Origin of the sequence: Nostoc sp. FACHB-190, assembly GCF_014696905.1 — a bacterium.
Classification (GTDB): Bacteria; Cyanobacteriota; Cyanobacteriia; order Cyanobacteriales; family Nostocaceae; genus Nostoc_B.
Genome location: NZ_JACJQW010000050.1, coordinates 1 through 40,440, shown reverse-complemented (window position 1 = coordinate 40,440; position 40,440 = coordinate 1). Strand labels below are relative to the sequence as shown.

The 40,440-nt window shown below is 37.4% G+C and carries 50 protein-coding genes; 36 read left to right on the top strand and 14 right to left on the bottom strand.

Translation table 11 applies throughout. The annotated features are described in order from the left end of the window. Positions 1–102: 102 nt before the first annotated feature. Genes H6G28_RS31910 through H6G28_RS31895 form a run of 4 tightly spaced genes read right to left on the bottom strand, consistent with a single transcriptional unit; the run spans position 103 to position 1,220 of the window. Complete coding sequence (locus H6G28_RS31910; protein ID WP_190676947.1) at positions 103–321, bottom strand: Nif11-like leader peptide family natural product precursor; 219 nt, start codon at positions 319–321, stop codon at positions 103–105. Positions 322–360: 39 nt separating this feature from the next. Continuing rightward, complete coding sequence (locus H6G28_RS31905) at positions 361–522, bottom strand: DUF8808 domain-containing protein (protein ID WP_190594828.1); 162 nt, start codon at positions 520–522, stop codon at positions 361–363. Between the two features lie 3 nt (positions 523–525). Further along, positions 526–984, bottom strand: coding sequence for a hypothetical protein (locus H6G28_RS31900; RefSeq protein ID WP_199332985.1), 459 nt, complete (start codon positions 982–984; stop codon positions 526–528). Beyond that, a complete protein-coding gene (locus H6G28_RS31895) occupies positions 981–1,220 on the bottom strand; it encodes a hypothetical protein (protein WP_190676945.1) in 240 nt (79 codons plus the stop codon). The genes H6G28_RS31900 and H6G28_RS31895 overlap by 4 nt, the downstream gene beginning before the upstream one ends. Before the next feature lie 14 nt (positions 1,221–1,234). On the opposite strand from H6G28_RS31895, the gene H6G28_RS31890 reads away from it, so the two are divergent. The 11 genes from H6G28_RS31890 (at position 1,235) to H6G28_RS31840 (ending at position 7,013) form a co-directional block, all read left to right on the top strand. Further along, positions 1,235–2,200: an HNH endonuclease gene (locus H6G28_RS31890; RefSeq protein ID WP_190676943.1), complete on the top strand. Its 966-nt coding sequence runs from the start codon at positions 1,235–1,237 to the stop codon at positions 2,198–2,200. Beyond that, on the top strand, positions 2,197–3,048 hold the full coding sequence (locus H6G28_RS31885) for an AcrVA2 family anti-CRISPR protein (protein ID WP_190676941.1): 852 nt from the start codon (positions 2,197–2,199) through the stop codon (positions 3,046–3,048). The genes H6G28_RS31890 and H6G28_RS31885 overlap by 4 nt, the downstream gene beginning before the upstream one ends. A gap of 7 nt (positions 3,049–3,055) precedes the next feature. Further along, a complete protein-coding gene (locus tag H6G28_RS31880; RefSeq protein ID WP_190594812.1) occupies positions 3,056–3,439 on the top strand; it encodes an ATP-binding protein in 384 nt (127 codons plus the stop codon). Positions 3,440–3,532: 93 nt separating this feature from the next. Then, the gene (locus H6G28_RS31875; RefSeq protein ID WP_190676939.1) at positions 3,533–4,027 is read left to right on the top strand and encodes a DUF262 domain-containing protein; all 495 of its coding nucleotides are present in this window, start codon (positions 3,533–3,535) and stop codon (positions 4,025–4,027) included. 134 nt (positions 4,028–4,161) lie between these two features. Next, entirely contained in the window at positions 4,162–4,509 is a 348-nt protein-coding gene (locus H6G28_RS31870; RefSeq protein WP_190676937.1) for a hypothetical protein, read from the top strand. A 107-nt stretch (positions 4,510–4,616) separates the two neighbouring features. After that, a complete protein-coding gene (locus tag H6G28_RS31865; RefSeq protein ID WP_190676935.1) occupies positions 4,617–4,931 on the top strand; it encodes a hypothetical protein in 315 nt (104 codons plus the stop codon). A gap of 9 nt (positions 4,932–4,940) precedes the next feature. After that, complete coding sequence (locus H6G28_RS31860; protein WP_190676934.1) at positions 4,941–5,369, top strand: hypothetical protein; 429 nt, start codon at positions 4,941–4,943, stop codon at positions 5,367–5,369. A gap of 15 nt (positions 5,370–5,384) precedes the next feature. Then, the gene (locus H6G28_RS31855; protein WP_190676932.1) at positions 5,385–5,855 is read left to right on the top strand and encodes a hypothetical protein; all 471 of its coding nucleotides are present in this window, start codon (positions 5,385–5,387) and stop codon (positions 5,853–5,855) included. A gap of 23 nt (positions 5,856–5,878) precedes the next feature. After that, positions 5,879–6,094, top strand: coding sequence for a hypothetical protein (locus H6G28_RS31850; RefSeq protein WP_190676930.1), 216 nt, complete (start codon positions 5,879–5,881; stop codon positions 6,092–6,094). A 57-nt stretch (positions 6,095–6,151) separates the two neighbouring features. Further along, complete coding sequence (locus tag H6G28_RS31845; protein ID WP_190676928.1) at positions 6,152–6,448, top strand: hypothetical protein; 297 nt, start codon at positions 6,152–6,154, stop codon at positions 6,446–6,448. A gap of 49 nt (positions 6,449–6,497) precedes the next feature. Further along, a complete protein-coding gene (locus H6G28_RS31840) occupies positions 6,498–7,013 on the top strand; it encodes a hypothetical protein (RefSeq protein WP_190676926.1) in 516 nt (171 codons plus the stop codon). A 148-nt stretch (positions 7,014–7,161) separates the two neighbouring features. Here the strand turns inward: H6G28_RS31840 and H6G28_RS31835 are convergent, their stop codons facing one another. After that, positions 7,162–7,413: a hypothetical protein gene (locus tag H6G28_RS31835; protein WP_242054701.1), complete on the bottom strand. Its 252-nt coding sequence runs from the start codon at positions 7,411–7,413 to the stop codon at positions 7,162–7,164. A gap of 247 nt (positions 7,414–7,660) precedes the next feature. Here H6G28_RS31835 and H6G28_RS31830 point away from each other — a divergent pair, with 247 nt between their 5' ends. After that, positions 7,661–8,593, top strand: coding sequence for a GIY-YIG nuclease family protein (locus tag H6G28_RS31830; protein ID WP_190676924.1), 933 nt, complete (start codon positions 7,661–7,663; stop codon positions 8,591–8,593). A gap of 23 nt (positions 8,594–8,616) precedes the next feature. On the opposite strand, the gene H6G28_RS31825 is transcribed toward H6G28_RS31830, so the two are convergent. From H6G28_RS31825 to H6G28_RS31800, 6 genes are all read right to left on the bottom strand, one after another. After that, the gene (locus H6G28_RS31825; RefSeq protein WP_190676922.1) at positions 8,617–8,967 is read right to left on the bottom strand and encodes a hypothetical protein; all 351 of its coding nucleotides are present in this window, start codon (positions 8,965–8,967) and stop codon (positions 8,617–8,619) included. 127 nt (positions 8,968–9,094) lie between these two features. Then, complete coding sequence (locus H6G28_RS31820) at positions 9,095–9,466, bottom strand: hypothetical protein (protein WP_190676920.1); 372 nt, start codon at positions 9,464–9,466, stop codon at positions 9,095–9,097. 16 nt (positions 9,467–9,482) lie between these two features. Further along, positions 9,483–10,127 (bottom strand): hypothetical protein, encoded by a 645-nt coding sequence (locus tag H6G28_RS37880; protein WP_190676919.1) that lies wholly within the window; start codon positions 10,125–10,127, stop codon positions 9,483–9,485. Then, positions 10,042–10,872 carry a DNA cytosine methyltransferase gene (locus H6G28_RS37875; RefSeq protein WP_190676917.1) on the bottom strand — a complete coding sequence of 277 codons (831 nt, stop codon included), beginning with the start codon at positions 10,870–10,872 and terminating at the stop codon, positions 10,042–10,044. Before H6G28_RS37875 ends, H6G28_RS37880 begins: the two co-directional genes overlap by 86 nt. 192 nt (positions 10,873–11,064) lie before the next feature. After that, a complete protein-coding gene (locus H6G28_RS31805) occupies positions 11,065–11,574 on the bottom strand; it encodes a hypothetical protein (RefSeq protein WP_190676915.1) in 510 nt (169 codons plus the stop codon). After that, positions 11,571–12,344: a helix-turn-helix domain-containing protein gene (locus tag H6G28_RS31800; RefSeq protein ID WP_206758274.1), complete on the bottom strand. Its 774-nt coding sequence runs from the start codon at positions 12,342–12,344 to the stop codon at positions 11,571–11,573. The genes H6G28_RS31805 and H6G28_RS31800 overlap by 4 nt, the downstream gene beginning before the upstream one ends. A gap of 343 nt (positions 12,345–12,687) precedes the next feature. Here H6G28_RS31800 and H6G28_RS31795 point away from each other — a divergent pair, with 343 nt between their 5' ends. Further along, positions 12,688–13,050 (top strand): hypothetical protein, encoded by a 363-nt coding sequence (locus tag H6G28_RS31795; protein WP_190676911.1) that lies wholly within the window; start codon positions 12,688–12,690, stop codon positions 13,048–13,050. A 220-nt stretch (positions 13,051–13,270) separates the two neighbouring features. Here the strand turns inward: H6G28_RS31795 and H6G28_RS31790 are convergent, their stop codons facing one another. Both H6G28_RS31790 and H6G28_RS31785 read right to left on the bottom strand, forming a co-directional pair. Beyond that, positions 13,271–13,657, bottom strand: coding sequence for a hypothetical protein (locus H6G28_RS31790; protein ID WP_190676908.1), 387 nt, complete (start codon positions 13,655–13,657; stop codon positions 13,271–13,273). Positions 13,658–13,734: 77 nt separating this feature from the next. After that, positions 13,735–13,977 carry a helix-turn-helix domain-containing protein gene (locus tag H6G28_RS31785; protein WP_313950031.1) on the bottom strand — a complete coding sequence of 81 codons (243 nt, stop codon included), beginning with the start codon at positions 13,975–13,977 and terminating at the stop codon, positions 13,735–13,737. 170 nt (positions 13,978–14,147) lie between these two features. Here H6G28_RS31785 and H6G28_RS31780 point away from each other — a divergent pair, with 170 nt between their 5' ends. The 21 genes from H6G28_RS31780 to H6G28_RS31680 all read left to right on the top strand — a co-directional run bounded on the left by H6G28_RS31780 (position 14,148) and on the right by H6G28_RS31680 (position 35,320). Next, entirely contained in the window at positions 14,148–14,426 is a 279-nt protein-coding gene (locus tag H6G28_RS31780; protein WP_190676906.1) for a hypothetical protein, read from the top strand. A gap of 149 nt (positions 14,427–14,575) precedes the next feature. After that, complete coding sequence (locus tag H6G28_RS31775) at positions 14,576–14,803, top strand: hypothetical protein (protein ID WP_190676904.1); 228 nt, start codon at positions 14,576–14,578, stop codon at positions 14,801–14,803. 9 nt (positions 14,804–14,812) lie between these two features. Further along, positions 14,813–15,418 (top strand): MerR family transcriptional regulator, encoded by a 606-nt coding sequence (locus tag H6G28_RS31770; RefSeq protein ID WP_190676902.1) that lies wholly within the window; start codon positions 14,813–14,815, stop codon positions 15,416–15,418. A 117-nt stretch (positions 15,419–15,535) separates the two neighbouring features. Further along, positions 15,536–15,742 (top strand): hypothetical protein, encoded by a 207-nt coding sequence (locus tag H6G28_RS31765; protein ID WP_190676899.1) that lies wholly within the window; start codon positions 15,536–15,538, stop codon positions 15,740–15,742. Continuing rightward, positions 15,739–16,005, top strand: coding sequence for a hypothetical protein (locus H6G28_RS31760; RefSeq protein WP_190676897.1), 267 nt, complete (start codon positions 15,739–15,741; stop codon positions 16,003–16,005). The genes H6G28_RS31765 and H6G28_RS31760 overlap by 4 nt, the downstream gene beginning before the upstream one ends. 117 nt (positions 16,006–16,122) lie before the next feature. Beyond that, entirely contained in the window at positions 16,123–16,941 is an 819-nt protein-coding gene (locus tag H6G28_RS31755; protein WP_190676895.1) for a hypothetical protein, read from the top strand. After that, the gene (locus H6G28_RS31750; protein WP_190676893.1) at positions 16,938–19,184 is read left to right on the top strand and encodes a hypothetical protein; all 2,247 of its coding nucleotides are present in this window, start codon (positions 16,938–16,940) and stop codon (positions 19,182–19,184) included. Before H6G28_RS31755 ends, H6G28_RS31750 begins: the two co-directional genes overlap by 4 nt. Before the next feature lie 513 nt (positions 19,185–19,697). Beyond that, a complete protein-coding gene (locus H6G28_RS31745; protein ID WP_190676891.1) occupies positions 19,698–20,759 on the top strand; it encodes a ParM/StbA family protein in 1,062 nt (353 codons plus the stop codon). Continuing rightward, positions 20,759–21,013, top strand: a complete 255-nt coding sequence (locus H6G28_RS31740; RefSeq protein ID WP_190676889.1) for a hypothetical protein — start codon at positions 20,759–20,761, stop codon at positions 21,011–21,013. Before H6G28_RS31745 ends, H6G28_RS31740 begins: the two co-directional genes overlap by 1 nt. Positions 21,014–21,031: 18 nt before the next feature. Beyond that, the gene (locus H6G28_RS31735; RefSeq protein WP_190676887.1) at positions 21,032–21,580 is read left to right on the top strand and encodes a GIY-YIG nuclease family protein; all 549 of its coding nucleotides are present in this window, start codon (positions 21,032–21,034) and stop codon (positions 21,578–21,580) included. Between the two features lie 79 nt (positions 21,581–21,659). Beyond that, on the top strand, positions 21,660–21,842 hold the full coding sequence (locus H6G28_RS31730; RefSeq protein WP_190676885.1) for a hypothetical protein: 183 nt from the start codon (positions 21,660–21,662) through the stop codon (positions 21,840–21,842). A gap of 123 nt (positions 21,843–21,965) precedes the next feature. Further along, entirely contained in the window at positions 21,966–23,807 is a 1,842-nt protein-coding gene (locus H6G28_RS31725) for a protelomerase family protein (RefSeq protein ID WP_190676882.1), read from the top strand. Between the two features lie 523 nt (positions 23,808–24,330). Next, positions 24,331–24,732, top strand: coding sequence for a trypco2 family protein (locus tag H6G28_RS31720; protein ID WP_190676880.1), 402 nt, complete (start codon positions 24,331–24,333; stop codon positions 24,730–24,732). 259 nt (positions 24,733–24,991) lie between these two features. Next, positions 24,992–26,512: a CHAT domain-containing protein gene (locus H6G28_RS31715; RefSeq protein WP_190676878.1), complete on the top strand. Its 1,521-nt coding sequence runs from the start codon at positions 24,992–24,994 to the stop codon at positions 26,510–26,512. Next, positions 26,509–28,002, top strand: a complete 1,494-nt coding sequence (locus H6G28_RS31710; RefSeq protein WP_190676876.1) for a VMAP-C domain-containing protein — start codon at positions 26,509–26,511, stop codon at positions 28,000–28,002. The genes H6G28_RS31715 and H6G28_RS31710 overlap by 4 nt, the downstream gene beginning before the upstream one ends. A 3-nt stretch (positions 28,003–28,005) precedes the next feature. Next, a complete protein-coding gene (locus H6G28_RS31705; RefSeq protein ID WP_190676874.1) occupies positions 28,006–29,070 on the top strand; it encodes an AAA family ATPase in 1,065 nt (354 codons plus the stop codon). Further along, the gene (locus H6G28_RS37140; protein ID WP_190676872.1) at positions 29,063–31,789 is read left to right on the top strand and encodes a formylglycine-generating enzyme family protein; all 2,727 of its coding nucleotides are present in this window, start codon (positions 29,063–29,065) and stop codon (positions 31,787–31,789) included. The genes H6G28_RS31705 and H6G28_RS37140 overlap by 8 nt, the downstream gene beginning before the upstream one ends. Positions 31,790–32,004: 215 nt before the next feature. After that, positions 32,005–32,346, top strand: a complete 342-nt coding sequence (avd, locus tag H6G28_RS31695; protein ID WP_190676871.1) for a diversity-generating retroelement protein Avd — start codon at positions 32,005–32,007, stop codon at positions 32,344–32,346. A 204-nt stretch (positions 32,347–32,550) separates the two neighbouring features. Further along, positions 32,551–33,618: an RNA-directed DNA polymerase gene (locus tag H6G28_RS31690; protein ID WP_190676869.1), complete on the top strand. Its 1,068-nt coding sequence runs from the start codon at positions 32,551–32,553 to the stop codon at positions 33,616–33,618. 190 nt (positions 33,619–33,808) lie between these two features. Continuing rightward, positions 33,809–33,958, top strand: coding sequence for a hypothetical protein (locus H6G28_RS31685; protein WP_190676867.1), 150 nt, complete (start codon positions 33,809–33,811; stop codon positions 33,956–33,958). A gap of 534 nt (positions 33,959–34,492) precedes the next feature. Continuing rightward, positions 34,493–35,320: a formylglycine-generating enzyme family protein gene (locus H6G28_RS31680; RefSeq protein ID WP_190676865.1), complete on the top strand. Its 828-nt coding sequence runs from the start codon at positions 34,493–34,495 to the stop codon at positions 35,318–35,320. A gap of 594 nt (positions 35,321–35,914) precedes the next feature. Here the strand turns inward: H6G28_RS31680 and H6G28_RS31675 are convergent. Then, positions 35,915–38,437: a hypothetical protein gene (locus tag H6G28_RS31675; protein ID WP_190676863.1), complete on the bottom strand. Its 2,523-nt coding sequence runs from the start codon at positions 38,435–38,437 to the stop codon at positions 35,915–35,917. Positions 38,438–39,199: 762 nt separating this feature from the next. On the opposite strand from H6G28_RS31675, the gene H6G28_RS31670 reads away from it, so the two are divergent. Then, positions 39,200–39,427: a hypothetical protein gene (locus H6G28_RS31670; protein WP_190676861.1), complete on the top strand. Its 228-nt coding sequence runs from the start codon at positions 39,200–39,202 to the stop codon at positions 39,425–39,427. Between the two features lie 7 nt (positions 39,428–39,434). After that, positions 39,435–40,388, top strand: a complete 954-nt coding sequence (locus H6G28_RS31665) for a hypothetical protein (protein WP_190676859.1) — start codon at positions 39,435–39,437, stop codon at positions 40,386–40,388. The last annotated feature ends 52 nt before the right edge of the window (positions 40,389–40,440 follow it).

Here is a 40,440-nt window from a genome sequence, read left to right as displayed (position 1 = left end):
TGAAATGCCTGAGCCTATTTTATTAAGTCAGATTTTTGCCAAGCTTACTTCTTTAGGACGTATTCATCCCGTTTCTACAGGTGTTGAACCCTCGTAAATTGGCTACGGTATTGTTAAATGGAATACCTTTGTTAAACCCTGGTGCAATGATTCTTGAGAGAAATTATAGCCATGCTCGGCAGCCATAGCTATGATTGCAGCATTATCTTTCACACCCATTGCTTCCATGAGTTGGTTTAACAAAACTTTATCTTGGAGGGCTGCTGCAAAAAACTCCATAACTTGCAGTTCGCTTTGAGCAGCATTTAGTGATTCACTCATTTTTAGACTCCTTTTGTCAAACCTCTTGAAAATCGAAGTTCAATGTGTAATGGACATCTTGTCAAAATTTGCTTTCTTGTTCCGCAAATCAGGGAAGCTGAGGACAACATCATTAATTGCCCGTAACAAGGTGATTTTGTAGTTTGTTACCTTAGTATCGTGTTTGAGAATTGTGTTAATAATGATGCTGCCTGATGACATAATCTATTCTGTTTTCAATGTACTTAATTGCTGTGCCAAATATTCAACTTGATTTTTGACAAATTCTAAATTTTTATATGTAGCATCCCTATAATTAAAAATATTCACAATAATTGGAGAAATATCTTCACTATGGGTACAGTCAAACCCTACCCACCAATAATTATCAGTTATTGGTAATAGTTGATGACAAACTGCTCTTGGATCATCACTTTGCTGAGATGCTTTAGAGAACGTAATTTTTCCATGAACTTGAATGGACTTTAATTCGTTGTTTGTCCAATCCTTACCATAATAAGGATGAGTTGGAGGAATACCCACATAACCACACAAAAAACCTGGGTCTTGTCTGACTATTAAACAAGGTAATCCCAGATAAACCCATTCAACTCTATCAGGTTCTTGTTGCCATTCACCGTCTGCCCATGCAGATTTGTCAATCCAATTCAGAGTTTCTATCAATCAATAATATCCCCATTTTCATCGCGTTTTATTTCTACCACCTTCACATTAAACCCTTCCCACTTCTCCACAGTAAACCCCGCCTCAGTTTCATCTGGATACCGCCGTGCCATTTCCTGCAATGCAGCTTCTTCGTTGACTGCCCAGATGTAACGCCCCTGGCGTTCTCTGAGGTCATCTCGACCTATGCAGTCGTGTAAGTATAATGCGTTACGTGTACATCGAAACTCGCGCATAGTTATAACTGTAAATGGCCAAAGATTTAGCTTACTACGTTAAGAAGTTTTCTAAGAGGTCTGTTGTTGGCAAGCAGGGGTTAAATGTTAGCCCTGGTGCGCCTAATAAACCCATTTTGCTGCTGTCTGTAATTGAAATGATAGCAAACAGACAAATAATCAAAAACCAAATCTTGTTCAATGCCGAACTCATCGCCACTTTTCTGAAGCTGTGGAGCCATTTAGAACCAGTACGCAAACCGGATATTGGACTGCCGTTTTACCACCTTACCACTGATGGATTTTGGCATTACCAAATGAAACTGGGCTTTGAGGGATGGATGAAAGCCAAGGTAAAAATCAGGACTCCCAGCATCATCAGGGAAACAGTAGAGTACGCCTACGTTGATGATGAGTTATGGTCACTGCTGCAAAATCCCCAAGACAGAACTGTATTGACTCATGTTTTGATTAATTCATGGTTTAATGATCGCACTCAAGATATCGAGTCATTGTTGCAAATCAACGCTTTTGCTGAACTACAAGGCCAGTTGCAACGCTCTGGCGGTAAGGTCTACAAACCAGAAGAATTGGAAGACGAACAAGCTGTAATTGTGCGAGATGGTGCGTTCCGTAAAATTGTTGTCTCAACTTATAACCACACTTGCGCCTTCTGCGGATTGCAAATACTTGATGCCAACGGTCAAAACATTGTGGATGGGTCACACATTAAACCATTCTCCCAGTTCTACGACGACCGCATCGATAATGGGTTGGCACTGTGCAAAAATCATCACTGGGCTTTCGATAGGTACTGGTTCACTATTGATGACGATTACCGTATTATTGTGTCTGACCGCATCCGCGAAGATTCACCCAACGCTAAACCAATGCGGGAGTTTGAGGGCGATCGCATCATCTTACCCGCCCAAGTGCAGTATTATCCAAGACAAGATTCTCTACAATGGCATCGAGAGGAATTTTTGAGACGTGCTGCATGAGCAAAAAACCCAGAGGTTGGTATAAAGAAATTGTTATTCGTCCCGTTATTCATGTAGACGGTTACGAAAGCTATGAGAAAATGTGCGGTATTGTTGCTGATATTTATTACTCTACGGAAGAACAAAAACTACGGCGCGGATTAATAACTAATCCCGCAGAATCGATGTATGTCAGCGCGTATACATTGTTTAAAGTCGGTCAAGCCAAATGTCCGGCATATTGGGTGAACAAAGATTTACTCGAAGCCTTATTGCAATCAGTTTTAAACGTCGAGATTGAGAATTTAAACTGGGCAATGAAAACGGGAATGTTTATGTTACCCAAAGGTGTAATTCTTTCTCCTGAAAATAATAGCGTTAATGCTATTTTTTGGACTTACGATAATGAAGAGGATATTCTTTATTGGGCAGCAACCGATGGGTCTAGTTTCTTTTGCCGCCGATTTAAAATTGATGGACAAAAACTTAGCTATACCGACGCTAAAGATATTGACCCTAAAGTGGTTGCAGGATTCAATGAGTATTTGCAATCAATATTCCTGCGATTAATTTTGATAATGGAGTGTCGTCCTGAACTTGTAGATACAACAAGCGAAATAGTTAGAATAAATAAAGGCTTTGGCAAAGCACAAGCGCAAGATTTTTATCAACCACTTTGGCTAGGACAAGGATATCGGCTTAAACGTGAAGGGACACAAAACAGTGAAGCTAGTAGCAGTACACATGGTACTAAAAGCGTCCATTGGCGCAGAGGTTTTTTACGGAATCAACCTTACGGAGAAGGCAGGCAGCAAAGAAAATTAGTTTGGATTGAACCAGTTTTAGTGATGGGTGGAAAGGAATCATAATCAGCAGATGGAATCTTTAGAAACGATACAAGCACTTTACTTAGCAGTCCAAACATTAAGTGAGATTGAAAATTTGTCGATTGATGATGATATCAAAGAGCAATTAACTAATAAGGTTTTAGCAACTATTGGTATAGAAATAAATCAAGATAAACAATATGAACCTGGAAGCCAAGAGAAGATTATTAGAACTATTAGAAAACTAGGCGGTAGTGCTACTCGTGCTGAGATTGCATCAAATACAGGTATGAACCCTAACTCAATTAGTTCATTGCTAAATCAATTGACTAAAAAACGTACAGTTGAAAAGATTCAACGTAAGAAATCACCCGTTAGAAGTCGTAGAGGACTAGAACCTGAATATATTTATAAGCTTTTAGAGAACGAATAATTACACTGCATTCTAAGTTTCATAAATGGGCGGCTAGGTCTTTTATTTAATCGGGGTTACTATAAATACAATTTTGTCAGCTAAGGAATCATCATGATGACAGACGATGAAATCAATGCCAAATATGACTCTGTTTTGAACAGAGTCATTCAACAAATTGACAGAATCAAGTTACCAATATTAGTTGAAAATATCAGGTCTAATTCTAACTACATGATGATTGATAATGATAGTCAATCTGCTCTTGATTGGGATGACATTAAAAAATCTCAGCTAATTGAATCTTTTATTCTTAATTTCCCTGTAATGCCAATTGTTCTTTACGATAGGTCATATCATACCTACAAAGTGATTGATGGTAAACAAAGGTTAAAAGCAATTGTAGATTTTTACAGTAATCAATTAGTTTTAAGTGGATTAGAAGTTAAGACAGAATTAAACGGATGCACTTATGCTAATCTTCCAGTTCATACACAAAAAGTCTTGGATAGGCATTCTTTGTCTTTAATATCTATTATCCCTTCAGAGAATGCGAAACTTGAAGAAATCGCAAAATTAATAGAGATTATTGCTAATCGTCTTAATTAAAAAGCGGTGATTACTCCACCATTACATCAGTGCAATCACAATCCAAGAAGTAATATAACAGGCGGCTGGATCTACCAATTTAATTGCGATCGCTATAAATATAATTTTCTCAGCTTGTTTTTTCATAGTTTACTATGTACAATAGAAGAGTACGCAATAGGCTACGGCTTAAGCGATCGCACATTCTGAGCATTCCTATTAAAACCATCATGAAACTGCAACGTATCGAAGCAGGTGAATATCTTACCCCTGATGGCAGGTTTTACATCCGCAATACTTATTACTCCAATGGCATACCAGGACGGAATAACGCCGCTAAGGGTTGGTTGATTGAAGATAGAAGTGGGGCAAATTCATTTACAGTTAGCAGCAACCAAAAAAGCAAACTGCGGCGAGTAGATACGTTGGGACAGGCTAAAGAACTTGTGGCAGGAATTATTCAACGTGATGCCCAAGCGCAAAAGCTACAAGCAGCCGGATGATGCAAGGAAGAAAACGCAAACCAGCCGGGGGTGTGTTGGCGATCGCCGTACACAGACCGTTTATTAACGCAAACTGAGGCACTGCTGGAATTGAGTTTAATGTCGTAATGACTAAAAATTACATGACTAATGAAGAGAAAGCCGCACTAGAAACTGCAATAAAAATTTATATAGAGATGGGTGTATTAAATCGAGTATCACAGTCAACAAAAACATTTTTAGCTCGTGTTCCAGGTATAAATACTCGAAGACTACAAACTCTCATTAAAAACCAAAGTCAAGAAATTGCAGCAATGGCTGGGGCTAAAGATGTGATTTATAAAACTGGTGATTACCGCCCTTCTGATCGTGGTGCTTTTGGTCTAAGTAAAGGAGGCGAACGTGCTATAAAAATATCGCCATCAATTGAGTTTATTTTCTAATAGCAAAATATGACAGGGGATAAAATTGGCGTATTTTTTTACGATGATAAAAGAGGTACTAAAGCCATAATTGAAGAAATTGCTCAAGTATCACCAACTGGTATAGTTACTTTAAAATCAGGCATTCGCTACACTTCACAAGGAAGAGAAATTGGCGCTCTTGGCGACCCAACTTATTTATGCACTGTAGAAAAAGCTCAAGCTGTTATAGAAAAAGCAGCACAACGTCAGCAACAAAACGAAGAAGAATATAAGGCATATTTAGCATCACCTGAAAGTAGACGTGATAAAGCTGCGGCCTTGGCAGTACAGGCTGCTATTAAAGTACTCAATCAGTACGGCTGGTATACCGATATAGATGGTCACATGGATGCAATGGAATCAGAAATTGAACAAATTATCAAAAAATATCTTAGCGAACACGAACCTATTAATTAAATTAAGTTTTGACTGATGTATTACGGATATCGTTGCTATACAAAAGAGGATGAGCCTTTAGGTTGGCTCTACACATTTAACAAAAATCTTGAATATGCTTGGACTAATAGAGATTTTCACTTGTGTAAGCGTTGGAAGACTGAAAAAGGAGCTAAAAAACACTTCGATTATTACAACAATAACTGGCAGTTCAAAAGTAAAGGAGGCTATCTCAAAATTGAGGTAATGCCAGAGTTTTCTGAATCTAATTCTTCTGCTAAGTCTAACCAACAACGTTGGAATGAAGCTAATCGTGATAAAGTTTATGAGTCGCAAGAAAAGTATAATCAAAAGCGCCCTATAATGTCGTTTCGCCCAAAAATCGAATTGTTGGAATGGCTAGAAGAAGAACGCAGGTTTGATAAAGATGGTGAACCTGAAACTGATGCAGCACTTTTGAATCGGAAACTAGAAAAACTAAAGGATTTAGAACAACAAGGATTTTAGAGATTTATTCAAGGATAATTAAAATGTCAAATAAAATATTAAAGTTTGAATTAATTGAAGGACTACCTGAAGAATATGGAACTTATTTTTTATTATTAGAGAATGGTTCTATAAAACAAGGATATTTCGGGTCTTGTCCTGTTCCTAATCATGAAGAGGAAGTTGTTAGAATTGCTGATTGTGAAACCAAGGCATTTCATTATGAAAAATGTGTTGGTTGGTTAAAACCCATAGAATAATTTTTAATAAATCAATAAATATATTAAAAATATATAAGATATGGTGATTTTACAATAATGAAATCTGAAGAATTGAAAACTTTTATTATTAATATCCTTGCTGAAAAACCTAGATTTTTTGATGGTGTTTGCGCTCAAGACATCAAAAAGCTTCTTTTAGACAACTACAATATCTCCGTCAGTGAAAAAACAATTATTAAAGCGATGATGGAAATAATAGAAGAGGGTATAAATAAATTTGGTGGTGATGGTTATGTATGTGGTGATAATAGTACACTTACATGGTCAGATGAACATGGTAATGCGAATTCAAAAATGCGTGGGCTACATAAGTATTGGTGGTTTAATATCTAGCTAATACAGAAATATTCATAAATACATACTAATTATTATTAATATAATTATGAATCATAATTTAGACCGTCTGCTGGTAATATTAAAACAGCAAGCCGACTTAATTGATAACCTTAACACTCGTTCTGATTTTCGCTATAAAAGTACACAAAAACTAATTTTAGATTATGGTCAACCTTTTTTAAAAAGTGTTAAACCACCATTTAAGGGTCAACCAAAGTCATGCTTTGAGAACTGCTTAAAAGCTCTAATAAATTTCCCGAAACTTAATTACTGTGAAGGGTTTGCTATTAGTGATGATGTTGACATAGCTGTATCCCATGCTTGGCTGGTCAATAATGATGGAGATGTAATTGACCCAACTTGGATAGGAAAAAATTTTAAGGGTAGTACTTATTTTGGTGTAGTATTCAATAATGATTTTGTAGTGGAAATGGCACAAAAGAATAAATGCTATGGAATTCTTGATAGTGACTATATGAATAGACACCAACTTTTAAGAGAAGGTTTTCCACCATCGGCACTTCATCCTATATTTCATTCTTCTGGAAAAATAGCTGAATGAAACGGTTTTGGATGCGATCGCCCAGCCCAACAAATTCTTAGAGGAAAATTTGATACTAAACTTTACTTCTACTAACTAAACGGTTGCCCCCATAATTGCCAATTCTCCTTATTAAATGGACTGCGCCACTTTAAAATCAAGCTGAACTCTAACTCCTGCCGTGCGCGTCGCTCAACCGGGGCATCCCACCAAAAAGCAATGTTGACTGCTGTTTGCAACTCATAGCGATAATGCAGGTCTTAGTAACTAGCAATATAGTCCTCACCCGTTGCTGATAATCCAAAATCTGCCCTTTCCACCGTAGCAGGGCATCAGCACTCATCACCAATCTCTCTGGTCTGCGTGTAGGTGTGGGTGTCACATCTGGAAATAGGTTTAGCTGGTTGGGTTCCAATGTCATCACTCTTGATTACAAACCAGTAGATTATCTCCTATAACTGACTAACAGCTTTCACGATGCAATGCTTTGAGACCAAGCGATCGCTAATAACTTTGTATAATTTCCTCTAAGAATTTCCAAACTACAAGAGATCGCATCAATATACTCAACTAAATTTACCTGACATTAGCCCAAAAGATAGACACATTTTTGAAAAGTTGAAGCACACTGGTAAGAGCAAATTCAACTTTTAAATTATAGTGTGGCAATGTGGCTAAAATACGGTGTAGATAAAGATGAGATATTAGTATGTATTGAAGATGTCCCTAGCGGGAAGACTTTACTTAAGTGTCCTTATTGCCAGGGTAGTTTAATTGCTAAAAAAGGCAAAGTCAAAGAACATCATTTTGCCCATAATGAAGAAACTTGTCACCCTGTAGCTAAACGAGACTTTCCTACTTTACCACTGTATGACAATTTTAATATTCAGCTATCAGGTAAGGATCTGAAGCAATTAAAACTTCTTTGGCAGGAATACGGTTCTAAAAACTATCCTATTAGCTTTGACTTAATTCCTCGCGGTTTAATCAAAACAGGAATGTTGAGAAAAAATGTATTTTTAAAGCCACCTAGTTATGAATTTAGTGATTTAGGTAAAATTCCTGTTGGATCGTTAGAGTTGTCCTTATTCAACGAAGTACAAGAACCGTTTTTATTTAAAAAACTGCTGAAACTTGAGTTAGCATTTGAACACGCCAAGCATAAAAATACTCCTGATTTAGCCTACAGACTCACTGATGTAAGACTGTATCGCGCTCAACTTAAACGTGTATTATCTTGCACTCTATATTTTTTAGAGATTCAAACTAACAAAGGAACTTTGTATAAAATAGGAGTTACCACTAGACCAGTTATACAGAGGGTGGGAGAAGTAGAAAGAGATTTACTTGCACACTACAAAAATGTTGTCATTAAGGTGTTAGGAACTTGGCAACATCGGGGGAATGTTGAACTATATTTTAAACACCGCTATCAGGAATTTAATTATCCCATCGGGAGTTTAACTGAGTATTTCAAATTTAATAATGATGATATCTTTGATGCACTGCGTGACCTACAACAAATGCCACCTAAAATACTTTCTGAGGTTGAAGTAGATATTCTTAAAGAGAATTCTAGCTCGCTTCAAATTGCTGTGTAATTTTCCAAATCCCACAGGAAACATTATTGTGCCTCCAAATACTCTGCCACTACTGCTAAATCTTCTATTGCCCGATTCAGGCGATTTAACATTGCTTCGGCTACTTCTGGTTGTGCGCTAACAGTTTCTAATTTTTCTTTGAGATGACAGTCAAGGGCTTCTATCCACAATGACAATTGTGTGTGACGAACTGCTGTAAGTAGCCCCATATTTCTTAACACAGCCAAATGAAACCCTAATTGGTTTTGTCCACCATAGCCCAGGTATCCGTTCCACAGTTCCAACTTTTCTGGAGTAAATTCTGCATATTGGTCAAAGGTAATACCAGCCGGCTCTAGTTGGGGTTGTGGCAGTGGCGGTTGAGGGTTAGTCATAGTAAAACACCTGCTGCTGATTTTGCTAAAACCCTATCTAATAGGATAGCTATCACTCAACGCATTCTGCACGCGATACCCTGTGCTTTTTCAAGCGAGGAAATTTATATGCGATCGCATATTCTTTCTAATTTCCTGCTAAGAAAACTTGGAATAGTTCTGATATTTTCGCCTTGAGTGCTGAAATTGCCTCTTCTAAAGTTTCACAAGGGTCTGTACTCACTAAGTGAGCGTCCCCCACATCAGCACTTGACCACAGATAGCTGTGTAGTCCTATCGTTAAACATCCTTGCCATTTATCCTCATGATTAGTATCAAGTGTGATAAAAAACCGCCGGGGTATCATTAGTTCTTCAGTCTTAATTTCAAACTCACCCCACACCGAGAAACCAAAATACTCCTCGTTTTTTTCATTATTGTATTCCCAGTTGGTGAAGTTGGGAAAAGCGGTTTTGACTCGCTGTAAAACTTGTTGTATTTCAGATTCGGTTAGTATCATCTCATCCTCTAAGAATTTATTTTTTAGCCTTCGCTCTACGAATAAAAGCGATTATTTCTTCTAAACTAGCCCCTTCTTTCTGCATTGACTGAATCATAGGAACTGCCCCCACTGGCACACTTCCAATACTGCGCCCCTTCCACTCACCGTCTATTTTCTCTTCCCAGTTAAAGCCCCACCGCCAATGAGTAGGATTATCAGGCTGTCTGTGTCCAATTACACGAGGGTAAGTTGCAATAGTTCCGTCTTTTAATTTCTTATTTTCAAGATACTTATACAGACAACCCTTTTGCTTACTGGGTTTTGCTTGCTGCACGGAGAAGCTGCTGCGCTCATTTTCCTCTAAGAATTTGGTTACGAGAGGTAGGAGTGCGATCGCAAGTTTCTTAATCAGTTCACCATCTCGTTCCCAGTTGTAAGTTACATCCTTACCAGATGGGGGATTTAACCAATCTACAACAAACTCAAATCCTAAATTCTGCTTGATAATTCCCAGTGATTGAAGTTGATCAACAACGTAAGTTCCGGCCTTAGCATTAGCCCTGGTTAAAAAATGGGGAGTGGGGAGTAGGGAGCTAACTTGCTTTGGCGATGTTGGCGAGATTGGCGAGGTAACAGACTCGCTTAATTGCGATCGCTGCCTGGAGGGGGCAAACTGCACGGGCGTAGAGGTCGTTACACTCTCGGCGTTTGTTTGTGTGGTGACGTATTCCGGGGTAAACGGGAGCTGCACTGATATTGTCTCGCCACCATCCATCAATGTTTTTTCCACCCAGCCAACGGGGAAGCCCATCATCCACCCTGGCACGGCTGGGCTTAACTTGTCGCCTTTGGTTAAATATGGCTTCAATTTCTGCTCCAATCTGGTCTGACCAGCTGGCCTGCATCCCGTTGAGCCTTTCGCATAAGTTGTTGGTGTAGGCAACAACGAAGAGTCTGTTACGTTGTTGGGGTGATCCAACTTCCGCCGCCGATATGAGCTGCGGATTGTCCCAACAATAACCAACCATTCTGAGTCCCCCAAGAACTGCTCGTAATCCTCTATGGATAAGTCCTTCAGGATTTTCAATGACGACGAAGCTGGGGCGGCAATCGGCGATGCAGCGCAGGGCTTCAAACCATTTGGATGATTCTGGGTGTTCAAGTCCTGTACCGTTTCCTGCGCCGCTTGTTCCAGTACAAGGAAATCCAATTGTGTAAAGGTTGAACTCTCCCGGTTTAGGGTAATAGTCGCTGATGTCGCTGTGGATTGGGATGTTGGGATATTGCAGCTTGAGAACTGCTTGAGCGTTGGAGTTATTCTCGATGAATAATCCTGTAGTGATGATGTCAGCTGCTCCGGCTGCCTCAATTCCAAGTTCAAATCCGGCGATTCCTGCAAAGAAACTGGCGTGTTTAAGTTGCATTCTGCGATCGCCTCCTTGGTTGTCGAATTATCCTCTAAGAATTTCATACTATTGAGCCAAGATTCATCACAATGGACTTTTCGCCCGTCGTCCCACTGGATGGTATAAGGTTTTTTGCCACTGCTCCTGATTTTGATTAATGTGCCAGTAACATTTGCATATTTAGATTGAAAGCGATCGCCCTCCTTAAACCTATTCATCATCGCCTCCTAAGTATGATTTCCTCATTACTGCCCACTGCTTGGGGCTTATAGCTTCAATTTCTGCCTTGCGCTGTGCTACTTCGCGGTTATCGTTATCTGTGCGATCGCGCTTGGTCAAACTGCGTTCCTGAACAATTTGGTTAAACGATGCTTCTATCCGTTGCCTGTACTTCTCAAACTGTAATTTGGTTGTGTTTCGCCAATCATCCCGGCTGATTCTGTCAAGTTCCTGGCAAATTGGAGCAGTTAATCTCATATCAATATTGGCAGTGCCTAAATGCAGCCATTTCGTACCAAATTTGCATCCTGGTGACTGACAAATAGGTATGCGATCGCAGTCAAAGTCATAATCAGGAATAACTAATTTGACTAAGTGGGCGTGAACTCGTCCTGTATCCTGACAGCAGAAACATCTCCAACTTGGCGACCATATCTGCTTTTCATACCCCGGCTTGTCTTCTTCACGAATTGGCTCTCTTGGGAGTTCTGGGAGATTCATGATCCATCCACCCAGATTAAGTTTTGTGAGCTTGCCCATTCATAAAATTGCTGCCGTTCACTGTCCTGGCTACCACTTTCATAAATAAACGCGGCAAAACCAAGGGCGCGAATTTTATCAATCCATTCCTGACGCTGCGGGTGATTTTTCCATTTCTCAGTTTGCGTCGGTGGTGTTTTACCCTTCGATTTGTACCATCGGCTTGCTAAATCCTCCCAATGCTCTTTAATCCAGGCTCTTGGTAATCGAATTGGCGGATTTGTTAGCTGTGTCGCTTCACTTTCTCCAAATTTTAAAAAGTCCTCTCTCTCTTCTTCTGAGAGAGAGTCTATAAAGTCTAAATAAGTATTATTGATCTGAGGAGTGCTGGAATCCTTGTCTGGTAAGGCTTTGACAGGGGTAGTGGCGATCCTATTGTCGCTAGAAACGATCCTAGTGTCGTCTGTAGCGACAATAGGATCGCTAGAAACGATCCTATTGTCGTCAGTGGCGATCCTATTGTCGCTAGATTTTAATCTTGATGAAGCACCGTGTACTGCTTTTTTGTACTTGAACTTGGTAATTTCAATTTCAATTAGTTGTAGTTCGCATAACCGTTTAACTGCTCGTTGTACTGTACGCCGTGTTAGCCCCAATTGCTCGGCAATATGGCTAGTATCTATCTCAATCACAGAATTTTGAAATGGGTTAAGAACCATTAAACAGAGATAGACTCTAAGTTCAGCATCTTTGAGTTCAGCATTGAGCCTAAAAAATTCATCTGCTGTCAAGGGGTAGTGGGTTGATTTCGACATTACGCATTACCCCTTTCTATAAGTTCAAAAGTAACGATAATCCCAAATTTTGAACAGGTAACTTGAGCTATTAACAGTTGTGTTAAATTGGAATGCCCAAAGCAGTAGAAGCCACTCCCAACTTTATTGTTGGAGTCTTTGTCTAGTTTCGGTATCATAGTAAATAGGCAAGAATTATCTGCCCCAATAACCTTAAATTGTTGGGGAATCTTGTTTTCAGTGTGTATACTAAATGTCAACCAGCAAACTACTATTGTGACCAAAAAGTATTTTGCTATAATGCAAATATTAGTATAATAATTGCAGTTGTGCAACAGCAATGACAAATCACCAGCAAATTCTAATAGATGCTGTCAACCAAGCTATTGAAGAGGGTATGACTGCGAAGCAGATCGCAGTTAGTGCTGGCGTAGATAATAGCGTACTCAGTAGATTTTTAAATCGCAAGCAAGATATAAAAGCAGGTGACTACTTTTCAATTCTTAATGTCTTGCCTGAAAGCATCAAATCTTCTGCCCTAGCGAGGCTAGGAATGGGTGAAATCAGTGCCGCACAATTGATTCAGTCGGCTTCCCCTAAAGAGAAAGCCGAAATATTACACGCGATCGCACAATGGGTGCTTCAGCCAGGGGCTATACCTGTAAAAAATACAGATCCAAGCGACCTTCAAGTAGCTGTATAATTGCATATTAAACTTTTTATGTATCCATTTAGGCACTTCTTGTGGTAGATGAGGATGAGTCTGATTTAGAAAATTGTGATTGCGAGACTTCATAATGGTTTACTGAATAGAAAACAGTCAGAAAGAGTTTGCGTAACAATTAGCTACATAGGCTTGTAAAAAGGGATATGGGAGCCACTACTGTTCACCCTTGTTGAGAAGTCGAGCCTTTACAACCTACCTACTCAAATCTTCTGATTATTTGTAACAACATAGCCTCAAGCCGATTTAGCGCAGCTTCAATAGAACGCTGATTATTTTCAAAATTTTGCTGATGGCGTTCAAAGCTTTGTTGATGCTGTTCAAAGTTTCGCTGGTGTTGCTCGAAACCTTGGATTAAGATGTCTGTTGTTTCATGTAATCCCAGTATTACATCATCCAAAATCGCGCTCCGACCTAAAACACTTGTAGCCGTGTTTGTTAGGTTATTTACGTTGTCGGTTAAGTTATCTACCTTCGCTGTTAGTTGTCCCATTTCTTGTGCTAGTCCGGCGATCGCTTCTGTATTTCTGATAGCTAGTGCTTCTACACGATCAAGTCGGCTTGGTTGTTCTGGTGCGTTTGTCATTTTTCTACCTCAATCATTTAGGCGATCGCTCCGCAAGTGGAACTGAGAGCAAAGTGAAAGGAATGATGGCTGAAGGGTTAATCATCAAATTTCACCCCTAGATCAACTTGTAATACACTTTCAATCTTCCTTAGCGTCTCTAGCGGCAAAACTTTAGTTTCTTCATTTTCAATTTTGTACCAATTGGCGGGAGTCATATCGATTTCCGCACACAAATGAATCAGTGAGCGAGAATCAGACTCTCTTGCTTGTTTAATTCGCGCTCCCAACCCTGGAAAATCACGTTCCTCAGTCTTTCTGACCCTCATCAAAACAGCCATTTATAAACCTCAATTCTCAATTATCGGTTGATATCTTACACCTAATATAAACTCTCAATTATTAATTGACAACTATCAATTGAGAGTTTATAGTAAAAACATAGAGAAAGCGGTTCGACCGTCCAAAGTAAAACCGCTTCTCTATTCCAAAAACTATGGAGATAACTATCATGACACAAGCGACCATTGACGCTCAAGCGATCGCTCAGTTCCAGTTAAATCTTTATCTCACTGAGCAATCAGAACAAGCATCACACTATGAAATTGATTCTGTTCCCGATATATTTGGCGACTTATATCGCGTCTGGGGCGGCGAACAAGGAATCAACTTACTTGGTACTTTCTATCAAAGCATTGAAGGTTTTTGGATTTCACAGCCTTGCAACACTACAAAGTGCAGTACTTGGGCAACTGACAGTCAAGCAGTAAACGCAATTCTTGCCGCATAACATTATCTGTCAGTCGTTGTTATTGAACAAGTAAATTCAGACAGCTATCTCTCCCCTTCTTCAGCACAGTAAGAAGGGGTAAGGTATCTTGCACGAAAAATCTACATATTCCTAAGATTGCTTGAATTGGAATAAAGACCTTTTAAACTATGACTCAATTTCTGACCCTAGACGAAGTTCTGATCATTCTTAATGGCATAGAGATAACGCTAAGAATGCTGCAAGCTAAATCAGAATATAGAGAAATAGAAGCTACTGAAGAATTCAATTTTTCCAACGATTTTAATTTGTTGGATGTAATTCATGCGTTAGGTGAAGTTGTAGAAGGCATTGAAAATTTTAAATCTGCACAGAGTACCAAAAATAACGAAATTTAAGGATTAACCATGACTACTGAAAACAGAATTTCAATTATTAAAGCAGCTTCTAAGTTAGGTGTACCAGAGGCATCTATCAGAGAAGCTATCAGGCCCCTATACCCTGATAACTGGGAAAGAATTAAGAATATTAAGCTGAGTCAATTTGATTTAATTGCTGAGGCTTTGCGCGACCTTACCGAAGCTGCAAAGCCATTTAAAATCGAAGGTGAAACCGATTACAACGCCGAAAATAATGCTTTTTACTTTGGTGAAAGTGTGGATTTAGAAAATGCAGCAGAATGTGGATTTCATTGCAACTTACCTACTGACATAACCATTGCTGAACCTAATGATCTAACGACCCAACAAGCCCAACACTTAAAGGTTTCTGTAGTTAGAACTTTCTCAGACATGGCATTAGATTTAAATCGAATCACAAGTGCAATGGCTTACAGTGCAGCGTTGCAAAACTTTGCTTCTTTTAAAGAAATTCACTCGGCTACTTTCCGCCATTACACTGCTCAATATGTTGAAGAATTTAGTGATGAGTATCAGCAAATACTTAATGACTTAGAGGTTAAATGTAACCCAAAGTCTTTTTTGGAAGAGCGCGGAATACTCACCACAGGTTGATAGTGCTGAACACATTCTTATTTGTGGTGGCTTGTTTATGTGGGTCACTGGTTTTGTCTTTTGCGGCTAGACCATGTTCAATTCCAATAAATGTCCCAATTCAATTGGTAAAGAATAATGCAAGTGACTAATGCGATACCCCAAGAATCAACTAAATTTGGACAAGATTTAACAGTGATTGTTGAAGCAATACAGCTTCTCAAACAGACTTATCCAAAACGTTGGAAAGAAGTTTGTCAGCAAGCACTTGATGACGGAGAAATTACGCTGGCAGATGCTTTATCAGGTTTAATTACTGCCCAAATGCTCCTGGAGGAGTCATGAATAATTTGTCCCTAATCCAATGCTCTACTCTACTTAGTTGTAGACAGACTTATCAAATAAAAGGTGTTTTATACCGATTTGTAATTCAAGATGGCTCAATCAAACATCCTCAGTTTATTTTTCGCCCCTTACCAGGGCAAGGCAAGAAAGCAGATTTAAAGCTAAATCGTCAAAAACTTCTCAGCCAATGCTATGTAGTGCCAGGAATGTCTGCAAAGGCTGAGGTGATGAATACACAAGTTGTTCAAATGAAACTGTTCTAATAGGAAATTGATCTCATTGATAGCTGTCAGTGCGATCGCCCTTGGCGTTGGCGCAGCCATCGCTCCTGTGCTTTCGTAAAATCCCGCCAGAGATTATACATAGAAGATTCTAAAATTATGCCTCCAAGAAAGAAAAATCCGATTACAGATCCTACAGGAGAAAAAGCAGCTACCAAAGCAACCCAGGAAGCTGATAAGAGAGTAAGAGAGCGTTTGAGAGCTAGATTCGTAAATAATCAATCTCCTACTCAATTGCAAGAAACAGTCAAAAAAATCGCTGATACAACTCAAAATGTCGGGGATGCTGCTAAGACTGTAAATGCAGGCATAGGAACAGTAACTAATTCTTTTAGCAATATAGCTGAATCTATCCCAGTTATCGCCACTGGTAAAACTGCTCAAACTATAAAGTCTCACGATGCTTATGGTGGACTGTCTCTGACAATATTTGAACCTCAAAACTTTTTAGCAGGTGATTTATTTATTGATAGCTCTACATTGCCTAGAACCTCAAAATTAGAGGCAGATGCAATTGTTGAAAGCATCGAAGAGAAGCGCCAAACATTAAGAGTGGTGGGAGCAAATTTAGACCTAAATACTGATGTTCTCAAGACTGGTGTTAAATCAGAGAAAATGACTCAAGCTGCCATTGATTATGGTGTAGCCAAGGTGAATACAGATACTAAATTAACTCAGTTTGAAACTGCTAAAGTTCAGTATGAAATCGGTTTGACTAAGCTAGACCAGACTCATGAAAAACTATTTCATGAGCAAGTGACACTAGAAGGTTTAAGAAATGAAACTGACCAACGTAAACGTTTCTGGCAAGAAAAATATGCTCTCGGTGAATCAAGAATTAAGCAAGTACAACTAGCTAAATATCAATTAGATGCCAAAATTGGAGCTATTGAAGTTGAAGGAGAGACGGCAGAATGAGCGACTTTAAAGACTTGAAGAATCAGGTAGTTATTTTGTCTTTAAGTACAGCTTCTCTAGGTGTATTTTTATGGTTTACACCTGCCAAGCCTTTGACAAACTGGATAATTTCTGCCTCTATAGGTGGATTAGTTTCAGCCGAATTAATTACTCATAAAGCCGAAAAATGCTGCAAGAAAAAAATAGTAAACCTTGAAAATGAAGCTGATAATTTAAAGATAAATCTAAAGGGCCAACGAGATTTAGCCCTTCGCCAACAGGGAGAATTAACAAATAAAGATAGTCTTTTGGCTAACTCTGCTTTAGCATACAAAAACTTGTCTCAGGAGAAAGAACGATTAAAAGTCACTCTGGCGACTCTGACAGAGGAACTAGAAAATTATCGACTTCAAATAAAATCTTTACAGGTCGCTAACGGAGAAACAGCGACAGAAATAATGCAAGATAGTTTTCAAGAGTTTCAGTCAGGGTTGAATGCCCTAATTGGCTCTCTCAAGAGACGATATCCTAATCTAAATAAGGATTGGTCAGCATTGAGCAACCAGTTAGACCAGTACCTCAAACTGTTTACAGCAAAAGTTAACACAGTAGTTAATCAAACGGATGCCAAAGAACTAATAGAAATGTCTTTGGCTATGCAGCATGAGATTATTTCGACTGGCTCAATGTTAAAAGTCAAAGCTTATAAATCTGTCATAACTTATTTGACCTTAGAATTTGATGAAGTAGTTTTCAAAAATGAACATGAAGAAATCATTCAAAAATTAAACGCTTCATGGCAAGCTAAAAATCAGGAAATTGTCAGAACTTACCAGAATAATTTTGAAGCAATCAAACAAGAATTTAATCAAGTAACTGAAACTGTCATAAGTGGTTACAAAGAAGATTTCAAAATTGTTATCGATGAAGGTATGAGTCAAGCCGAACAGATAGAAGAATTACAAAAACATATTTTAGGGCTACAGAAAAAGCTAGAACAAGCCATTAAACCTCATCGCTTCCCCGCCGCAGTAGAACAATCCAGAGTGGGCAATGCCATTATTGACTATTACTACCGTGCTGCCATTACCTTAGACGCGATCGATTGGGATGACAGCGAAATTGGGTATAAACTCATGTTCCATGTTGGGCGTAACGGTTCAAGATTTATTAGTGCTGATATCTTAAATGCCAACGATGCGCCACAGAAGCTTAAAGAAGTATCAGGCGCTATTAATACACCTGAATTCAAGCTCAATACTAGGGGCGGCCATGCGGTTTTGGACATCCAAACACGACATCCCAAAAAGAAAGACGTATCACGAGAGGAAATAGACGCTTTATGGATACCCGCTAAAAAGTTTGAAAACTATGTCAGGCGATGGGAACGGGTAAGAATTACGGCTGGCAGCACCGGGGGTAAATCACCGACAGCCAAAAATCTGGCATTGGCAATCATGAAATCTCGTCAGGGTCAAGGTGAAATTCGTCTCTATGACCCTCAACATGGTTCTAAGAAAGATTTTTGGGATATGCCCAAAGCTGGCACGAGCCACGAGGATAATGTGGAGGGTATGAAAGAACTATGTCAGTTATTGGACGATCGCACCAAAGTTAAAGGCAATCATCCATTTATCCTTTACATATTCGATGAAATTGATTCAACTATTGCCAAGTACAGAAATCAGGCTTACGCAGTTAAAGACTTGGTAGTTTATTCCTTGTCGCAAGGTTCACACCAAGATTTAGGCGTAATTTACATTGGTCAGGCTGCTGATGCTAATACCATTCCTGGAATGAGTCACAGCCAATGGAATAACGCTGTTCAACTTCATATCGGTTCCAATGCTGGTATTTGGCTTGATAAATCCGTCACAATTACCACCGAGGATAAAAATCGTCTCCTAGAGAAGTACCGCAAGATTCAAGAATTTTGCGATCGCATGAATGAAGAGTTGGGGTTGGATGTTTATACGGATGCTGCTGCTTATAGATTCGCTTTAGCAGTACCTTTAACTGGAATACCTCAATTCATTCAGTTACCGGCTTTTGATAGCTACGACTACAACGATGTTATGAGTATAAATGCTCAAAAATTAGTATTTACTAACAATAAAAACGGGATAAAAATAGAATCTAATCAGGCAATTATAGAGTCTAAGTTGGTTTGTCCTAATTCTAGTTGCGGCTCTACTCGTATCGGCACTAAAGGTTCACAATATCACAAGTGTCTTGACTGTGGTAAAACCTGGAAGAAAAGATAAAACTAATAGTAATTAGCGGTTTATATGAATCTCTACCGCAAATTACTTTACGGAACTTACGGAATTTCTTAAAAAGAACTTAACGGACGTTCACAGATGATAGTTTTCAAAGCCTTGCAATACAAACTTTTTACCCACAGAACAACTAACGGAACTTGACCTAAAGGGGGTAAGAGTCTTTTTACGGAACTTGTTCTATCTTTACTATATTTGCTGGCATTTAAATTCCATTTAATCTTGAGTTAGATACCTAATATGTTTACTATTTCTATTAGTATTAATTTATTAATTCACTAAATTTATATGTGTTTTATTTACATGGCCTCACTAACAATTGATATTTAAATAATGTTTAAATATCAAAATTAATTCTATTAGAATTAATTTTAAAAGTTAGTAATTAATTTAGAACTAATACTATTTTTGTCTTCAAATGTACCCATAAGTACCCAAAACTATATTCAATTATCTTTAGCTAATCAAAAAAACTGAAACCTTTAAGGAGCAAGAATTATGACTAAAACTAAGACCTCAAAGATCGTTGTTAATGTACCCAAAAGTACCCAGAATTTAGTACCTGCTAAAAATCGTAAATATTTCAGATCTGTAGTGGACTTAGGCAACCACTGGATTAAAGCTTATATTGAGGGCTATGAGTTAATCAGAGAACCCAGTTGGTATGCTCGTTGTCTTTCTAATACTTCTAATAAACTGCCCGGACACGTTAAGTATTTGTCAGGTGTACGTACTGATTTAATCAACACTTGTTGGCTAGTAGGTAATCAAGCCGTCCGAAGTGGCAGTAGTGATCTGATGCGTTTGGTTGAAGATTACACTGGTAAATCTTCGCTATGGCTGCAATTTTTTCTCGGAACGCTGGCACATCTGCCACAGATTAATCCCCAGATGAATCTAGAAGTTACTGCAACCTGCAATGACGTTAAACGACATTATGAGGGTATTAAAAGCAATGCAGGTACTCACAAAGTAGAACTGTGTGGTATTTTTTGTACTGTTAATATTTCCTTCAAAGCAGTTTTACCTGAAGGAATTGCTGCACTTAAGAGTTACAAGTTGAATGGGGCAGTAACGATCTGTGATATTGGTGGTGGTAATACTTCTATTAGTAGATTCTTCGATTCTGAATCTGTTGGTGATGTGATAGCCCTTGATTTCGGTGCTGAGTATTTGATTGATAAGCTTTGCCACAGTTCCGATCTCAAAGCATTAATCAAACAAGCACCTAATAAAGATATAGTCAATCGCAGTATTGAGGCAGGGATTAGGTTCAAGAAGACTGAAGCAGACGGCAAACTGCCATTTTTAGCTTATGGCGATTCAGACATCAACTTTTACCCTGTTTATGAATTGGAGTTGCAAGATTTTATTAATTGCCGACTGAGGGAAGTAATTAAGCAGCTTGAACAATACAAGTTAGCAGGCGACCAAATTCTCATTATTGGCGGAGGCTCTAAGCTTCCTCTGCTGGGTGCTGCATTAAAATCTAAAGGTTTTTTGATCTCAGATAACGGAGCTTTTGACAATCTCAACGGTCTGATTCAGGAGGTTGTTTAATGGTTTGTGACAAAATCAGAATCAAAAAATATCAGCATGAAAAAGTAGATCAATGGTGCGAGGCTTTAGGTATTCCTGATCGGCGTTTTGTGGAAGATGCGATTAACTTCTATTTACGTTATTTAGAAGGTAAACAGCCTACTACTTTGCCTATAATTCAGCTTCAATCTTGTGAGCTATCACAAGAAACTGTGGAATCTATTGATATTGATAATGAAGATCCTGATGAATATCAAGGTGGTATTAGTCTATAAATCAGAGGAAATATAAGCATGATTCAACCAAGTTTAATTGACTTTAAACAATTACCTAGTGTTTCACTTAATCAACTACATACCTTACCTATGATGGCTGGAGTGTATTTTGTAACGAATTTTGATACTATTCAATATATTGGAAAAGCAGCATCACTAAAAAGTAGATGGTTAAATCATCACAGAATTGAACAATTTAGAATGTTACCCAATGTTCGCGTTCATTATTTATTAATCACAGATGTCAATGAAATTACCAAATTGGAAGTTATAGAAAAAGCTTTTATAGAGTATTTCACACCATTATTAAATGGTACTAAAATGGCAGGTTATCAAAAGCAAGAGCGATTCAGGATAGATTTATGGGCAAGTATTAAACCAATTATTGAGGCCGAAATGCAGCGTTCTGGGTTGACGGCTCAAGAAGTGGTAAATATTGCCTTAGTCGATTATTTTGGTCTATCTCCAAAAGGTAAGGGCAGAAACACTCAACCATTGTTACCAGTACAAATGCAACAGGCAAGCGGTAAAACTGTTTATGTCAGTGAAGACGAAGATTACATCTAAATAAATTGCATCGAGGATGTCTGATTATTCCCTAGATACTTTTTTGGTTTTCTAGAACTTAAAACGAATCTCGATGATCATGACACGCTACTATCGGGCTGACTCAGAACGCAACGACCACGAACTCGGTTACTGTTACCTAATTGAAGCTGTTGGTTTTCGTATTCAACAAGCGATCGCTGATCATTGTTCAGCTTTCAGAACTAACCAGAAAGCTGTAAAACCAGATTTAAAATCGAGAAAACAGGAAATTCAATTTTGAGAATAGCGATCGCTGTTAATGAGATTGTTTAGATGAATTCTATATGGCAAATATTTAACAAGTTATTGACTTTATTAACTTGTTAGATTAAAGTTTTAATAACAAGTTAATAAAGCCAAAGAGATGTCCAAAGCACTACAAGAGCAGGTAAATAGATTATTTGAAGCAGTTAAGGACTTACACAGCTTTGAGGAAATTAAGCCTCATTGTGAAGAATTTAACAGATGGATAAATACTCATACCAACTACAGCAAAGCCAGTTTGGGGACAGTGTTAAGCCGTGTGGGATTTTATAAAAAATTCAAGTCACTGGAATTAAAGCAGGGCAAAAATGCTGATTTAGTGAATAAACATGATGCTGAGGGGAATATAGTCGGACAGACTCTAAAGCACTACGTACTTTTGCTCTGTGGGCTGGATGATGATGATTGGGATGAGCGAAATAGAACCTCACGAGTCAGCGATCGCTTAAACCTTGCTCAAGAAATTGACCCGGATGCTTATCTACAAGTTACAGGAGAACTTTTAGAGAGCAATAACATTCACAAAGTAACAGTAGGTTTAATTGCAGCGACTGGGCGCAGACCACATGAAATTGTGGCCCGTGCAAAGTTTGCTCCGATTCAAGGTGAGAACTATCAAGTAATGTTTTCTGGACAAGGAAAGAAACGGGGTGAGAATCCTGTGTTTCCAATTGCGACGCTATACCCAGCTACTTATATCATTGAAAAGCTGAATTGGTTTCGCCAACAGCCATCTACCGAGAAATTATTAGCAGAGGTAGCACGAGAGCATCCTCAAGATATCGAAGCCCAAAACCGCGCTATTGATAGCCGCCGGAATGGTTCTCTCAATCGGGTAGTTCGAGATTATTTTGGTGGTGAAAATCCGGTATTACCGATCCGTTCTGGTGAGGAACAAGGCAATTGTAAAGCACTAAGAGCGGGATATTTAGCCTTAGCGACTGAGCGTGATTGTCCCGGTTCAATTGGTTCTAAAATGCTCCATGCAGCTAGGCTGGCAGGGCATTTTGTCAAAGAGTCCCCCACTGACCAAGATTTACGAAATCTATTGACGACGTTAGGATATAGCGACTACTACACAAAAAAACCAGTAGCTTTCAAGGACGTAGCGGAAAAAGAAAAACTTACCAGCGAAAGTGAAAAGCTTTCTAGTATTCGGCTAAGAACTGTTGATTTAGAAGCTATCCGCCAAATTCAAGAGAACTTAGAAGCTCCAAATCAGCAATCAGTGATTACTAAGTTAGTAGAAACTTATCACCATCATCAGGATGTAGACAAGCAGTTACACCAAGCAAAACAGAAATTAGATCAACTTGAAGCTCAGGTTAAACAGTTAGAAAAAATTAATAACCAGTTACAGCAAGAAAAGAACCAGCTAAAACAAGAGAAAACTGCAATGGAAACAACAGCACAGCAACCCCAAACAGTTACACTCAACGTTACAGAATTAGAGGCTTGGTTAGAAAAGAAAGTTCTTGAGGTTGTAAATCAGGTGACAGGAGGAACTATTGCATCTGCTACCGTTGCCACACCTGTTAAGCTTGCGCCAGTAAAAGAAGAAATTGACTGGACTGCTAAAAGCGATGCCCAAGTATGGGGTAGTAAAGTGCAGGGCGCAGCTGTAGAAAAAATTCGCAGGTCTTACTTAGCTGTCTGTCAGTATAACGATACTGTTGCTACTGGAGATGGCGATCGCCTAGCGATCACTAACCTAGCTTTAAGAGAGTTATCAGGATGTAATGGTTTGCAAATCAAAGACTGGATTGAACAGCATAAAGATGAAGTGATTAGCCATAATGCCAAATATGGCATGGAAAACAAGAAAGATCCATCAAACCCAGCCAGCTATGCCAACAAAGGTAAAGATATAGATAAAATTTTGTCCTTGATTAATGATGAGTTTCTCAGTGGTGAAGCTTATCGCAAAGCCAGAGTCGAGTAGCGATCGCTGTTATATATTGTGTTGTAAATTGGCCTTTTTACGGACAGTAGTAGCATCGGTGGGGAATGCTTAAGAGAAGAAAAAATGAAGAATATCGCAGTCGAAAGTATCTAACCATAGATGAGGTGAAGAGATTAATTGAAGCTGCTGGTAGCAGGGACAGGCACGGACACAGGGATTATTGTCTGCTACTGTTGATGTTTCGCCACGGTTTAAGGGTGGTGAGGCTTGCGCTCTCAAATGGGATGTGATTATGTTTGAGAAGTGCATCATCTATATTCAACATACACTCTGCTAAACTGCTTAGAATCCCAAGCGGTTTGAGTCTTTTGATTGGGACTGGTGAGCCTGGAACAACTCAGGCAGGAACAATCACGAAATTTAACATTAGGGTTTCCTCAGTTTCGCTTGAACGATTTGCACCTCAAGTTTACTTAATTCCCTAATCCCAAGATGTATAATTTATATTGCCAAGCCAAAATCAGTCAGAAATCAGCAATAAGTTTAATTTTGGAGCTTTATTATGCCACAAACTAACGATGGAATTGGTTTAAGCGAACTAATTGACAAAGTTAAACAAGAGTTAAGCAAAACTAACAAAGATAATCCTGTGTTCCTGGTGGAAAATGTCGAATTAGAACTGCAAGTATCAGTTTCTAAAGAAATTGAGATTAAAGGTCAAGGTGAAGCCAAAGCTGAACTCAAAATTAATGTTCTAGGTGCTGATTTCTTGAAACTAGGTGAAGCTAAAGGAAGTGCAGAAGCTACTAGAAAAGTTAATCAAGAAAATATTCATACTATCAGAATTAATTTAACTCCAGCTATTCTTAACGATAATTTAATGAATAATTTGCCGGATAATATTGCGAAAAAAGTTAAAGACAATCCTCTTCCTTTGCTTCAAGGTGATGACGAACCAATTTAATTAGACAAAAGGTGTAATCAAATATTAAGACTATAGGAAATACTTTACCCAAATTATTACAACAGTCGGGTATTAGTAGGTCGGTGTTAAAAATTGTCGTTATGGCAAGGCAGGAGGGAAGAGGTTCTCAAGCCGATTTACTTTTCGTTACATAGTTCGGTTTATTTGCACTGCTCTACTTTAAAAGCCTTGTCTGTTTAAAAATAAAATAGAACTGTTATAGGAATTTGACAAAAAAATCTTATAAATATTTATAAAAATGTCAACACTCAAATTAACCTTAACCGCTATAGATAATAAAAAATTTAATATCTATGCAGATGATTACGGACTAGAAGAATCTGAATTACCTTTTGCTAATAATTCAGAAAACTCACAATTTTATGCCATTATTAATGCCTTAAATAATACTTCTGATGAGTATTCACATAAAACTAATGATGACATAAAAAATTGGATGATAGAGGAACGTTTCTTAAAGCAAAACGGTAATCAGCTTCATGAGCAGATGCGCGAAAATATCGGAAGGAAACTTTATACAGCTTTGTTTCCAAAAACAATTGAAAAAGCACTGCATCAAAACTGCAAAAGCGGTGAAGATTTACACATTCAAATTAAATATGATTTCCGAGAGATTGGTAAATCTAATTTATCAATGTATCCTTGGAATTTGGTACATGATGGTATTGACTTTTTAGCGAAAAGACAAATTACTTTTTCTTATCGTATAGACTATCCAGACACCCCAAAGCCAGGAAAACGTCAAATTGACAAACTCAAAGTTTTAGTCATCTCGTCTCAGGCATTTGAAAACAATCAAGGTCAACTCCAAAACCAAGAACCAGTAATTAGTAATAGCTTAAAAAAAGCCCAAGATGAGGGACGCGCCTGTTTATTATCTTGGTATGAACCACAAAGACAAAGGCCAACTTTTAAAGTATTACGAGAATATTTCACTGATCATTACAAAGAAGCTGATAAACTCCCCGATATCATTCATTTTAACGGTCATGGAGTTTTCCAAGATAAGTTAGGATTTCTTTTATTTGAAGATGAACAGGGTCAACCAGATTATATCAGTGCTGAAGAATTTGCAGATTTAATAGAAATTTGTAACCCTAAACCACAAGTAATAGTTATCACTGCTTGTAAAGCTGCCTTAGCTCATAAAAGTGATTCTGTTTTTAATGGAGTCGCCCAAAAACTACTACAACAAGTACCAGCAGTTGTAGCCACACCATTTAGTATTAGTCAAGAGAGTACAACAGATTTTATAGACCAAATTTATCGAGTTTTAGGTAATGGTAGGTCTTCTTTATTGGAAGCAGTAAAATTTGCTTCTAAAGCTATGAAACATAAGGAATATGAGTGGTATCGTCTGGTGCTTTTCTTACGCCATAATGGTGATGAAGATGGATATTTATTTGAGGTTCAGGAAACACCACAACAGCTATTTAATCAAAATAATAGAGAATTAGAAGCGTCAGATATAGAAACCCTAAAAGATTTAGTAAAACGTTGTAGAATAATTACAAGCAATAGAATAGTTCGAGAAAATTTCTGCCAATATATTGGAATAGAAATAGATGATATTTCTCCAGATAGTGTAGCTGGTTTAGGTGATAATCTATTTATAGAGACACTATTAAATTATTTACAAAAAACAGATAATAAATCAGCATTTTATAAAATATGTGTAAAAATTAAACCTCATTTTGAATCTTCGGTAAAACTTACAAATAAACTGCAAATTATTAAAAGTAAAGTTATGCAAACATGAGCAAATTTGAGATAGAAACGTCAGATATAGAGATATTAAAAAGTTTACTAAAGTCTCGTCAAACAATTACAAGTAATAGAATAGTTCGGGAAAATTTTTGTCAATCTATTGGAATCAAAATAGATGATATTTCCCCAGATAGTGTAGCTTTTTTAAGTGATGATTCATTTATAGAGACACTATTAAATTATTTACAAAGAACAGATAATAAATCAGCACTTTATAAATTATGTGTAAATATTGAAAATTTTGATCAATTATCAAAATTTGCATATCAATTATCAAATATAAAACGTAAATTACGGCTATCAGCAATTTTAACTATACTTCAATTAAACGATTTTGACAATTTATTTGAGAAGTGTAATTCTGCTTATCAACAATGTTTGTTTCATAAAAATATAAACATTGACATTCCCAATAAATTAGAACTAAATCTGAGTAAAATTAGTGAAATTTTAGAAAAATTAAATAATCATTATGATGATTATAATAATAATTTCTCTTTACTAGATTGCTTTATAGTTTATTTAAAATTGCATATTGATAATGAATTTCCTGAAGTCAAGAGATTGATTGAGAGATGGATTGATATTTATCTACCTAATTTGTTTGATTTGCTAAATCTCATAAAACTAAAAAATGCAGAATCACAGCAAAGAATAAGTAATTCTCAACCTTGTCTGCTTCTTGTTGTTTTTGAAAGAAATGAGGGGTTGAGAGCAAAAGCGTGGGTTATTAATGATATTAGAGAATATAACATAAATCAAATAAATGATTGTCAGCCATTAAATGAACAAGAATTACCAGTGGAATTACAAACTTTTCCTATAATTTTTAGGGATATATACTTAAATAGTCTAGAATATTGTAAAAATAGAAATCTCAATAATATTCAAAAAATTAAAGTTTTTTTACCCTATAAATTGATTGATTGTGAAATTAATCCTATAGATAAGTTAACAATTAAGGAAGAATATCCTAGATTTATCACTCCTGATACTTTTGGGAAAGAGTACGAAATAATCTTAGAATTTTCAGAACGTTTGGGAATTAATCATGAGGTGGTAAAATGGGAGAAAAAACGTAACAATTTTATTTCATGTAAGTTGGTTCAAGATATTTTTATAACAGAAAAACTAGACAACGTAAAACTAAAACAATTGTATAAGAAATTGGATTCAGATTCAGTATTTGGATTCAGATTCATTAATACAATTGACATAAAAATCGTAATGGAAATATTATTTTATTCTGGTATTCCTTTTGCGTTATGGGTCAGAAAAGAAATTCCAGAAGTGAATCTTCAGGAAGAGTTAGATAATATATGTCAATCAGGTTGTTTAGAAAGCTTATCAAGCATCATCAAAGAGAAACGTTGTGAAGCTTGGCAAGAAGAGGATAACGATAATCATATAGGAAATCATTTATCATTAATGTTTGATACTGCTAATTTACGTCCACTACCTAAACAATTATCAATGCCTTAAATTATGAACAATACTAATCAAGACTGGAAAATATTTAAAGGTAAAAATACCGAACCCCACGATAATATCATTGATTTACCACAGCCACCTAGTTGGCGGCCTTTTGGTGAAGATAGTAAACCAGGGGAAAATAGACGAAAAACACGGGGAGAAACCTTTCAAGTTAGAGATGAAGAAATTGAAATGGTCAATGCTGCTCTGTATTTAAGAAGACCATTATTGATAACTGGTAAACCTGGTACGGGAAAATCCTCTCTTGCTTATGCTGTCGCTAGGGAACTCAAGTTAGGAGAGGTGCTTTATTGGCCTATTACTACTCGCACGACTTTGAAAGATGGACTTTACAGTTATGATGCTATATCTAGACTGCAAGAAGCCCAACAACAAAAACAACAGAATTTTTCGGAGTTATCAGAGGAACAACAAAAAGCCCAACTAAAAATTATTGAAAAATATATTACTTTAGGCCCACTAGGAACAGCTTTTTTACCTTCTGATAGACCACGTATTTTATTAATTGACGAAATAGATAAAAGTGATATAGATTTACCTAATGATTTATTGGGTATCTTTGAAGAAGGGCGGTTTGAAATTCCTGAACTAGATAGAATTAAGGAAGAAGTACCAAAAGTTAATGTCCGTACAGCCTATAGCGATGAAACAGAAGATACAACTAAAGGACATATTAAGACAGCAATTACAGATGGGCGTGTTACCTGTACACATTTCCCTTTTGTGATTTTAACCAGTAATGGTGAACGGGATTTTCCTGCACCGTTTTTACGTCGTTGTTTGCGTTTAACAATGAAACCACCAAGCAAGGAGGATTTAATAAAAATCGTCATGGCTCATTTAAATAAAGAAACTGCTGAAAACTCAGATGTAGACAGCTTAATTGATGATTTTATCAATAAACGAAAAACGGAAACATTAGCAACAGACCAATTATTAAACTCAATTTTTATGGTAACAAAAGGGCGGATTTCTAGTAAAGATATTTTAATTAGTAAGCTACTGAAAGATTTAGGGGGAGTGGAAGATTTAGAGGCAATAGTAGAAGATGAATAATGAAGCTTCACATTCAATGATTGTACGCTTCATAGACAGATTAGATGAGGTGAAGTTACTGCGTGATTTATCATTGGATGATGAAGATATTGCTGATATTATCTGGTTAGCTTTGCAAATGGGAGTTGTTGAGCAACCAGAATCTTCAAATAGGGAAGGTTCTGTAATATTTGAAGATATACAAAAATTACTTCCTGACTCTAATTCTTCTCAATCAAAAACAGAAGTGTTGGATGTTTTTTTAGATGATTCTCCAAGAAGCGGTACACAAAAACGAGAAGGAGATCAAAAACAAGAAACAATTCCACCATCAGGTTTTCCCTTTCCTGTACCCGCAGCACCAGCTATTCAAAATTCTTTAGAAATTGGTCGCGCAATGCGTCCTCTTAAGCGCAAAGTACCTTCCACAACTAAATTTATTTTAGATGAAGAAGCAACTGTTAACCGCATTATTGAACGTGATATTTGGCAACCTGTTACTAAACCAGAACCGGAAAGATGGCTTAATTTAGAATTAATAGTGGAAGAATCACGTTCCTCTTTTATTTGGCAAGAATTGATAGATGATTTTCAACAAATTCTGGAAAATCAAGGCGCATTTAGAAGTATAAGAGTTTGGACTATTAAATCAGAAAATCATCAAAACCAAGATTCTAATTTAATTCTCATTCGGCGCAGAAGAAGAGGTAAACTAGAACAACGTCAACATCTTCACCGGGAATTAATTCACCCTGATAATCGGGGTTTAATTTTACTTGTCAGTGATTGTGTATCTCCTTTGTGGCAAAATGCAACTCTAAATCAATGGTTAAAAGATTGGTCAGAATCTCAACCAACTGCCATTGTCCAGTTATTTCCTGAAAGATTGTGGGATAGTACCCAGTTATCATTGGGTCGGAAATTGTTTGCTAGGGCATTAAATCCAGGGGGGGATAATCATAAATTAATTTTAGATGATTTACCGTTTTGGTTGCCGATTAATAGGGATGACGCTTTAGTTTTACCTGTTCTTAATTTAGAACCGCAAATATTAAAACTTTGGGCGCGTGTAGTTGCAGGTTTTGGAAATGCGCGAATTTCTACTTATTTATTTGATTTGGAATTTATTAAACTACCAGAAAATCAAAGGCAAGTAAGAAATGATAATAAATCGCCAGTAGAAATATCTCCACAATCACAAACAAGTGGTAATCAAAATAAGTCTCTAGAAAAACAATCTCCAGAAGTAGAAGCAGAACAGGCCAAAAGAATTGTTAAACGTTTTTTAGCTACAGCATCACCAATTGCCCAAAGATTAGCAGGAATGATGGCTGCTGCACCTGTTGATATTTCTGTAGTAAATCTGATTAGAAAAACCTGTTTAAAGGAAGCCCAACCTGTTCATGTAGCAGAAGTCTATATGGGTGGATTACTCCGAGTTACCCAGGAAGATACAGAAGGAAAATCTAGAGTTTATGATTTTATTCCCGGTGTGCGAAAGGTACTCAATCAGGCAATGGCAATTAATGAAACAGAAAATATTTTAGATGAGATTTCTAAATATATTGGTGAGAGAATTGATAGACCAATTCGTAGCTTTATGGCATTGATAGGCTCATTACGCGAAATTGAATATGACCAGCAGGAGAAGGTGCTGCCATTTGCACAAATAGCGGTAGATGTGTTTCAAAATATTGGTGGTGAATATGCTGAATTAGCAAATTTAATATCTGCCAATATTCAACCAGTTATTCCTCCAGTAACGCCACAAGTATCTGTGGAACCAGAGTTGAAAATCTGTGATTTTGAAGTTGCTACTATTGAAATTATCAAATTTACTTCTTTTAAATTTGTGGTAGCGACTTTAGAACGGGAGTCAGAAAGTCGTAGATGGTATGAATTATGGTTACAGAATAAACAAAGATGGGTGGTGAAGCGTCAAGAAAAACAAGCTATTGGTGTGGTTGAAAAATTAGGTGAAGGGGTGAATTTAGAACTCATGGAAATACCTGGGGGGACATTTCTGATGGGTTCGCCAGAAAGTGAGCAAGGAAGATTTGAGAGTGAATCACCGCAACATGAAGTGAGTGTGCCGAAGTTTTACATGGGGCGTTATCCAATAACGCAAGGACAGTGGCGGGTAGTAGCAGAATGGGAAAAGATAGATATCGAATTAAAGCCAGATCCATCGAGGTTTAAAGAAGATTATCAGGGAAGAGAGAGATGGACAAGACCAGTGGAAAGAGTGAGATGGGAAGAAGCGAAAGAATTTTGTAAAAGATTAAGCAGAAAAACAGGGAGGGAATATCGATTACCGACAGAAGCAGAATGGGAATATGGGTGTAGAGCAGGAACAACAACACCATTTCATTTTGGGGAAACAATCACAGCAGAAATAGCTAATTACAATGGTGAAGATGTTTATGAAGATGGAGTGAAAGGGGAATATAGAAAACAAACAACACCGGTGGGATATTTTCAAGTAGCGAATAATTTCGGGTTATATGATATGCACGGAAACGTGTGGGAATGGTGCGAGGATGATTGGCATAATAGCTATAAAGGCGCACCGAATGATGGTAGTGCATGGATAGTAAGTGGTACAAGTAATACAAAAGTGTGTCGTGGCGGTTCTTGGGACACCGATACTAGGAACTGTCGTTGTGCTTCTCGCTACAACAACGACGCCGACTTCAGCTATGGTTTTCGAGTTGTGCGTGTTCCCCCCAGGACTGAGTAGCACTTTACACTCTTGCCCTCTTGCCCTCTCGCGCTTTGCGCGATCCAAATTTTTGTCAATTTTTAGCTAATACAAAAATACTATACAATTTATTGTTTAAGCAAAATAAAAGGGGTTATTGTGGTTGCGTTCTAAGACTATATTGTTATAATTCAGCCTTCGCAACCAAAGAGAGGACTATAATATACCTGATATAATTAGGAAACGCTATATTTATGAATGAACTACCAATTATCCAAAAAACTTACGATTTTATCAAATGGTATATTCCCATTTTAAATCGTCTTCCTCGTAACCACCGGTTTCTTTTAGGGGAGCGAATAATTAATAATTTATACGATTTTTTAGAAAAGTTAATTCAAGCGCGTTTTGCTAATAAAAGTGATAAAATAAATATTCTCAAATCACTCAATACCCAGCTAGATATTTTACGTTATCAAACCCGTTTATTATTTGATTTTGAATTGATTAAACCTCAACGTTATCAATATAGTAATCAGCAGCTTAATGATATTGGTATTGAATTGGGAGGATGGATTAAACAACAAGAAAAGTGAGGTGTTCTCTTTCTTAGCCTTGTTGTGCCAAAATAAATATTAAAAAATCACTAATTGATGAATATAGGTATTTCTAAAGGTTTCGATATTTTATTAATAACAAAAAATATAAATATTAATTAAACGCTAAAACTCTTGATAAATAAAGGGTTAAGATTTCTATCTAGTGACAGTGATAGAAGATAGTTAAAGTGAGGTTTGAGGATGAAGCGATATGGTAATCTTTGGCATCAGATTGTTGATTGGGAAAACTTACTCCTGGCGGCTCGTTATGCCCAAAGAGGAAAGCGGTTTCGGGATAATGTATTAGCATTTAACTATAACTTAGAACAAGAAATATTACAATTAGAATCTGAATTAAAACAAAAAAGTTATCATCCTGGGGCTTATCATACCTTTCAAATTTATGACCCCAAACCGCGTTTAATTTCGGCTGCACCCTATCGAGATAGAATAGTTCATCATGCCCTATGTAATATTATTATTCCTCTGATTGAACGTTCATTTATTCCCGATACCTACGCTAACCGTTTAGGCTATGGAACTCATCGGGCTTTAGAAAGATTTACGGATTTTGCTCGTTCTAGTCGCTATATTTTGCAGTGTGATTTACGTAAGTATTTCCCTAGTATTGACCACGAAATATTAAAAGAAATTATTCGTACTAAAATAAAATGTTCTGATACTTTATGGTTAATTGAATTAATTATTGATAATAGTAATTTACAAGAACCTGTGATTGAATATTTTCCAGGTGATGATTTACTGACTCCTATTCTTCGTCGTCATGGTTTACCTATTGGTAATTTAACAAGTCAATTTTTTGCTAACGTTTATCTTAATGGATTTGACCATTTTGTTAAAGAAAAATTGCACGCTAAGAAATACCTGCGTTATGTAGATGATTTTGCAATTTTTAGTGATGATTACCAATTTTTAGTAAACGCAAAAACTGCAATTGAGGATTATTTAGCGAAGCTACGCTTGAAGATTCATCCAATTAAAAGTCAATTATTTGAAACCTGCTATGGTGCAAACTTTGTTGGTTTTAGGGTGTTACCGCAGCGTGTTCGAGTGCGTAATGATAATCTTAGACGGGCGCGTTTACGACTCAAGAAACTACAAAAAGATTTTGCTCAAAGGAAAATTTCTCTAAATAAATTAATTCAACGCCTACAAAGCTGGGAATCTCATCTAAAACATGGAAATACTTATCGTTTACGACGCTCTATTTTTAATCATTACAGTTTTATACCCCATCCTCAAGGATGAGATATAGGAATCCTAAATCATTTCTGAAAAATTTTTAGTAGGGTCGTGTAGGCACTGTTCATTTCCTGTATATTTCAAAAATCAAATATTATTTTATAGTTCAGAAGCCTACTTTTTGTATATCCTAAAAATGGGGTAGGCATTGGAAAACGTGGCGGTTCTTGGAACAACAATACTAGGAACTGTCGTTGTGCTTCTCGCAACAACAACAACATCGACAACAACAACAATGGTTTTCGAGTTGTGCGTGTTCCCCCCAGCACTCTTCTGTGCCAGAACTGGCAGATGGGAATCTGTCGGGCGTGCCGAAGAAGAGTCCAGACCTACTCCAGTGATGTGAATAACATCCAAAAAGTACCCGAAGTTAGGTAGCTTAGTAAGCGCAGCTGAAACGTTATCTGACTTCATTCACATAATTAAGTTTTATAACTCACCGTTCGCGTAATCGATTCAGGAAATAAAGAATTAAGCCAAATGGCTAAAAGCTTTGTCATACATGAATGAAACGCATTAAGCATTGGGATATCTAGACTTTAAAGACTTGGACAATCAATACTGCGATCGCTCTCAACAAATCTAGATTTCTGACAATATGTTTTGTGGAAGCTGGTATGCAAGAGACTTATGCCCTGGTTTAAAATATCAAAGCTAGACATAGCAATACTTTCAAGCACTTTCGGGGAATTAATTATTTCCTATTTGGATTACGCGAACGGTGAGTTATAAGTTAATGAGCATTTAAGTTGCATAAAGCCAGGGCTAAAGCCCTTACTACAAGCGAATCAGTCTAGAAAAATTAATGGCGATTAGCTTACCCCGCTACAAAACTAGCAGCTTTTAAAAGTAGGGGATTGAAAATCCAGAAATTGTAAAAATGAATCAAATAATTATTCGGCGACAAAAAAAACAAGCACAGTATTATACCGAAGAATTAGGAAATGGTATTGGCTTAGATATGATGCTCATTCCTGGGGGGACATTTCTGATGGGTTCGCCAGAAAGTGAGCAAGGAAGATATGACGATGAATCACCGCAACATGAAGTGAGTGTGGGGAAATTTTACATGGGGCGTTATCCAATAACGCAAGGACAGTGGCGGGTAGTAGCAGAATGGGAAAAGATAGATATCGAATTAAAGGCAGATCCATCGAGGTTTGAAGAAGACTATGAGGGAAGAGAGAGATGGACAAGACCAGTGGAAAGTGTGAAATGGGAAGAAGCGAAAGAATTTTGTAAAAGATTAAGCAGAAAAACAGGGAGGGAATATCGATTACCGACAGAAGCAGAATGGGAATATGGGTGTAGAGCAGGAACAACAACACCATTTCATTTTGGGGAAACAATCACAGCAGAAATAGCTAATTACAATGGTGAAGATGTTTATGGAGATGGAGTGAAAGGGGAATATAGAAAACAAACAACACCGGTAGGATATTTTCAAGTAGCGAATAATTTCGGGTTATATGATATGCACGGAAACGTGTGGGAGTGGTGCGAGGATGATTGGCATGATAGCTATAAAGGCGCACCGAATGATGGTAGTGCATGGATAGCAAGTGGTACAAGTAATATAAAAGTACGTCGTGGCGGTTCTTGGGACCACGATACTGGGAGCTGTCGTTGTGCTTCTCGCAACATCGGCTTCATCGACGTCAACATCGATGGTTTTCGAGTTGTGCGTGTTCCCCCCAGGACTGAGTAGCACTTTACACTCTTGCCCTCTTGCCCTCTCGCGCTTTGCGCGATCCAAATTTTTTTGCATTTGTACAGTGACAAATTAAATGGCGTTAAGACAAATTCTTGTCATTGAGTTAAGCCTGACCACTTTAGGCTTGCAACCATTGGTATTGATACGGCTTGTAAGTTTTCTGTGCTAATTCTGAGTTTAATGTTAAGAAGTGCAAGCTTTACACCTCACCGTTCGCGTAATCGATTCAGGAAATAAAGAATTGAGCCAAATGACTAAAAGCTTTGTCATACATGAATGAAACGCATTAAGCATTGGGATATCTAGACTTTGAAGACTTGGACAATCAATACTGCGATCGCTCTCAACAAATCTAGATTTCTGACAATATGTTTTGTAAAAGCTGGTATGCAAGAGACTTATGCCCTAGTTTAAAATATCAAAGCTAGACATAGCAATACTTTCAAGCAATTTTCGGGAATTAATTATTTCCTATTTGGATTACGCGAACGGTGAGTTACACCATCAATCACATTAATTTGGCACAGCGACAAATAAAAAGTCACTGTACAAATTTTAATGTTAAATAATATAGGCAAGTGTATTAGCTTAGACTCGGCCAAGCCAATGTTTTTTTTCAATCAATTCTGCAATTGGATGTTTAGTTGTGGCTTTGGGATCAGTATCACGATGCCATTCTTGCCAAATACCTGCGGCAAGTTGAGAAAATTCACCTCCTACTTGATACCAACTAGGGTTATCTTCTCTACTCCAAAGTTTACATAGCAAATTTAAAACTTTCTCAGATGTGAGATTTTTCATGGGATTTAATTTATTTACGTTTGATTTAGTTAAGCTATTTTCTTCCCGAAAAACTCTACTAAGTCCTTCTTTGACGCTGAAATTACTCAGCTTTTCCGAACACCTATAAATATTAAAAAGTGCGTCACCAATACGTCTATTCAAACTTAAATATACAGCGCCCTTGAGTGCCTTTAAAAAAAACTCTAACGCATTGGTAGCATCATCTTGAATTAATAATAAATATTCTCCATCAAGCAAATAAATTTCTGAAAGCACGGCTTGACAAAAATTATGACTGTGACCAGCAGTTAAATCTGTTTTAGCAAGTTTATCAGCAAACTTAGATGCCTGTTTTGGTAAATTAGCTTCCCCCACTCTGATCCAAGCTCTGCCTGCAAATGCTAACCATCGAGAAGCTCGTTGCGCTAAACCAATACGTAATGCGTAGTGAGCTGCTCTGAGGAAATGTTCTGCGGCAACTGAAAGAGAGCTTTTGTCATCAGAAAGATAAAACTCTATGCGTGCAACATTCCCATACATTTCCGATAATGCTAGATACACATCCCAACCAGGATCTTTGTAACAATATCCTAGTTTAATTGCATCTCTAATTTGACTGTCCCATCTTTCTAATCCCAGCCAATGACTTCTTTTAGTTTTATCAAATAAGTTCGGCTCATGACCACAAGAAAGCTCGTACAGGTAAACTTCTGATTGAATGAGAGCTTGGATAGGAACAAGCTCTTGCTTGACTTTTTGGTCTTCATCAAGGACTTGGTTCATTTCTTGAATGAGCAGTTGGGCGTTACGGATGTTTCCTTGAAAATTGGATTGTCTTAGCTCTAAGCGTTTTGTCAGAAAATAACAACGATAAAAGTTTAGTCGGTATGAAAAGTAAATATCTTCTTTAGGAATTTTATTCAATTCTTCCCTGGCGGTATAAGCTATTTTCTTAATTTCAACAGTTTGGCACTCTTCATCAAGAAACTGAAATTTTTGAAAAGCTCTCCTAGCTCTTGTTAATCGCTTTCTCAAATCAGAGAGAGCTTTACAGGCTGAAGTATAGATTTGGAGATCCAGTTTGCCGGATGTACTTTGATCTGCTATCCATTGTTTAGCCGCATAGATGATCGCTTGCAGCATAGTAATCATTGAGTCGCGATCAACCCAAATTCCTTGATAGTGTGGTCTATTACCTAGAATTACTGTTGTTTCAACTAAAGAATCAATACTACTGTCTAGGGTTTTTGTTGATATGCTGACGTTTGCTATATGCTCTGCCAAGCCCATGTGTAAACTCAAAGCACCTATAGCATTCTCAACGATTGTATTGCCAGAAGTGTACATCCATTCAATCAGCTCATGAGATTCGCCATCATAACTAAAGCTACAAGTCACTAAGGCCATAATCACGGGAGTGAGGGAATCAAAAGATTTGGCTTGTGGTTGCATTGTTAAGTATGAACCTGGAGTTTTGAGAACACACTCTGCTTGATGACCTATTTGTACAAATTGAGCGTATAAATCACTATATTCCTCTTCTGCATGAACATATCGAGATAAAGTTTGAAACTCTGTCTTCTGCACTCTAATGTGAAGGTTGGGGAGATTTTTTAGCATTTGCTCTTTGATCGCAATGCTGATGAATAATCTGATAGCTTCTTGCTGGGTGAATTTGGTCTTACCTCCAGCTCTCAGCCGGTCTCTAGTCCGCTCTAGCTTGTCAATTACTTCTAGTCTCAGTTTTAAACCAAGTGTTGGGTGAGATTCCCAGAGATTATCAATCAGAGATGTTAAATAGTCCTTCTCTTGATATTTAAAATGTCCTTTGTTAGCAATTGCTATTTTGTTATTTGCGATCGCTAAAAACTCTTGAGTTGTAGGTACTAAATCTTCAACCTCTAGAAACTCAAGTAATGCAACTACTTGAGCAATTTGAAAAAACCTCTCTGGGCTGACCTTAATAATACTAGCGTTATTTGGTAAAAAACCAGCAGACTCTAATAGTTCGTCAGTACCAATCTCTCCCAATAATTCTCGTAATTCGTTAGCATGAGGATGAGATTCGATGTCTTGGGAATTTTTTTCACCCTCTGCTTTTAATTTTCTTTTCGATGGTTTACAGTTTTGCAGAGTTTTGCAAAGTTCTATTAAGCCTTCACGGTTAACTGGTAATCTTTTTTTTTCCTGATTGAGAAATTCAATCACAACTGGTCGGCTAACATTCATTCCTTTTGAGAGTTCTACCTGGGTTGCTCCCATTTTTTCTAGGAAGAAGTGAAGCATCTTCCTGAGTTCTGCTTGGTCTTCGATATTATCTCTACTCATACTCTTGATTCTAAAGTTAGTAACTGTCAATATAATTTACAGTAAACATCAATTATATTGAATATTTGTAATATATTATACATTAACTTCTCTAAATTATATCTTTTTACGACATGTCATTAAAAACAGGATTTTTTTAAATTCGCAATTCTTATATTGTATATATAGCTACAATTTACTACCAAACTCTTGCTTTATATTTACACATTGTTGGCTAATCAATTATGTCTTTTTTCTTCAGCAGTAGAAAGTTTTCTTAACACTGTGAAAAGAAAATAGCTAGGTTTAAACAAATCAAATTGAATTAATAGAAATTCAATGGGGGCTGAGTCAAGGCCAAGACAAAGTTGAGTGTTGTTGTGAGGATGTGAAGAATTGCCTGACTCCGTTACAAAACCTAGCCCTTTAAAATGCAGCATCATTTAATACGAGAGGTAAGACGGTTTCAGCGTTTGCCATTGGTAGCCCACAAAATTTAAGCTTTATTTTGCAAGTGATGGGAGCATAACTCTCACACATGCTTTTTTGGGCTGTATTGCCTTGTATGACAGTATTTGCAAACAATTAAGGTAAATATTTGTTTGCAAAACATCGATAGAAATAACCATGTCGATGCGGAAGCTTTGCATATCTATTGCTAATAGATACCGCTAATTAATTAAGACTTGGAAAGTCCAAAAGAAATCAATTTGTGGTGTGAATTAAGCTTTGTTCAATGACAAATAAATTGAGTCGTAACTAATCTGACTGGAGTTTATAGCCATGACACCAAAACAATATAGTTTTCTCTGGCAATTTATTGCTAAGTTCTTCAAATATTTTTTGTTAGCACTATTGGCTTTTGCAATTATCTGTATTTTATTCATTAGTTTTGGCGCTTTACATATTGTTGTAATGCTACTACCCTTTGCCGGAGATTGGTTTTCTAAGCTGGCAGTTATCTTGTTGTGTTTAATCACAATAATGGTCATTTTAGAATCTTGGCGTTAAATATCGCTTGACCCGAAACCCCAATGAAGTAAGTAAGCAGTTTTGGATTGCCTTCGTCCTTGATGTTGCTGTAGGTATCCTCTGCATTTTTCATCAAGGAGCGATCGCTTACCGCTACAACCTCCAACCTTTAGTAATTCATCACTCACAGGAAATGTGTATGCACAATTCTCAACAGTTACCAGAAGATTTCAAAGCATTTGAACAGCAAATTCTCCAGGCTGAAAATCAAATAGCCAAAGCTACAACTGAACTCTTTCGCTTAGAATTCATTCTCGATCGCATTTGCCATGAAATTCAAGACTCGCTAGGCTTCGATTTTGTCAATATATCTCTAGTCATACCTGCATCAAACACTATTGAAGCAGTACATGGAATTGGCATTGGTAAAAATTGGGTAAATCGAGCCAGACATTACCTTGAGGACGATCCAGAATTACGAGATATTCAAGCAGATATAGTTAAAGAATGCCACACTGAAATTATCGCTGGACACAATGAACGCTTTGATAGTTGGATTTTTGAAACATTTGACCATCATAATCTTGTCCGCATTTTTACGCCGATTATTCTGATGCGGGATGAAAGCGGCAAAACTCTAGAGGATTGGTTTGAACAGTATGATTGGCAAGAGAATTTCGTTCCCAATCATATTGGCACCGAAAAGCAACATACTATTATCACTATGAAGCCAATACCAGGTTATGCTCCACCTAAAGTAATTGGCTCTGTGGAAGCAGGTTATGAGAATTGTGACACCAAAATCACCCATCAACAAGCGATCGCATTAGCTAAACTCGTGGCTCAAAGATCGCTAGATATTCGCAAAGCACGTCTGCGTTACGTATTAGAAACGGTTGCTGAAAATGCTAGGCACATTTTAAGAGCTGACTTCACTACCAATACCGTAGCCAATTTACGAGGGTTCAACACCTGTAGAAACGGGATGAATACGTCCTAAAGAAGTAAGCTTGGCAAAAATCTGACTTAATAAAATAGGCTCAGGCATTTCA

Coding starts and splice junctions, on each gene's coding strand:
- H6G28_RS31750 (WP_190676893.1), top strand. CDS start 16,938: ATGAGCGACTTTAAAGACTTGAAGAATCAGGTAGTTATTTTGTCTTTA.
- H6G28_RS31715 (WP_190676878.1), top strand. CDS start 24,992: ATGTCAACACTCAAATTAACCTTAACCGCTATAGATAATAAAAAATTT.
- H6G28_RS31845 (WP_190676928.1), top strand. CDS start 6,152: ATGAAATCTGAAGAATTGAAAACTTTTATTATTAATATCCTTGCTGAA.
- H6G28_RS31895 (WP_190676945.1), bottom strand. CDS start 1,220: ATGCGCGAGTTTCGATGTACACGTAACGCATTATACTTACACGACTGC.
- H6G28_RS31835 (WP_242054701.1), bottom strand. CDS start 7,413: ATGACATTGGAACCCAACCAGCTAAACCTATTTCCAGATGTGACACCC.
- H6G28_RS31670 (WP_190676861.1), top strand. CDS start 39,200: ATGACACCAAAACAATATAGTTTTCTCTGGCAATTTATTGCTAAGTTC.
- H6G28_RS31875 (WP_190676939.1), top strand. CDS start 3,533: ATGATGACAGACGATGAAATCAATGCCAAATATGACTCTGTTTTGAAC.
- H6G28_RS31745 (WP_190676891.1), top strand. CDS start 19,698: ATGACTAAAACTAAGACCTCAAAGATCGTTGTTAATGTACCCAAAAGT.
- H6G28_RS31740 (WP_190676889.1), top strand. CDS start 20,759: ATGGTTTGTGACAAAATCAGAATCAAAAAATATCAGCATGAAAAAGTA.
- H6G28_RS31795 (WP_190676911.1), top strand. CDS start 12,688: ATGACAAATCACCAGCAAATTCTAATAGATGCTGTCAACCAAGCTATT.
- H6G28_RS31780 (WP_190676906.1), top strand. CDS start 14,148: ATGACACAAGCGACCATTGACGCTCAAGCGATCGCTCAGTTCCAGTTA.
- H6G28_RS31840 (WP_190676926.1), top strand. CDS start 6,498: ATGAATCATAATTTAGACCGTCTGCTGGTAATATTAAAACAGCAAGCC.
- H6G28_RS31910 (WP_190676947.1), bottom strand. CDS start 321: ATGAGTGAATCACTAAATGCTGCTCAAAGCGAACTGCAAGTTATGGAG.
- H6G28_RS31690 (WP_190676869.1), top strand. CDS start 32,551: ATGAAGCGATATGGTAATCTTTGGCATCAGATTGTTGATTGGGAAAAC.
- H6G28_RS31870 (WP_190676937.1), top strand. CDS start 4,162: ATGTACAATAGAAGAGTACGCAATAGGCTACGGCTTAAGCGATCGCAC.
- H6G28_RS31785 (WP_313950031.1), bottom strand. CDS start 13,977: ATGGCTGTTTTGATGAGGGTCAGAAAGACTGAGGAACGTGATTTTCCA.
- H6G28_RS31865 (WP_190676935.1), top strand. CDS start 4,617: ATGACTAAAAATTACATGACTAATGAAGAGAAAGCCGCACTAGAAACT.
- H6G28_RS31710 (WP_190676876.1), top strand. CDS start 26,509: ATGAGCAAATTTGAGATAGAAACGTCAGATATAGAGATATTAAAAAGT.
- H6G28_RS31725 (WP_190676882.1), top strand. CDS start 21,966: ATGTCCAAAGCACTACAAGAGCAGGTAAATAGATTATTTGAAGCAGTT.
- H6G28_RS31770 (WP_190676902.1), top strand. CDS start 14,813: ATGACTACTGAAAACAGAATTTCAATTATTAAAGCAGCTTCTAAGTTA.
- H6G28_RS31705 (WP_190676874.1), top strand. CDS start 28,006: ATGAACAATACTAATCAAGACTGGAAAATATTTAAAGGTAAAAATACC.
- H6G28_RS31730 (WP_190676885.1), top strand. CDS start 21,660: ATGACACGCTACTATCGGGCTGACTCAGAACGCAACGACCACGAACTC.
- H6G28_RS31755 (WP_190676895.1), top strand. CDS start 16,123: ATGCCTCCAAGAAAGAAAAATCCGATTACAGATCCTACAGGAGAAAAA.
- H6G28_RS31860 (WP_190676934.1), top strand. CDS start 4,941: ATGACAGGGGATAAAATTGGCGTATTTTTTTACGATGATAAAAGAGGT.
- H6G28_RS37875 (WP_190676917.1), bottom strand. CDS start 10,872: ATGCAACTTAAACACGCCAGTTTCTTTGCAGGAATCGCCGGATTTGAA.
- H6G28_RS31675 (WP_190676863.1), bottom strand. CDS start 38,437: ATGAGTAGAGATAATATCGAAGACCAAGCAGAACTCAGGAAGATGCTT.
- H6G28_RS31880 (WP_190594812.1), top strand. CDS start 3,056: ATGGAATCTTTAGAAACGATACAAGCACTTTACTTAGCAGTCCAAACA.
- H6G28_RS31765 (WP_190676899.1), top strand. CDS start 15,536: ATGCAAGTGACTAATGCGATACCCCAAGAATCAACTAAATTTGGACAA.
- H6G28_RS31775 (WP_190676904.1), top strand. CDS start 14,576: ATGACTCAATTTCTGACCCTAGACGAAGTTCTGATCATTCTTAATGGC.
- H6G28_RS31905 (WP_190594828.1), bottom strand. CDS start 522: ATGTCATCAGGCAGCATCATTATTAACACAATTCTCAAACACGATACT.
- H6G28_RS31885 (WP_190676941.1), top strand. CDS start 2,197: ATGAGCAAAAAACCCAGAGGTTGGTATAAAGAAATTGTTATTCGTCCC.
- H6G28_RS31680 (WP_190676865.1), top strand. CDS start 34,493: ATGAATCAAATAATTATTCGGCGACAAAAAAAACAAGCACAGTATTAT.
- H6G28_RS31720 (WP_190676880.1), top strand. CDS start 24,331: ATGCCACAAACTAACGATGGAATTGGTTTAAGCGAACTAATTGACAAA.
- H6G28_RS31850 (WP_190676930.1), top strand. CDS start 5,879: ATGTCAAATAAAATATTAAAGTTTGAATTAATTGAAGGACTACCTGAA.
- H6G28_RS31820 (WP_190676920.1), bottom strand. CDS start 9,466: ATGATACTAACCGAATCTGAAATACAACAAGTTTTACAGCGAGTCAAA.
- H6G28_RS31855 (WP_190676932.1), top strand. CDS start 5,385: ATGTATTACGGATATCGTTGCTATACAAAAGAGGATGAGCCTTTAGGT.
- H6G28_RS31805 (WP_190676915.1), bottom strand. CDS start 11,574: ATGAATCTCCCAGAACTCCCAAGAGAGCCAATTCGTGAAGAAGACAAG.
- avd (WP_190676871.1), top strand. CDS start 32,005: ATGAATGAACTACCAATTATCCAAAAAACTTACGATTTTATCAAATGG.
- H6G28_RS37140 (WP_190676872.1), top strand. CDS start 29,063: ATGAATAATGAAGCTTCACATTCAATGATTGTACGCTTCATAGACAGA.
- H6G28_RS31830 (WP_190676924.1), top strand. CDS start 7,661: ATGTGGCTAAAATACGGTGTAGATAAAGATGAGATATTAGTATGTATT.
- H6G28_RS31790 (WP_190676908.1), bottom strand. CDS start 13,657: ATGACAAACGCACCAGAACAACCAAGCCGACTTGATCGTGTAGAAGCA.
- H6G28_RS31735 (WP_190676887.1), top strand. CDS start 21,032: ATGATTCAACCAAGTTTAATTGACTTTAAACAATTACCTAGTGTTTCA.
- H6G28_RS31890 (WP_190676943.1), top strand. CDS start 1,235: ATGGCCAAAGATTTAGCTTACTACGTTAAGAAGTTTTCTAAGAGGTCT.
- H6G28_RS31760 (WP_190676897.1), top strand. CDS start 15,739: ATGAATAATTTGTCCCTAATCCAATGCTCTACTCTACTTAGTTGTAGA.
- H6G28_RS31825 (WP_190676922.1), bottom strand. CDS start 8,967: ATGACTAACCCTCAACCGCCACTGCCACAACCCCAACTAGAGCCGGCT.